Source organism: Mesorhizobium sp. CA6 (assembly GCF_020165035.1).
In the GTDB taxonomy this organism is placed as follows: domain Bacteria; phylum Pseudomonadota; class Alphaproteobacteria; order Rhizobiales; family Rhizobiaceae; genus Mesorhizobium.
In genome coordinates, this window is the sequence record NZ_JAIUHI010000012.1 from 1 (window position 1) to 53,579 (window position 53,579).

The window sequence follows — 53,579 nt, forward strand, 5'->3', positions numbered from 1 at the left end:
CCGATGGTAGCCATTTTCAGTCTCCGTTCTCGTTTCCGAGCCCGCACCATGCGGCCTCGATGGCGATCGTGAGGCCGAAGGCGACCGCTGCCGCATCGCTTGCGACCGCAGCAAAGCGCAGGATGGCGCAGGCGCGCGTTTCTTGGTTGCGCGAGGAATGGGCTTCGCCCAGGGGAAGAAACGCGCAACGCGCCATTGCGGCATAGGCGGCCGAGACTTCAGCCGTCCTTCGGCCAGATCAGCCCGTTCCAGAGGTCGTTTGGTGCCCGCCGTGAAATGGAAGACGGCGACGATGGGATCATTTGCGATCAAAGATGGTGTGGACCGTCTCGCCGGTGCTGATGTTGCCGCGGCCTGGCATGTGCATCAGAGCCTGGATCCAGCTGGCGATCGCGGATGGGATCTAGCGTGCATGACTGGGTCGTGCCGTTGCTGGCTGCTGTCGAAGCAGGTCCAGACATGCGCTCCAAATGCCGGCGCTTGCTATGAGCGGCTTGGATTGCAGACGTCTCGTTGCGGCCGATAACGGAACGTCCTCTTCGGACAATTAGGCTAGGTCTCTGGCATCGACCCGTTGCTCCGACGGCTGGTCGAAGCATCGCAGTAGCTCGTTGCGCGGGATGGTCCAAGGCACAGAGACAGCGGGAAATTGAAGCAGGCACACTGTCAAATTTTCTCGCCCATGGAACTTCCCGACCCACTGCTGGTTCGCTTGCGTAGGGACGACTGAGGTCCATTCCGACCTGTGCATTCTGCAGGCAGAGCGCCTCACCAACAGGAGACGGCCATGAAACATCAGACACTTGAAGAACTGCATGAGGTCGCGGAAGTCGAAATATCCTTTCCGCCTATGACGGGGCGTCAGCGTTTGGAACATTGGGCCATGCTGCTCGAGCGAAATCCCGAGCGGTGCCTCGCCGCCTTCCCCGGGACGGAATACATGACCCTGGACGTACGTGACAAGGCGCGGTCCCTGGACTCCGCGCTCAGCGTCGCTTTCGCTGATCCAATATTGCGCGCGCAAGGATTGAAGAATGATACCTATGGCGAAGCGAAACGCTTCTTCGAGCTTACGGATTGGCAGTTGCACGCTATTGTCTGCCATTGCCATGTCGGCGGGACCATGAAAGCCGGATGGGCTGCCATTCAAGTTCGGTCTGCCATCGGCATCGAAGGAAAGCTTTTCAGCAGATTGCGTGAAGCGATTGCCCATTGGCCGGTATTTCGAATTTTGACCCATGCCAGGGAGTAACGTCGCCTCGGGAAGCTGAAAGGCAGCGAGCGAAAAGTCCAAGCAGATGCATCCTGGGCCGAAAATCGCTAATTATGAGAATACGGGCGAGCGTCGCCCGTATTCTTTTTGCCTCGTCCGGGTGGCCGCCATCACTCTCCTCAAAGGTAATCTTTCCAGATCCGCAGCATAGCGGTGATACTATGTACCTCGTCCAAATGCTGTTGCCCCGTTCCGACAACCAAGGGCAACCCTTTCCCGGAAGGGATTTCGACCGTCTGAAAGAAGAACTCGCGGCTCGCTTCGAGGGAGTGACCGCCTATCTCCAGGCGCCTGCGGATAGTCTTTGGAAGGACGGCGGAGAAACAGACCGGGATGACATCGTCGTCTTCGAGATAATGACGCCAAAGGTGGACATTTCAGATTTGCAGCTCCGACGAAGCGATTTGGAGCGCCGCTTCCGTCAGGATAAAATTGTTGTCCGCTACTCGCAGATAACGCTTCTTTGAAGCTGCTGGATACTTTCCCGTCCAGGTGATTGAGCCATGAGTGTCCACAGTGAGGTCGTTTTACGCACTGGCACTTTCATATCGCGCCAAATTTTGATTCAGCTTCAGAATGAGCCGATATGGCCTGACCGATTTCTATGGCGCGCGATCGAGCCGATGTTGCCCAAGAGCGCGAGGGGTGCCGCGCGGTTACGACCGCCGGATGCTCAAAGGCGACTTCTGGGTGCTGCGATCCCGGTGCGCCATGGCGCGATCTTCCAGAGGGATGAGGCCCAAGCACCACCTGCTGCAACCGCTTTGTGCGATGTCTGGCGTCACGCAATAGGCGATCACCGCTATTTCCCGGTTCACATCATCGGCACTGGGGCTGCCGCCATGCCGCCAAGGGGCATTCAAGCGGTATGTCGCGACCTAGTCGAAGATGATCCGAGAGGTTCCCCTTTTGGCGATCAACGCTCTCCGAGCTTCCTGAACCCGTTCAGCCTGTTGTTTGGTATAGGGGCCCATCGGCCGAGTCTTTTCATTGCCGCGACGGACCTGGCAATACCAGCGACCGGCGTCCGAAAAGATTTCAACCGAGGTCGGCATCTCATGGGACTCTTGCCCTGCAACCTCCTTGGCGAAATTGACGATCTTTGAACAACGCCGAATGGTGCGCAAATCTCTGGTGACGTGAAATTCCTGTTGCAACTCGGACACAGATCAACTCCTTCCGTCACGAAGACATACCTGCTTCAGGGGCGCCCGTTGCGCTCTCGCCGGTGCTCGAGAGCGCGCCAACTCCGCCCGGCCTTCAGACCTGGACTTGCGCAGCTCTTGTTGGCAGTTTCCCGCCATCAATGGGATCATGCAAACGAATTTCATCGAAGTTGCGTGCAATTTTTATGTGATCAGCAGTTCCACTGCGGGCGGTCACAGGATTCCTTACCCGTCTCATGGTAATCGCGACAAACACCTAAAGGAGCGGGTGGTCGGCATTTGCTAAGCGCGGCCGGCGGTCCCGAAGGACAGGATGGACGCGAATAAGGATGCCCTCTCCCGGCAAGAATGAATTTTAAGGCAGTTCGAGAGCAAACGCCGGCGGCCGTTGCCGAAGCCACAGGCGTTTGCCCGCGAACTGTTCGAAATGGCTCGAGCATTATCGGCGGAGAGCCGGCCTCTGCCAGCGACTTGTCAGCTGTCTTCCGCGCCGGTTGGACTCAACAAGAGAGCCAGCCCTTGGTGAAACCAGCCCGGCGTAGTCCGCGCACTACATGTGGGCAGTTGCGCATCAGCTGCCAGAGAAAGTCGGATCGGTAGTTCTCGATCATCAGCACGATAGGCCCCTGGTTCAGTCCGAGATGATCGGACGCAACCCAACCGGCGATATGACCGCTGTCTGATTTGAGCGTTGGGTTGAAGCTCGCTTTGAAACCGTAGGAATTGTCCAGATTGAGATCGATCTCATCGAAGTGGCGCAAGGCCGGCAGGACGACCTCCGGAGCGAACGGCAGCGACGCCGCCGTCGCCCAAGGCGACAGCGTGCCGTCGTCGGGTCCGAACGGCACGCCGCGAGCCCTGTAGCCATAGAACCGCCGCTCGACGCCGTCGATCCGGCACGTCTGCCAGCCCGGGCCGTCGCTGGCGCTCACGCCCCAACTCGTCTCGTCATATCCGACGAACTCGAGTGGATTGCGGATGGCATATTCTCGCTGGACATACGTGGCACGGCGGCTGTTCTCGAAGTAGTCGCAATCGTGTTCACGCATGAAGGAGTCCCGGATGCCACGGAAATCAAGCCAGACATGTGCAAGCTGGTGAATGAAGAGCGGCCCGGCGTAGACGAATTCCTGGCCGTAGATCTTCTTCCACCGATAAGATTGGAGCCATGCCGCGTAGCTTTCGGGCGGCAGAGCGTGGGTGGGCGAACCGAGTCCGAGCACATACAGGATCAGGGCTTCGTCATAGCCTTCCCAGCGGTAGCCAATGAATCCGTTTTCCGGCGTCCAGCCATGGCTGACGGTGGCGCCGCCGTTGCGCGCCCAATCCCAGTCCATGCGCTCGTAAAGCGCCTCGGCAAGCGTGCGGATCTCGTTCTCCTCCTCGCTGTCCTCCTGGAAAAAGGCGCCGGCCGTCAGAACGCCTGCGATCAGGAGCGCACTGTCTATCGTGGACAGTTCGCATTGCCAGACGCGCCGGCCCGTCTCCATGTCCAGGAAATGGTAGTAAAATCCCTTGTAGCCGGTTGCGTCCGGTTGGGCGCTTTGGGCGCTGTTGCGCAAGAAACGCAAAGTGGCGAGAGTTCGTGCGCAAGCGCGCTCGCGCCTCATGAAGCCTCGGGCCACGCCGACCGGATAGGACGAGAGAGCCAGTCCGACAGCCGCGATGCTGGCGGGCGAACCCTTTCCGGTCCGATCGGCTATGAGACCGTTGGCCTCGTTGGCCTCGTAAAGAAAGTAGTTGAACGTCCTGGTCTGAAGAGCGGCCAGAAACTCGTCGCCGGGCGCGGACTGTTTGGGCTTGTTCTGCATTTAAGGCCACTCCACGAAAACCTCAGCGTCGCGCGTTCGGCACGCCGACCCGACAATGGGACGGAGAACGATGTCAGGGCGAGCGGACTTCACCGATCGCGCCTGCCTCATTGGCGATGTCCGTCCCAGACCCCTGCTCCGCTCCGCATCCTCTGCGGCGGCCCAGCGCGGCGACGCTTGCGAAACGAGCAGAAAGGCGTGACCGTCCGGATCGCGCACGAGGCGCTCGCCATCATTGCGGGGCTGAACCGGGGCACGCTCGAAGACCAGTCGGGTGCAGGCGATGTCGTTGTTTCGCGGCGCGGGAATGACGTACTCGTCGCGGCCACGCGTGTTTCGGTAACACAGCAGTTCGAGATGCGGCGTAGCGTAGGACGGGGCCAGCGCGGTGACGTCAACCTCGGCGCCGTCGACATCGTCCAGCATCTCCTGGGCGACGCCGTGGTTGAAGGAATGCGCCGACGGGGCGAGGCCAAGGCCTTGGTAGAACGCAACGCTCCGGTCTTTATCGGAGACGCTGATCGCCGAATGGTCGATGCCAAGACAGGGCTCGCCGGACGGCGGCTTAGACCAGCGGGGATCGCCACCTTTGGGGAACGCGAGCAGTTCGAGGGGATGCCCCTCCGGGTCGCGGAACTTGAACGCGGTGACGCCACCGGACGAGGCCGGCAGATGCTGCGGCCCGCCCATAGAGATGGGCTTCCAGCCCGCCACGCTGGAAAGCCGCTCGAAAGCTCCTTCCATGTCCAAGGTTACGATCGCGAAATGCTGGAAGAAAAGATCGGTTGAGGATGCCTGTCGCGGATAGGGGCTGCCCGATACGTCAAACTGCAGGAGCTCCAGAGTTTCCCGTCCCAACCGGAGGGTGATGCGATCGGCGCCACCGGAGACGCCCATCAGGCGCTCGAACGCTTCGCCAGCCAGCCGGTCCACCGCGGTCCGGCGGCAACCGAAAGCGGCCTCGTAGAATCGGGCTGCGCTTTCGGCGTCGGCCGTGGTGAGGCTGAAGCGGATGAGCCTTTCGACGCGCAAAGTTGCGGCATTCATGGCCATGCCGCCCCCCGGCGATTGAGGAAGACTGCATAGAGCGTGTGCGAGCCGCCGATGAACAGTCGGTTGCGAGCGAAGCCGCCGAACGTCAGGTTGGACACGCGATGCGGCACGAGGATCTTGCCGAGCAGTTCGCCGTCAGGCGCAACGCAGTGCACGCCGTCCGCCGCGCTCGACCAGATGTTGCCGTCCTCGTCCACGCACAGCCCATCGGCATAGCCGGGCTCGATCTTATGAAAGACTTCGCCTCCAAATAGCCTGTCGCCCGCTGCAACGTCGAAGACTCTGATATATTGCCGGGGGGTGTCGGTGGTCTGGTCGCCGGTTTCCGATACGTAGAGACGGGTTTCGTCCGGCGAAAACGCCAGGCCGTTCGGCCCGTCGAAGTCGTCTGCGGCGATCGCAATGTGCCCGCTTTGCGGGTCGAACCGATAAAGTGCGGGTGGCTGCTCGGAAAGCTGTCGGCCGCCTTCATAGTCGTTCTGAATGCCATACAGAGGGTCGGTGAACCAGATCGAGCCGTTGGATTTTACGACGACGTCGTTGGGCGCGTTGAGAGGCTTGCCCTCGTGCCGGTCGACGAGCCGTGTCAGCGATCCGTCCCATTCTGTCCGGAATAGGCAGCGCTCGCGATGCGAGCAGGAAATCAACCGCCCCTGCCTGTCACGCGCTTGCCCGTTGGCGTATCCCGACGGCGAGCGATAGACGGATATGCCGGCATCCTCGATCCAGCGCATGGTTCGGTCGCGCGGAAGATCCTGGAACAACAGGCAATTCGCGTCGCCCATCCAGACCGGTCCCTCGATCCAGCGAAAGCCGCCGGCAAGTTCTTCGAGCGGAGCGTTCTCCAGGATATAGTGGGCAAACCGTCGATCGACGATCTCGAAGTCGTTCATCTGTCTACCTGAATTCGCAAGCCAGTGACTGCGTGGGGCCATCCTCCAGTTGGATCACGATCAACGCGGCCGGCTCATCGCCCACCGCGCCGGAGCGGTGGCCCCGCTTGCCGTCCGTCTGTCGGCAATTCTGATCGCCGCCGAAGGACAGCTCGCCCGGCCCCATCTCGACGCGCGCTCCGTCCATGGATTCCACGAACCAGCGTCCCGAGAGCGGGACGATCCATTGTGGCTTCGGGTTTTCGTGCCATGTACCTATCCAGCCGACGGGCAGAACCGTGAGGAGCACTGTCATGCGCCCGCTCGCGCGCCAGCCTTGCCATTGGGGCTCGGCGGGCGGCTTGATCGATTCCAGGTCGAATTCCGTCATCGCGCAATGACTCTGGTGGCTGATCCCGTCCGCATCCGTCCACAGATGCCAGTAGGGGACTGCCGGCGCGGTGCTCACTGCGGGTCCCCCTGAACTGTCCGGTAGGGGTGGGAGGACGCCAGCGGGTGGCGCAAGAAACGCTCGACCCCGGCCGCCCCGGATCCGAAGGTGAGAAGAAGAAAGCCGCCGGCAAGGGCGAGGTTCTTGAGAAAATCCCAAAAGACTTCCCTGCCCCTGCTCTTGCCTTTGAGCCTGAAGTCGGGCCGATGCCAGAACCGCTTCCACAACAGCGCCGTGACGAGGCAATAGCCAGCAAGGATCAAGGCAGCGAGCCGATCGGCAACGCCGCTCAGAACCGCGAGTGACATGAAGAGCTCGATGCAGAAGCCGCCGATGATCATCACCGTGGCGAGCCAGCGCCTAGAGATCACCTGAGATGCCTGGTCGGTCGCCAGCTTGAAGTTCAACACCTTGTCGAGCGCACTGAAAGGCAAGAACAACCCGACCAGCAAGCAGCGCGTTGCGAACGCGATCAGGACAGCGGGCATCGCAATATCCTTCGACACGGGATCCGCGCCCGCTGATCGGGCGCGATATTCTCCAACTCTCATACGTTGGAGCGCGAATTTGGTTCGGGAGCCGAGATCACATTCGCGTTCCCGCACCGCCTGGTGGCGGAAGAAGCCGGAGCTTTTGCCCCTGAACTCCGTTGTACCCGGTGCCGGTTTCGGCTGGCAGACACGTTGTTCCAGTGAGCTTCCAATGTCCGACCACAAGCCGTTGGCGCGGCAGAAAGCCATCGTCACCGGGGCTAATTCAGGTATCGGCGAGAGCGTCGCGATCGCGCTCGGCCTGGCCGGCGCCGACGTGGTGGTGAACTATGTCGAGAACGAGGACGCGGCGAACGGCGTCGTCAACCGAATCCATCAGGCCGGCTGCAAGGCGGTGGCACACCAGGCCGATGTCTCGGCGCAGGATCAGGTCGAGGACATGTTCGAGCGCGCCGTGCGCGAATTCGGGACCATCGACATCCTCGTCGCCAATGCCGGCCTGCAACGCGATTGCGCGTTCGCCGAGATGTCATTGGAAAAATGGAACAAAGTTCTTGAGGTCAATCTGACTGGTCAATTCCTCTGCGCCCAGGCCGCCACGCGGGAGTTCCTGCGACGCGGCGTCGTGCCTTCCGTTTCATGCGCGGCCGGCAAGATCATCTGCATGAGTTCGGTGCACCAGGAAATACCGTGGGCGGGGCATGCGAACTACGCTACCTCGAAAGGCGGCATCAAGCTGCTGATGGAAAGCATTGCCCAAGAGCTTGCTCCCAAGCGCATCCGGGTCAATGGCATCGCGCCCGGCGCGATACGCACGCCTATCAACACCGCCGCCTGGAGCACGCCGGAAGCGCTGAAAAGTCTGCTGACGCTAATCCCTTATGGTCGCATCGGCCTGCCAGAAGACATCGCGCGGGCGGCGGTGTGGCTGGCGTCCGACGAATCCGACTATGTTGTCGGCACGACACTATTCGTCGACGGCGGCATGACGCTCTTTCCCGGCTTCTCGACCAATGGTTGAGGGCGATGGACGGGCAATATGATGTGATCGTCATCGGCAGCGGTCCTGGCGGCGCATCGCTCGCGCATCGTCTCGCACCCACCGGAAAGCGCATTCTGCTGATCGAGCGCGGCGGATACTTGCCGCGGTCGCGGGCCAATTGGGACGCGCAGACGGTGTTTGTGGACGGCGCTTACCAGGCGAAGGAAACATGGTACGGCAGCAACGGCAACAGCTTCCATCCGGGGCTGCACTACTACGTCGGCGGCAATTCCAAGGTCTATGGCGGGGCGCTCTTTCGCATGCGCGAACGCGATTTCGGCGAACTCCGGCACAAGGCCGGTGTATCTCCTGCATGGCCGCTCGGATACAAGGTCTTCGAGCCTTACTATGCCGAAGCGGAGCTGCTGTTCCACGTCCATGGCCAGCGCAGGGAGGACCCGACCGAGCCTCCGGCGAGCGGTCCTTTTCCATACCCGCCCGTGTCGCACGAGCCGCGCATCCAGGAACTCCATGACAGCTTGGCGAAACACGGGCTACACCCGTTCCACCTGCCGCTTGGCATCCTGCTGGAGGAGAAGGGCGGCAGAGCCGCGCCGACCAGCACTTGCATCCGCTGCGATGCGTTCGATGGGTTTCCCTGCTTGCTGAACGGCAAGGCAGACGCGCAGGTTATATGCGTCGACCCGGCGCTCGCGGCTTATCCCAATCTGTCGCTGCTGACCAACGCCTATGTTTCCAGGCTCGATACGGACGCCACGGGCAGGACGGTGACTGATGTAATTGTGCGGCGCCACGGCAAGGAAGAACGCTTCCGCGGCGCCATAGTGGTGGTGGCCTGCGGCGCGCTTTCGACAGCGCTGCTTCTGCTGCGCTCGGCCAGCGACCGGCACCCGGACGGCCTCGCCAATGCTTCGGGCCTTGTCGGTCGAAACTACATGCGTCACGATCAATCCGTGCTGATGGCGTTGATGCTCGAACCGAACGATACGGTCTTCCAGAAGACGCTCGCCGTCTCCGACTTCTACTTCGGATCGGACGATTGGGACTTTCCGCTCGGTTTGATCCAGATGTGCGCCACCTCGCATGGCGCGCAGATCAGGGGCGAGGCATTGCCCCGCTGGCTGGAATGGCTGCCGAAGGCGCCCTTCGAGGCGATGGCCCGCCGCTCAATGGATTTCTGGCTCTCGAGCGAGGACCTCCCGCGGCCGGAAAACCGAATCCGTTACGACGGAGATCGTGTCGTCCTGGAGATGGTCGAGAGCGATCTTGAAGCCCATCGCCGGCTGCGGAAAAAGCTGAAGCAGATATTGAGCAGGGCCGGCTTCCGACCCGTGCTGCTGGAGCGTAGGTTCTACTTCGGCCTGGACATTCCGATTGGCGGCACCGCGCATCAGGCCGGGACGGCCCGCTTCGGGATCGATCCCGCGACATCGGTGCTCGACCTCGATTGCCGGGCCCACGAACTGGATAATCTCTATGTCGCCGATGCGAGCTTCTTTCCCTCCATTGCGGCGGTCAATCCCACGCTGACCATCATCGCCAACGCCTTGCGCGTGGCGGACAGGCTCAAGGAGCGGCTTACATGACCGCGACGTTTTCGTGCGACCTCAACGGACCGGCGGCGGAACTGTCGCATTTCTGGGAACATACGATCGGCAGCGGCCACGCAACGCTTGGCCTGCGCGCCGACTGGCAGGCTCAGCTGAAGCAGGTGCACGACGAGCTCGGCATGCGTCATGTCCGCTTCCACGGCATATTGTGCGACGACGTGGGCACTCTAATCGGCGAGGGCGACACGTTGTTCTACTCTTTCTTCAACGCCGACCTGATCGTCGACTTCCTGCGCTCGAATGGCATGAGGCCCTTCGTCGAGCTGAGCTTCATGCCAGGCGTCCTGGCGTCGGGCGACAAAACCGTCTTCCACTACCGCGCCAACGTCACACCGCCGAAGGATTATGCGCAATGGGCGGTGCTGATCCGCAAGCTGGTGGGCCACTGGGTGGACCGCTACGGGCTGGACGAGGTGCGCCAATGGTTCTTTGAAGTCTGGAACGAGCCGAACCTGACGGCCTTCGGCACCGGTAAGCAGAGTGACTATTTCGAGCTCTACCGCTACACTGCCGAGGCCATCAAAGGCATCGACCCCGCGTTGAAGGTCGGCGGCCCGGCGACCGCCGATAACGCATGGATTGAGGATTTCCTGAATTTCTGCCGAGCCGCCCACCTGCCCGCCGATTTCGTCAGCACGCACCATTACCCGACCGACGATTTCGGCCAGCCGGGGGACGACACAGAAGCGCAGCTCGCCGCGAGCAGGCGCAGCGCCTTGCGCGAAGAAGCTCGCCTCGTGCGCAAGCAGGCGGGCAATGTTCCGGTGTACTACACTGAATGGTCCACCTCCTCCAATCCGCGCGATTCCATGCATGACGACCCATACGCGGCCGCGTTTATCGTCAAGACCGTGCTGGAAGCCAACGGATTGGTGCGAGGGTACAGCTACTGGACCTTCTCTGACATTTTCGAGGAGAACTATTTTCCGTCGGTCCCTTTCCAGGGCGGGTTCGGGCTTCTGAACATCCATGGCATCGCCAAGCCCGCCTACCGCGCCTTCCAATTGCTCCATGGACTCGGCACCGAGATGGTCCAGGTCGATGGAGCGCACGAGACCGTGGACGCATGGTTCGTGCGAGGCGATAACGGCGGCTCCACTCTAATGCTTACGAACTTCGCCCTGCCGCGTCATCCGATCGTCACCGAGCAGGTATGCTTCACCCTGACGAGCGCACCACCTGCCACGTCCGCCTCTGTTCAGCGGATCGACACCGAGCACGCCAACGCCAAGCGCCGCTGGGAAGAGATGGGCAAGCCAGAGTATCTGAGCGCCGCGGCGGTTGATGAACTCAAAGAGGTGTCGGAGCTACGAAGCGAGCCGTTTGTGACCAGCCAGGAGGGCGACACCTTGCGCGTGAACATTTCGCTGCCGCCACAATCGGTCAGCGCAATTCATTTCTTGCATGGCTAAGAATACCGGCTCATCTCAATTCAAAAATTTGGCACGTTCCGTTAGAAGCTCGCGGATCGGAACCATGCATCGAGGGCTCAGCGCGATGGCCAAAATGCATGCCACCGACCGCGATCGACGGACTTCACCGGGTCGAGACATCACGGATGGTCTGCGCGAGCAAACGGACGCTGGAAGCAATCGCGCTGTCGGGAATTCGGCCGTAGCCGATGAACAAGCGCCGTGGCCCGGCCGCGGTTTGGGAATATCGCCCAAACGCTTCGGTCGCCACGCCCCGTCGTCGCAGAAGCGCGACGATGTCGGCCTCACCGGCTCGATCAATGGTTGCGGGCAGTCGCACCGTTACGTGGAGACCCGCTGCCGCGCCCTCGACCTCGACATCCGGGAGTTCGTCCCTCAAGCAGCTCAGCAGATTGTTACGACGATCACGGTAGATGCGGCGCATCTTTCTCAAATGCCGATCATAGGTGCCCGACTGCAGAAGGTGCGCAAGCGCATCCTGATCTATGCGCGGAGGTCCTTCACTCCATCGCCGAAGTTCTCCATTCATCGGCGCGATCAATTGCGGCGGAACCACAAGCCAGCCAAGGCGCAGCGCTGGCGCCAGCGTCTTGCTTACGGTTCCCGCGTAGATGACGCGGTCGGCAGCAAGGCCCTGTAGCGCCCCGACCGGCGCCTGATCGTAGCGGAACTCCGCATCATAATCGTCTTCAAGAATGTAGCGGTCCGTTTCATGAAGCCATTTGACCAAGCGCTGTCGCCGAACCGCGCTGAGCACGCCGCCAACCGGAAACTGGTGCGACGGGGTAACGAGCGCTCCATCGGCGCCGGTCGCGATCAGCTGGTCGACGTCGATCCCATCCTCGTCCACCGGCACGGGGACTCGGAGGAGCCCGGCTTTGTCGACCGCGACCCAATCGCTGTAGCCCGGATCCTCGACCGCAATCCTGCGCGCTCCGATGGCATGCAGAACAGCACAGGCCAGGGCGCGCGCTTCGGCAAAGCCGCTGGTGATGAAGATCCGTGAGGGGTCGGCGATGAGGCCGCGCACGCGGCCGAGATAATCGGCGAGCCCAGCCCGCAGCACGGAACTCCCGCGAATTTCGCCATAGCCGAGATCGCTCGCCGGAAGGGTCTGGAGCACCTGCCTGACGGCGCTCACCCAGGCCTTGCGCGGGAAATGCCCTACGTCCGGCATGGCCGGCCGCAGATCGTAGCGGATCACTTCATCCGCGGACCGCTGCTCTGCCGGGGCGGCGACGTTCGCCAAGCCGGCGGCGACCATCGGCCGTGCGCCCTGACGCATGGTCAGGAATCCCTCGGCGGCGAGTTGTGCATAGGCGTCGACCACAAGCGGGCGCGAGACACATAGTTGAGCGGCGAGCGCGCGAGTCGAGGGAAGAAGGACGCCGGGGCGCAAGGCCCCGGTTCGAATTCGGGTCAGCAGGCCGCGGCGGAGCTGACTGCCGAGGCTCTCATCGATGGAGCGGTCAACGCTGAGAGCGATATCCGCGTTCAAACTGGTCAACTAAATTCCTCAACAACTGGCAATGTTGTTAAGACCAGTAGCACGGTAAGCAGGCCTCGTCATCTGTGAGGACAAGACCATGGCGACAACCGCAATTACCGCACCACGGGCGCGAACCGCTCCTGAACCGATTTTGACGGCTCCCATGCTGAGCATTGCTGGCGTGATGCTTTCGGCAATGAGCAGCTTCTATCTGCTTCTGTCGGCCATTCCTGCGCATGCGTCGGCTATCGGAGGGACCAGCGGCGCAGGCGCCGCAACCGGCGCCTTGATGGCAGCCACCATCGTCGGCGAAATTGCCGCGCCACAGGTGATCAACCGCGTCGGTCGCCAGGGCGCGCTTGCGCTCGCCCTCGGCTTGCTCGGTCTAGCGTGCCTTGCGGCCTTTCCTGCTTCGCTTGCGCTGCTGCTCCTCAATTGCGCAGTTCGCGGGCTTGCACTTGGCGTGCTGCTCGTCTCGGCCAGCGGTCTCTCGGCCCAGATAGCACCGCGGTCGCGGCGTGCCGAAGCCATGAGCATATATGGGTTCGCGTCGGCGGTTCCAGCGATTGTGGCTGTTCCCCTTGGCCCTTGGGTGCTGACGGTTCTCGGTGCACCGGGGACAGCCGTCGGCGCGGCGGCCCTTGCCTTTGCCGCCCTTGCCGCGGCCGCGGCCCTTCCTTCCGAACGGAAGATCGAAACGCATGAGGCTCATTGCTTTCCGCCTTTGGGCGTGGCGATCGGGCCGGCAATCTCGCTCGGCTGCGGCGCGGTCCTTGTTGGTGCAACGGTGACCTTCCTTCCTCTCGCCCATCCGGAGGCGACCAGCGGGACGATCACACTGGGCCTGCTGCTTCAGGGTTTGGGCGCAGCCGTTACCCGCTGGCTTTCGGCACGGCATGTCGACAGGCACGGCACGCGCCTGCCTATGCTCGCTGGCCTCGCCGCGTGTGTCGTCGCCGCAATCGGCTTGGCGGCCACGGGCGCGGCAGAGGTGCTCTCCGGCATGCTCTTGAGCGGGATAGCCTTCGGCGTGCTGCAAACCGCGACCCTCGCCGAGCTGCTCGCCCGCGCGGCTCCCTCGCAGGTGGATGGCGCAAGCGCACTGTGGAACGGCGCTTATGACGCGGGCCTCGGTATCGGCGGAATTGTGTTCGGCGGCCTTGCGACAGCGGTCGGGTTCAGCACAGCGTTCGTCGCGACAGCTGGCGTTTTCACGTTCGTTGCGCTCCTCCATCTCGCCACAACGAAAGGGGGCCGCGAATGCTGAGGCGCAATGTCTTTCCGTCAGCGGACTTCATGACCGGCGGGATGCGATCCCCGAACTGAATCGGGCCGCAACGCGCCAAGGGCGCCGGCTGATCGATGTTCGCTACAGCGACGTTCATGCGCCGGTCGCTACCGGCGCCCTGAGTCGCCGCGTGAGTAGCCAATCCGTTTCGCAAAAAAGGCGGCGGGACCGGCGATGGTTGACGCAATCGAGTATTCCTCGCCTACGGCAGGTAGACAGGTTTAGCCGGCGCGCTCCTGATGGGCCCGTCTGTGTTTTGGCATGCAACACAAGGAGCGACTGACATGAGAAAACTAATGGTTTCGAGCTTCGTCTCACTCGACGGCATCGTCGAATCGCCGATGACCTGGGCGTCACGGTTTTTCGACGACGAGGTCAGAGCGTTTGCCCATCGGAAGCTAGACGACGTCGAGTTCTTCCTTCTCGGCCGCAAAGCCTATGAGTACTTCGTCCCGGTTTGGCCTAACGCAACCGGAAGCGCTTACATGGATCGAATCAACGGGCTGAAGAAGCTGGTTGCGTCAACGACGCTCAACGCGGTCGAGTGGAATGCATCGTTAATCAAAGGCGATGTGGCCGAAGGACTTGCGATGCTCAAGAGGCAGGCCGGCGGGCATATCCTGAAATACGGTATCACGGTGCTGGACAGAACGCTGTTGGACAACAACCTCGTCGATGAATACGACCTTTTAGTCTTGCCTACCAAGGTCGGTCAGGGCAAACGCGCTTTTGCGGACATCGAAGCGGACAAAATAAACATGGAACTCGTCCGCACACACCGCTTCGCGAATGGTGTCGTGGCGCTCACATATCGTCCGCACTGACTGCTATACGAACAGCGATAGCTGCAATCTGTGGACCGCGCTTAGCCTCGCAAAGAGTTTTGCGGAACAGCGGCTATCTCGGCGGGAGGTGACGAGAATTTCTGGCCGCCGAATTATCCTCGGTTGTTCCCGGAACAGTCGCTCTGGCTGCCAACAAAAGCGCATCGGAGGTGCTGAACAGATCTTGTAGGCACCCGCAGCTATCCCGTCTTGCCAAGGCAGGGGTCGAACACGGGAATCAATGCCAGCAATATTGCGGCTTCCTGAATGAGTGCCGCCAATGCTTGATCGGGGAGTATGCATCCAGGACATAGTTGTCTTACCGTTGTGATCACGTGGTTGGTGGAAACGATGGAGCGGCGGCGATAATCCCGCAACGTAAGGAGAATGGCCGTCTGAAGCTCCATTTCCACATCATGCTCCGGCTTGGACTGGTCTGACGGGCTGTTCTTATCCTGGTATACTGCAGTCGGACGACGCGGTGACATGCGGCATTCCCTCCAAAATGTTGCCGTATGGCATGATTGTTGTGCAAAAACATTCGCTCGAGTTTGAGCTAGGACAAACGGGCATGGTTTATTTCCGATTTATTTGCACCTCCACTCACGACCGTCGGAATACTTTCAGGAATGACGCCGCCGCGCGCACAGCAATTGGCGATAGCAGCGCTCGACCATCTTCAAGCCATCGCGCACCAAGCGATGCGTCCGGTAGCGAAAAGCCGAGTCGTGCCAGTCGGCGGCGCTGACCAGTCGCCGACCGAACAAGGCGGTCGCGACTTCAAAATGGGATGCCCGCTCTTCCCGGGCATCGAGGCATCGCAGCATGTGGCCAAGACGCCGGCGCTGGGCTACGGGCAATCGAGCGTCGGGAAGGTCCTGCCTGTGGATCGAGCGGATGAACCGCTCGATGGCTTGGAGCCGGTCATGGGCCATGTCATCGAGCGGGATGATGGCCGCGAGCGGTCCGCCTGGCTTGGTGTCGCCAAGAAGCACCAGTTGCGTGCCGCCAGGCGACGAACGCATGTGAACCCCGACCTCATCATGCCGGCACACGGCCAGCGGTATGTCGAAGGCGCTGCTGCCCTCCCGCGTTTCCAGATCCGGCGGTACCTCGACAAGATTCACGACCCCAGGGTCGATCTGAGGCGCCCAACAGACAGGCTGCTCGACAGCGGACTGGTCCGGCCCGGCGGCGAAACTGCAAACCCCAGCGCTTGCGTAATGCGCGTATCGCCTTAGCGAGCGGGAGGTAGAAAGTCCTGCTGATATCGCGGATTGCGTCGCAGGAACTCCCAAGCGATCTCGTCGGCGGCTGCGCCTTTGACGAATGCATATGCCTGTGGGTCACGCCACTGCAATGTATCGGGCTTCATCCGCATCGTTCCCTTCTCAAGGATTTGATAGGGGGACGCGGCGTTACGCGAAATCTTTGGATTCCGTCATTGACGAACGGACGAGGAGAGAGCTCGGCGACAAGCGATCATGCTAAGACTTCGGGAGACCTACTGGCTCGCGCCTTGCAGTATTTTGAATGCGTTCGTCCAGGCGCGATAGGCGTCATCATCGCCACGGCTCCAGGCATCGAAGGCGCGCCAGGCCGCGAAAGACGAGGTGGGCAGCTCGAACGGCGAGCCGATCGATTGCTCGCCAGCGGGCCAGCCGGGCGGCTGGCCGCCTGTCGCGGCCTGCGTGAGACGCTGCAGATCGGCCAAGGCCGAGCGAACGTGCGGCAGCGGAAATTCGAAGAGATCGGTGTTGTCATTCGCTTCCCGAACCACGACCGCAAGCTTGGCGATCACGCCCGCCAACGATTGTGCCGGGGTCGCCGCGATCTCAGCCAACAGGACGTCGGCTTTCTCAGCATCGTCCTGCCCCGCCGCTAGCGCATCGACATAGCCGCGGTCCATATAGCCGCGGTCCATGGTATCCCGCTCCCCGCGCCCGATGACTTCGCCGGAAGAAAAGGGCGCGCCGCGCTCCAAGAGCACGTCCTCTGCCTGCTGCTGCCGGATACAGGAAGCAAGCATCGCAACGTGCGCTTCAATCCAGGCAAGCGATAGGACAAACGCGGGATCGGCTAACGCCTGGTCTTCGATAAGCGGAGTGGTGGAATCCCGAAGATCGTCCTTGGCCAACGGAGATTGCAGCTCCCGTCCGCGCGTGACGGAAGGCAAAGTCGTGGTATTGTCGGAATCAGCCATGATCCGAGCTCCACACAGCTTGGCTTTGGTCAGGTCGGGCAAGGTGTTCCTGCACCCTGCTCGACCGTTTCACCGCCGCCCAAGCGACCTGGAGATCATCTCTCCTGGGTCGCAGGCGGTGGCAACTAGCGGTGATTTAAGTGAACGCAGGCAAAAAATCAAGCCCTATGGCATCAAATGATACTTATGGTATAGATGAACTTACAAGCGGACAAATTCGAGCCGCACGTGCTTTGCTTCAATGGGATCAGAAAACGCTTGCGGAACGGTCCAGGGTCTCGCTCGCTACAATCAAACGACTAGAGCCTCTAACCGGTCCAATAAGTGCAAACAGAGTGACCATTGACGCGTTGCGACGCGCATTCGAATCCGCAGGAATTCAGTTCATCCCAGAGAATGGTGGTGGCGCGGGCGTCCGGCTCGCCAGCCGTTCTGATCAATCATAGCTAGGTTCCGCAGTCAGCATGAAAGGACGCCTCGCCCGATGCCGGGCGAGGCGTCTTCCAGTTCACTCGCCGCTGCGGCGGTTGGGGCGGGACCAGATGAGGCTGTGGCCCTCGCCTTCCTCGTCGGCGAAGAGGTTGGCGTAGATCGGAGCGGTGAAGCTCGGGTCATCCAGCTTGAGCCCGAGATAATCGCGGCCCTCGTTGGAGCGCTTGGACCAGGCGGCGCCGATCTCGGCCTTGCCGACCACGACGCGGTGGCTTGGAGCGTTCTCGCCGCTGGCCCGGGTGTCGGGGACGATGCGCACGCCCTTGGCCTGGGCGCTGAGGGTGACGATCTCGCCGGTGAACTCGTTCGCATTAGTCTTCTTGAAGCTGCCGATGGTAGCCATTTTCAGTCTCCGTTCTCGTTTCCGAGCCCGCACCATGCGGCCTCGATGGCGATCGTGAGGCCGGAGGCGACCGCCGCCGCATCGCTTGCGACCGCAGCAAAGCGCAGGATGGCGAGGCGCGCGTTTCTTGGTTGCGCGAGGATGGGCTTCGCCCAGGGGAAGAAACGCGCAACGCGCCATTGCGGCATAGGCGGCCGAGACTTCAGCCGTCCTTCGGCCAGATCAGCCCGTTCGAGAGGTCGTTTGGTGCCCGCCGTGAAATGGAAGACGGGACGATGCGATCATCTGCGGGTAAATGACCTGATGTGGATCATTTCGCCAGTGCTGAGGCTACCACGGCCTGGCATGTGCATCAGAGCCTGGATCCAGCTGGCGATCGCGGATGGGATCTAGCGTGCAGGACTGGGTCGTGCCGTTGCTGGCTGCTGTCGAAGCAGGTCCAGACACGCGCTCCAAATGCCGGCGCTTGCTATGAGCGGCCGCATATAGCGGGCGTCTCATTTGAGGCCGCAACCGGACCGGCAGCCTGCAGAGGGATAGTGAGGATCAGCCATGGATCCGCGGGCGTGCTATGTCGTCGACTTGCAGAAGGCCCTTACGACCAGCTTGGGCGAACCTTGCTGCACTCGAGCGATTGTCGCTCGTAAAACCCACTGGCCGCGATGAGGCGCACCAATTCCGCCTGCCGCCGTGTTTCCGTTTTTTCGAACACGTGCTGGAGGTGGGTGCGCGCGGTGGTCAGGCTGATGCCGAGCTCGTCTGCGGCCGCCTGCAGCCCTTCGCCGCGGGTGATCGCAATGGCCACGGCCGCCTCGGCCGGGGTCAGCCGATAGAGATTGCGCACCTGGGCCTGCATGGTCCGCGGCGCGCTGTCCGGATCGGCCACGAACACGATTGCGGCGGGGCGGCGGGTCACGAACCAGGTCGACTCGATCTTCAGCGGCGCCACCAGCACGCTCAGCGGTCGCCGCGGCGCCGGCCGCGCGAGCGCCATCACGCCGCCCGCGGTGTCCGACCGCTCCGCAGCCGCGACGATCAACCGTTGAAATTGCGCGGCATCCGCGCGCCTGGCTGCGCGCAGCGCCGATTTCTCTGTCCTGATTCCGTCGGCTTCATTGAGCAGCGCTTCGGCCGTTCGGTTGGCGAACAGGATCTCGCCGCTTGCCGCCACGATCAGCACGCCTTGGGCGATGCGGTCGAGCGCCTCCACATTGGCGCTCCTGGCGATCTCCGAACGCGAGAGGCGCAATCCCACGCTCGCCGCTCGGACCAGATGCGGCCCGATACGACGCAACCGATCGAGGTGCTCGGGCTCGAACTCTCCTGTCGTCTCGGCGCGTCCGCAGGTGAACACGACGCGCGTGTCCGGCTCGTTGGCCAGCACGAGTCCGATCGAGTGGCACATGTCGCCAGGCCGGCAGAAGTCGTTGTAGAACTCGGAGCGCCGGTAGACCTCGCGCGGCAGGAGCTCCCAGATTGGGATCAGCGTACCGGCGTGCAGCCGCGCGATGCGCGGCAGGAACACATTGGTCTTGTAGTAGTACCGGGCATAGGTTATGTCCGCCTCGGGCGGCATGCGCACCGAATTCGCTTCGCTGCGCAACGTTCTGGTGTTCTGGAACGTGAGCTTGGTGGCGGCGCCTTCGAGGAAATCGGACAGCGTCTCGAGAACCTGCGGCCAGCGGCCGGGTTCGACCGCCGCATCGTAGATCTGCCCCACCATGCCGTCGAAATCGTGCATGTGTGCCGGATTTCACCGCTCCCTCGCCTGAAGGAACTTGCAGTTTGCCGGAAGCCGGCTTCACTGACAACCGTTCCCCGGCGCATCTCGTATGTTCATACGAGGCGACCGCCTGAGGCCAGCGTGTAGCTATCGTGACACCATCAAGCTTCATATCAACCACATGTGGCGAAAGATGCAAACGCGGGCAGCACCTGGTACTCAAACCGACTGGAATGGTACGCATTACGAAACGCTGCTGACTGGGCGCGAGACCGGCGGCAAGCTCGGGGCATTTGCATCCAATGCTGGCCCGGGCGACGGACCGCCGCGCCATCGCCATCCTAAATCCGACGAAGTCTTCGTCATTCTCCAAGGGCGGCTGCGCTTCTGGCGCGCCGGGGAAATTTCCGAGCTTACCACCGGGGCAGTGTTCTACATTCCCGCTGGCGTCGAGCACACCTTCGTCGTCGTTGAGCGTGCGCGATGGATCGCCATCCTGTCCCCGGGTGGTCTCGAGAGCTTTTTCCCGGCGGTTGCCGCGCAGGGACTGGAAATTCCGCGCGACCTTGCGGCAATCAAGGCTGTCGCGGCCCAGTTCGATATGGAGATTACCGGGCCACCCCTCACGATCGCTGGGCCATAACCGCACTGGGCGTGTCACCGCATTTGGCTTCATCGGGTCGGATGGTATGATCGTCGGGCCGACCGAATTCGAGAATGTCGATGGTTGGTTGAGATTATCCGCGAGCTGTCACCAAAGGGCGATGATCATGGAAGCGGCGCCGGGTTCACAGGTTGCTGACCACTACGCGCGAGGCACCCTGCTCGCAGACATCCGTGACGGTCTTGCCGCCATGGGGAAGACCGAAAGCACAGTCACGGCCGAGGACCTCTCGCCGGTGGACGAGTTTCACATTGGCGGCCGCGCCGTCACGGAAGAGTTGGCAGGGCAACTTGCGCTTACTGCCAAGGATCGAGTGCTCGACATCGGCTGCGGCCTGGGCGGACCGGCGCGACAGATCGCTGCGCGCTACGACTGCCAGGTGAACGGCGTGGATCTCACTCGCGACTACGTCGAAGCCGGCAATGTGCTCTCCAGTTGGCTGCATCTCGATGAGCGCGTCTCATTGCAGCAGGGCGATGCTTTAGCGCTGCCCTTCGCAGGTGGACCGTTCACCGCCGCTTACATGTTGCACGTCGGGATGAACATTGCCGACAAGGGCGCTCTGTTTTCGGAGGTTGCGCGCGTCCTGCGGGCGGGGGCGCGTTTCGGTGTCTTCGACGTCAAGCGTACCGGAACCGGCGAGCTGTCTTATCCGCTGCCATGGGCGAGTACGGCAGACACCAACGCGCTCGCTGCGCCGGAACAGTACCGCGACGCGCTTTCCGCGGCAGGGTTCGAGATATTGTCGGAACGCGAGCGGCGCGATGTTGCGCTTGACCATTTCGCGAGGCAGCGCGCCCAGGCGGCCACAGAGCAGGCAGTACTGGGGATCCAGACACTCATGGGAGCGCGGCGGCCACAGATGGTCCGAAATATGGTCGAAAGTATTTCAGCGGGCCAGATTGCACCGGTCGAGATTATTGCCCGAAGACGGTGATGCCTGAGTTCGATCGTTGGCTCACGCTGCTTCGGGCCAGACTTTCAACGAACGAGCCCTGCCCTGGCGCCGTCCGCTTAGCTGAGCAGCAGAGCTGACCTCAACGGCCGCAAGGCGGCGCAAAAACGCCGTTCAATTCAGGATGGTAACCCTGGGCTTGCACACAACGCATTAAGCGAACCAGGCGGCGTCGAAACCTTTCAGGAATGACGCCGTCGCATGCGAAGCAGTTGGCGATAGCCGCGCTAGGCCATCTTCAAGCCATCGCGCACTAAGCGATGCGTCTGATATCGAAAAGCCGAGTCGTGCCAGTCGGCGGCGCTGACCAGTCGCCGACCGAACAAGGCGGTCGCGACTTCAAAATGGGATGCCTGCTCTTCCCGGCCATCCAAGCATCGCAGCATGTGGCCAAGGCGCCGGCGCTGGCCCGTGGTCAAGCGGGCGTCGGGAAGGTGCTGCCTGTGGATCGAGCGGATGAACCGCTCGATGGCTTGCAGCCGGTCCTGCGCCATTTCGTCCAGCGGTATGATGGCGGCGAGCGGTTCGTCTGGCTTCGTGTCGCCAAGAAGCGCCAGTTGCATACCGCCCGGCGACGAACGCACGTGAAGGCCGACCTCGTCATGCCAGCCCGCGGCCAGTTGGACGTCGGAGGCGCTGCCCTGACCCGTGCGCAGGCCCCGCGGAAGCGCGACAAGGTTAACGACCCCAGGGTTGATCTGAGGCGCCCAATAGACGGGTTGCTCCACCGCGGACTGGTCAGGCCGGGCGGCGAAACTGCAAACCCCAGCGCTTGCGTAATGCGCGCATCGCCTTAGCCGAGCGTGAGGTCGCGAAGTCCTGCTGATATTGCGGATTGCGTCGCAGGAATTCCCAGGCAATCTCATCGGCGGTTGCGCCTTTGACGAATGCATATGCCTGTGGGTCACGCCACTGCGATGTATCCGGCTTCATCCGCATCCTTCCCTTCTCGAGGATTTGATAGGGGGACGCGGCGTTAAGCGAAATCCTTGGATTCCGTCATTGACGAATGGACGAGGAGAGACCTCGGCGACGAGCGATCAGGCAGGGGCCTAGCGAGGCTTATTGGCTTGCGCACTGCAGTATTTTGAATGTGTTCGTCCAGCTGCGATAGGCCTCGTCATCACCTTGGCTCCACGCACTCAAGGCGCGCCAGGCCGCGAAGGATGATGCGGACTGCTCGAACAGCGAGCCGATCAATTGGTCGCCGGCGGGCCAGCCGGCAGGCTGGTCGCTGACCGCCTCAAGGCGGGCAAGGGCGCGGCATGCAAGGCCGTGATGGTGGCGGGTTGCGCCGCGGTGTAGCTTCCCTGCCCGCTCTGGCGCGCAAGCGGCACGGTGCGCCGCCGTCGCTCTCGGCGACACTCTGCTTCGGCGACGTCTGCACGCACCGGCCTGTGCTCCTCTCTTTCCCTCATCAATCCGTCGCCCAAAACTCCGCCCTTCTCGGCCTCTCCATCGGGAGAGCCCACTGCTCGCCCGACCAATGTGAAAAGGGCGTACAAAGTGGAGGCACCGAAATGTCCGTAAGCGCAAACAGGTCAGTTCGGTGCCGGAGCAGGTTCGTGGCCCTGAGACCGGTTCAACAGGGCGGCCGAAGGAGCATCAGCATAGCGCCGCCGTAAGGCGGGATGCGGGACCGACAGCCCCCGGCGAAGGGCGCCATATGAGACGACCAGTCCGGTTCTGCAACACTGGGCTCGATGTGATTGATACCAAATGAAATCACGCGAGAAGTGCCGCGGACTCGTGCGTCAATAAGCCAATTTCTGGATGCTGAGGGCGCCGGCAGGGCGCCAGGTGTCCATGGCATGCTAGCGGGGGCTGACACTTCCGACTTCGCTGCAAGGGGTGAGTGGTTGAGGCTGGCGTATTTGGCTTGGATCCTGCCAGAACGACTGCTTTTTGTCGTTTATCGTCTCGCCAGCAGGACGCACCGCTTCCAGTGGCCGCACCCAAATCCGGGAGATCCACCCGATCGGGATCAGGAGTGAAGGCATGGTTATCGATGTGGAAAACAGAACCTGGTCATGGGCTCTCGCCCATTGGACAGACCCCAACGTCGCCGAGCCCCATTGTTGGTTCTAGAAAACCGTTCTGCCTTTGCAACTAGCGACAGCAGAGGCCAATCACGGTTCCATACTTTCCAATCGCCGAGCCCGAGGCTCCTTCGGGCTCGGCATCCAGTCCTATGGGGACACGGCACCGTCCTGCTTCCTTGATGCTTTGCCTTCCCTTAAAATCCCTATCGGACAAGAGAGGAGTTCCGCCGTGAGCGAAGATGCCTTCAACATGTCGATCCGCAAGTTCCTGAAGGAAGTCGGCGTCACCTCCCAGCGCAAGATCGAGGAGACGGTGCGCGAAGGGCAAATCGGCGGCAAGAAGTTGAAGGTCCGCATGACTCTGACGGCGGAAGGCACTGATCTCACCCACGTGGTGGACGGCGAGATCGAACTTCCATGAGAGCGGCGAAGTCGTCCGGCCGAACAGACAGCGTTTGCAGCGGCGCGGCCTCCATCAGTCAACCCCGGTTCTATGGGATAGGAAGAGGGGCGGCCGAGGTCCCATATACGCGCCCCTGACGCGGCGTTTCGCTCCGGCACGTATTCATCGCAAGCCGCGCTTGACGAGGAGTCCTTTCGCACGCCTCACAAGAGGTTGGCGTTGCTGATCTTTGGCCCAGTCATCCATGACGGCGCTGTGGGCACGTCCTCGATCACGCCAACCTTGCGGGCCCAAGTCGTAAAGGCCTTGTGTGCGGCCTCGACTGGTTTGCGACCGTCATAAGCCGAGTAGCACGCTTCGCAGGCCGCCGCGTGAAGCAGACCACGTCTCTCCACAGGCCATTCTTCCAAAAACTCAATGGCATCCATTAGGCAGTCGATCTTTTGGATATAGCCATTCTCCCCTACGAAAACCGGCTGCTTGAAAACACCACCGTCCATAGTGACCTCCCGTCAAGAACTGACCCCATTGGTCGTTTCCGCAGATGCAACGGTAATATTCAAACACCTGCACCCTCGGCTGGAGACCAAGAGAAAAGATTGGAAGGAGTTCTTTTCGGTTCAAGAGGAGCCGCGAGCCTCACCAGCAGCACCTGAATGCCACAGCGAGCATCGATGGCAGGCCCTACTGTGGCGGTTGCTAAGAGCGAACGACCAGGGGAACCAGGCCCTCGTGCCGTTCGCCTAGATAGCAGACGACGCGGTCGCCGACGCGCTGGAAATTCAGGTCGACCTTCGCCTCGCCCACGGCTAAGTGCCGGATGACGATGTTGTCGATGCCTATTGGCAACCGCGGGCGATCGACATTGATCTCGCGCTTCCAACCGTCGATGCGGATCCCCAGGCAGGCCTGCAGCATCATAAACGCGGAACCGGCCGACCATGCCTGCGGCAGACAAGCGACGGGATAGGCAATCGGCGCATCACCGATCGCCCGCGTAAAGCCGCAGAACAGCTCCGGAAGCCGCATATTGAACCGGACCGCCGCCTCGAACATGCTGCTCATAAGCTTCACGACGCTGGTGCGCTCCTGGTAACGGGCTAGCCCGGCGGCACAGATCGCCGTGTCATGCGGCCAGATCGAGCCGTTATGATAAGACATCGGATTGAACGGAATCTCGTCGTCGGCCAAGGTGCGAACGCCCCAACCGCTGTGCAGATGCCCCGACAGCAACTGCTCGGCGATTGATTTCGCGCGTTCTGCCGAGGGCAGCCCAACATAGAGCAGGTGACCCGCGTTGGAGGCGCGCACCGCGCATTGCCTGTCTTCTCCATCGATCGCCAAAGCGTAGAAATCGCGATCCGGCATCCAGAACCGAGCCTCCACTGCGCTGCGTATCTTTTCCGCCATAGCGCTCCAGTGCGCCGCCTTGGCGGCGTCTCCGCGCTTGGCTGCCAAGGCGGCCATGCCTTGATAGGCTGCGAAGACGTAGCCTTGCACCTCGACCAGCGCGATCGGACCTCGAGGTATTTTACCGTCGGCATGGAAAATGGCGTCGGCGCTGTCCTTCCAGCCCTGGTTGAAGAGACCCGTGTCCGCTGCCCTGTTATAGGTCACGAAACCGTCGCTGTTGCGGGCGCCGACTTCCTCCATCCACCCGATTGCTGCGCACAGTGAATCCCACATGCGGTCGACGAACTCGTCATCGCCCGTGCGATCGGCATAGGACCAAGCCAGGTAGACATAGAGTGGAGTGGTGTCGACGCCGCCATAGTAGCGGCCGAACGGCAGCTCGCGCAGCACAGCCATTTCCCCTTTGCGCGTTTCATGCATGATCTTGCCGGGCTCGGCATCGTCGAACAAAGAGGTCTCCGTCGATTGATAGCGGGCAAGGAACGCCAGCACGCCGCGGGCAAGCTCGGGGTTGAGCCAAAGCATTTGTAAGGCGGAAATGACGCCGTCGCGGCCGAAGGCAGTCGAGAACCAGGGAATACCGGCGTACGGATATGGCCCGGTTTCCAGATCGGTGGTCAGCAGGGCAATGTCGGCACGTGTGCGCGTGAGCCAGTCATTGAACACGCGGCCGGAGCTGAAAACAGTGGCGCCCTGTCGACGCTTTGAGCGCATTGCAAATCGCGCTCGCGCCGCGGCGGCGCGGAACCGATCACTGGACGGGATTTCTTCGTTCTGACCGACTTCCAGATACAGCGCCTTTCTGTCGTGCCTCCCCACCAGAATGAGAAACTCTGCATGATGGGGATGGATCTGGTCGGGCCTCATCGAAAACGCGATGACGGATTGGCGCGCCACATTGTCGAGGCCCTCGTAGCGAAATGTCACGCCTGACTCGCCGACCAAGGCGTCATGTGCACGACCGCGCCGGCTGCGCGTGGTGCCGCGCACCTCGAACATGTCACGGAAATCGGCATCGAAGTCGAACCGGACCGGCAGCAACACCTCACGCGCGGAGTAATTCGTGAAAGTGACACGCTCGTACATGCGGTCATGCCAGATGAATCTGGTCCGCTCGATGTGCACGACCCCAGGCAGCGTTTCACTACCGTCGGGCCCGATGGTGGCCAAATTCGTGAGATTGGCGGTGAATAGGATGTTGTCCTGCGACAGCGAGGCTCCGAGCAGCGACGGCATGCGGCCACCTATGAACAGCCGGAAACGCGACAGCACTCGCGTATCGTCGCGGAAAAGCCCGTCGCCGCTGCCGCGTATGTCGCCATAGCTGTCCGCGACGACGAAGCAGTCTTCATGCTTCAGCGCAAATTGCCTATGCGGCTCGCGCGGGGCCGATTCATCGAGCGCGGGGAGAGCGACCGCTGGATTAAGCTTGCGTTCTTCGACTTCGATGCTCATCTCAACCCTCCCGGTTCAGACGGCCGATGCTGGCGCCATCCCATATGCCTGCGCCCGACCATCTCCTATCAACAGTATCTCGCATCAATGCTGCGATGCCCATGATCTCGAAGAGCGTCATTGAAATCTTGGCGGATATTCGACGAAGCTTCCGCTGCTCGACCTGATCAATGCGGCGGGAACCCGGCGATTCTAATTGCCAACTCGTCTCAAGCGATGCTGTTAAAAAGTGCTGGCTATCCCAGCCGCGTTTTCGGCAGACCCGTTTCGCGAGCCGAGCGGAAATTGCTCGTCGCGCGCCAGCAGGCGGTAGATCCCCAAATAGTCGGTGCACATGCGCCCGACCGTGAATCGCCTTTCAAAAGTTTTCCGCACACGTGCGCGATCGAGACTGCCTATCCGCCGCACAGCTTCGACGGCTTCGTCAATGCTTTCCACTATCAGTCCGGACACGCCATGATCGATGACCTCCGGAACGGCTCCGCGGTTGAACGCAACCACCGGGGTACCGCAGGCCATCGCCTCGATCGTCACGAGGCCGAATGGCTCCGGCCAATCGATCGGGAACAGCAGCGCTGTCGCGTTGCCCAAAAATTCCGCCTTCTCACACTCATCAATCTCGCCAATGAACTCGACATTCGAATGCCGAAGCACCTGAGGTTCGACCCTGTCGCTCCAAAACGACTGGTCCACTGCGTCGATTTTGGCTGCGATCTTCAGCGGCATTCCGGCGCGCGCGGCGATTTCTATCGCGGCCTCCGGTCCCTTTTCGGGTGAGATGCGGCCGAGGAACGCGAGGTATCCAGCGGCTTTCGGCCGGAATGGCAGGAGATTGTTCGGCAGGCCGTGATAGATCGTTCCAAGCCAGTTGACCGGCGGCATGGGCCGGCGCTGGTCGTCCGAAATCGAGACCAGTGGAATGTCGTTGAACATCGCGTAAAGCTGCGCCAGGTCCGGAAGGTCGAGTCGGCCATGAAGCGTGGTAACGGTTCGCTGCGCGAACTCTCGAATTATCGGGAAATGGAGAACGTCGACGTGGAAATGCAGCACGTCGAATTCATTCGCCCGTCTGCGAACCTCTTCAAGCATCATGACATGGTAAGGAATGGGATTCTGTGCTTTCGGATTCAGGCGCAGTGCAACGTCGCAACATGCCACCAGTTCGGCCGAAGTACGTGAATCGCCGCTGGCGAACAACGTCACGTCATGGCCCCTTCGAACCAGCTCTTCCGTCAAATAGGAAACGATGCGCTCGGTCCCGCCATAGAGCTTGGGTGGCACGGACTCAGTCAGGGGGGCGATCTGGGCAATCTTCATGCGCTGGGATCCTGGAACGAAAGCAGGCCTTCGACGAAACCGGCTCGGGAGGCGTCAGTCCTTCTCCCGCGTAGTCGCGAACTTTCGAACTGCTAATTTGTTCCCGGTATCAATCACTTCGCCGTGGCATTATACAAACTGGGTAAGGGCGCGCCATCTGGCTATGAACTGCCAGACGGGCAAGCCTGTTGGCGACCATGGCGGCAATCGAGGCGATGGTGATGCAGTGCGGCTTTAGTTCGAATTTCTAACCGCCCTGCTTTCAGGCGCGTGATTGTTCCCGGGCCAAATCCGAGGAGCCGCGCAATTTCCCGCGAACTCGATAATGGCCCCACGGGTGATCTTTCGTCATCTGGCGACAAGGTCTTGGGGAAACGCTTAACCCCCGCTTCTTAAGCTTCTATTTCCTTTCGATCGAAAGGTTCGGCATGAAACCTTTTGCGGGTCATCCGGTCCATGTCGGTGCATGCCTTCCCAATTAGTCGAGAGCTTCCCGCCGTTCGAATCGTTGCGAACGCAATTGCTCGCCTTCCGAGTGACGAGGCGGCTACGCTCTGGCGGGAAACTGCTACGCATCTGCTCTCAGTCGCGACCGAACGCGGCCAGAACGCCAACGATGCGCGCGCTGGGGTCCGTCGCTTCTTCGACGCCGTTCAGGCGGCCTTGCTCTGCAGCGTGCCCGCCTAGCCCCTGCCTCGCCGGCCCGGCCCCCGACCGGAGAATCAGGCTGCCTTCCGCGATCGCACCAGGAGCTGAACTACAGTCGCGTGCCATTCATCATTCATTCATAATATCAGCAGATTCTCACAAGCGGGCATGCTGATGCTCCTCAACTGCAACACCAGACTATAGGAGGCTGCGCATTCGGGCGGTGGCGAAACAGACAGGCGGGGGGAGGAGGACTGATCAAAATGTCGAATAAAGAAACCGGAACATCCCCTTCGCTCGGGATGCGTGTCGCCGATCTGAGAACAAGGATGCGGGACGCCAGGATCACCGAGCATGAGATTAAAATTTTCCAGAAGGTCGCGGCCATTATGGGGCGCGGCGAAGGCTCCTTACGCATTGACGCGGACGATTTGATCGCCACGTCCTTTCTTACCGAGACGATGGGCGAGCCGACACTGAACTGACAGCTCAGGTACTCCAGGTTAGAAGCGGAGAGCCTTCGCAATGGTGCGCCTTCGTTATGGGCGTTGCCGTCGGCGTGGGCTTCGCCATCGTCCACGCCTTCGCGGCTAGATCAGAGTGGGCGCATGCCGCGGATCCGGTGACGCAGGAGAAAAAGCGCGATTTTGCTCCACTCCTTACCGCCTATCAAGCTACATGTCGCTCTGCTAATATAAAAATGCCGCAGCATCGCGCGGTGGCTGGGAGGATCCAAGTGCCAAGCCGCTGGACCATTCTTGCCGTTTTGTTTGTCGCCCGTGCCGCCTTCGCCTTTCAATTTGGCAGTGTGGGGGCTGTAGCGCCGCAGCTTCGCCAGAGCCTCGGTGCGAGCCTGGCTGACATCGGCATCCTTGTCGGAATCTACTTTGCGCCGGGCGTCCTGCTTGCCTTCCCCGCTGGTACGATCGGACATCGCTATGGCGACAAGGCGACGGTCCTCGCCGCACTCCTAGCGATGCTGACTGGCGAATTGCTGATGACCTCGTCGGCATCATGGAGCGTGCAAATCGCAGGCCGACTCATTGCGGGCACTGGCGGCATTCTCTTGAGCGTTCTGATGACCAAGATGGTCGCCGACTGGTTTGCCGGCCGGGAAATCGCAACCGCGATGGCCATTTTCGTCAACTCGTGGCCGGTAGGCATCGCAATTTCGCTCATGCTCTTGCCATGGATCGGAGCGAGGTTCGGCCTTCCTGCCGTCAACCTTGCCGTCGCAGGGTGGATCATGATCGGCTTCGGCCTGATGGCGTTTTTCTACCGCGCGCCCGAGGCGGTTGTCTCCGTTGGTGGTGAACCAGGCAGTGTGACCTCGGAAATGGTCTATGCGGTGATTGCCGCTAGCTCGATCTGGTGTCTCTACAATCTCGGTTTGGTGATGATCTTCAGTTTCGGCCCAACGATGCTCCGTCGAGCGAGGCTGGTCCATGGCTGCAGCTGGATCAACGATCAGCATCGTCCTCTGGCTCACGGCGCTTTCGGTTCCCTTAGGAGGCTTGCTCGCTGATCTGACCAAACGCGGCGAAGCTATCATCGTCGTAGGCTGCATCGGCTTTGCGTTGCTGACGGTTCTCCTGTCGCGAAGCGGCCAGGTGCTTCCTGCCGTCATTGCCGTTGGGACCATTTGCGGCCTGCCGGCCGGCGCCATTATGAGCCTACCCGCGCGCGTGCTCGAGCCGAAGACGCGGGCGATCGGAATGGGAATTTTCTATACGGCTTTCTATGCCGGGAGCCCGGTTGGGTCCGCGATCGGGGGAACGCTCTCCACGTCGCTCGGCTCCGCGAGCGCCGCGCTCGACTTCGGCGCCGTCATGCTCCTGGTTTGCCCAGCCATTCTGTGGGTATTCCACCGTGTCGTTGCTGGCCAAAATCCGCCGGCCATACCCTTGATGTAAACAACGGATGGCGTATGAGGCGCTTCACCAATGACCGGGATCACAATTCGCTTGGCTCAGCCCGGCGATGAAGTGGCGCTGCAAAGTCTCCTTGTCCGGCATACGGATAGCTCCCTTTACCTGCGCTAAATTAGAGCCGTCACCCCCGCCGCTTCTGGCCCGAGGGGCAGCTCCGCTCGAGCGAAGTCGATCGACGGCTCGTACGCCCTCCAGATGGCAGAGACATAAGCTTCCGTTGCCCGGTGGAGAAATTGGCCCAGGCGGATTTCGGAAACTTCGGGAGGCTGCTTGTAGAAAGCCGACCTGCATTGCCCTTATCCTGCGGCTCGGTGGGCGATCTCATAATCCCGTCCGGTGGGTCCAGTCTCGGGACATTCGGTCGCCTGAGCCGTGACTCGACGCGACGCAACTCGTTTGCCGTAAATTGGCGGCGTGATCGGCTCGTGACTGGGCGCGTGACAGCACCGTCAAAACGGCCAGTTTCGCACAGCCGAAGCGTGCAGGCCAAGAAAACTGGCAACCGACGGCGGCCGTTTGAGGCCCCATTCGAGCGCCTGCCGGCTGAACCTAGCCATCCTGCTCCTGCGGTAGGCCGTCGGTCAGATCGTAAAAATCGGACTTCGAGCCGACGAAAATATGCTTGGCAAGGCGCAGGCCGGTCGGTCGGTCAAGGGTTCCGGCTGCGACGAAGGTTTCAATGCCCGGAGCCGCCTTCCAGAATAGATTACCACCGCAGCGCGAACAGAAGCCCCGCTCGACGTCATCTGACGAGCGGTACCAACTGAGAGTCGATGACGCTAGCAGTCGGAGATCTTCCGAACGACAGGCCGCCATAGCCGCGAAGTTGCCGCTGGTGCGGGCGCATTGGGTGCAGTGACAGGCTATAGGCTGTGCAAGCTCGCCCGCTATTTCGTAACGCACAGACCCGCATAGACAACGACCCGATGACATGGAGACCTTACCCGCAGAGGAAGATATTGTTCCATGAAGTTGCAAGCCACTAGAGCGTTGAGCTGAAGTAGCGGCCAGAGTCTAGGCGTCTTCTGAATCCGCTCGCGGCCACGGCGAAGGGCTTCAGATATGCAAATCGCACACCGCCGCTCGACCAGCGTGGGGTTGCTGGTCAGCCAAATCGCTCCGCTCCAAAATGCGCACAAAGTAGCTGATCAGGCGGCGGAGATCGGATCTTCGTCGATTATCTGCGCAACCAGCGCGGCGCAACGGCAATCATGCCTTATAGCGCCTGCATTAGGTGAGCTTTGTGCGGCATTCCTGGGTGCGGACCATCCCGGAAAAGGGGAGCACAAGCAGATTGTGGGAAGATGCCCGTCGGCTTCGGCCGGCGGGTTCTTCTTTGGACGGAACCTAAAACCCGGACACGCATTCCCCTTCCATGTTCAAGGACAAAGAAACCCTTGTTGTCGAAACGTGTTTGCTTGTAGCCATTCCAGTGTCGATAGGCATGGCCGTGCTCTCGGCTGCCCTGTTCCACTGACGAGTACCCGGACAACGGGCTGGCGGCAAATGCCATCCACCTCGATAAAGAAAACAGAATACGATCCGGCAAGCAGGGTCCTCTCGGTGTGGTTCGTGGCCAGCGGCAAGCGCTACGATTTTGAGGAGGTGCCGCCCGAGACATATGCGGCGTTCCGGTCGGCATTCGTCAAAGGTCGCTATTTCAACGACCACATTCGCAATCACTTCCGGTATCGACCTATTTCGGACTAAGCGTCCATCTCAAGCGGCTTTTGCCCGGGCTGTTCGTGCCATATGACTTGGCGCAGGTCTCTCCGGTCCACCATCTGCCCGCAGGTCTCGCGGCGGTAGGTATCGGGCGTGGGAGGTGCACCCGGCTGGTCGTGCATGGTGAACGAGAAGGAGGGCCGAGTTCGGAGAGCTTGGTCATTTGGAAAGCTTCTCGACGGTCTTGACGATTGCCGCTGATATCGCCTCAGCCTCGTTAAGTAGCGACGGGCCGTAATGACCGTTCACTTGGTCTTCGCTCGGCAGAACGCCAGGCGGGCAATGCTCCTCGATCGTCGCCCTGATCAGCTGGAGCACGACGCGGCAGTCCATGTCGTTCATCCGGCTGGTCATTTGGAGAAATCCCGCGCCACGGGCTCGGCCAGACTGATCTCGAAGACACTGTTCTCTTCCTCGTCGACGACCCGGAACCAATGCTCCTGCAAGGCTCTCGGTGAGATTGGCGCGCCGGCCACGTGCTCGGCCGCCTTTATTGGCTCGTCGACATCCACAGTTTGCGCTGAGACGACCTCTTCGCCGCACAGCTCTTCGACCTGATATCGAGGCATCTTGTCACCGCCGCCCGAAGGCTTTCGCCACGCGTTCGAGCGTTTCGCGGTCATTGCCGTGCTTCTTGATCAACTCGCATATCTGCTGCGGCGTCAGCGCGACCTTCTGGGCGAAATGCTCCACCTCATCGTCTTCCTCGGCGGAAACCCGATCGCGTTCGCGGAAGTCGCGCTTGCTCTTGTCGTCCACCATGTCGGTTTCTCCTGACTGGCAGAAACACCCACGTTGCCCTCTTGTTCCACCTCTTTAGCCGGTGCTTGTCGCTGGGTCGGGAACATAGTGGAGTGTGCGTGCTTCATGACTCGATGAGCACACGCGGTATCAACTTCGTCGACCGATGGATGGCAGAGCACCTGCCGAACGCGATCACTGATGATCCGGTCGCCGTGAGCGACCTGGCGGACGAACTGATGAAAGCTGCCGAACAAGCAGGCATCCCGGCCGCCGAGATCACCGAGGAAATCGACAGTGTCTTTGAAGTGATTTTCGAAGCGATCGAGCACCAAAGGCCGCTTGGCGCCATCGGCTTACGGGTCAGTCGATAGAGGTGATGGATTTCCGCCAAGGTAGATATCGAGTTTAGCGCCCGCACATTGGTATCACTCCATGTCGGGCACATCGCCGCTCACAAACAAAGTGTTTGGCGGGCCGTAGTCCCCAAGCGCCGGATCGGCATCCCGGCTCCAGGCGATGACGCCAACGTGTTTGCCAGCCAGTGCTTTGGCGGTACGGATCGCCCGTTCTTCGCTTTGCTCATCGGCCGGGCCGTACATCGGAAATAGCTCGCCGTCGTCGCCGCGGTCGAATGCGACCACAACAATCAGCTTCGGCTTTTTCTGCCCAGGAAGGACGTCGTTGGACATTCAACGGCCTTTCTCAGTTGAGCGGCGCTGATTCCGCTTCAAGAGCGTCGATGGCGTCAAGCACCGCCTGGCGCTTTGGCTCGACGGGCTCATATGGGTGGAACCCTGCGAGTGACAGCGATGTATAGGCAACGGTTACGGCGCTAACGAGTCGCTGCACTTTCGAACTGTTCGGAACCTCAGCAGTGGCGGCTAGAGCAAGCAAGAAGACCCTATCGTCATGGTACTCGTGCTCGCCGTCTTCGGCCTGGATGATGGCGCGCATCCGACTGAGTGCAGTGGTACGGTCGGCGAGCTGCATATCCGGATTATGCAGCAACTGGATGCCGCTGACCTGCATGCGCTTCTCATCGGGCCACCCCTCACAACACGCCTTAATTGCGGCATTGCTAGCTGCCCACCAAACGTCAACGACAGCATATTCCCGTTCCGATGGCTCTTGGTCCGGTGGGAAACCCATCTCATCCCAGCCTTCGACCGCGAATGAGCCTTCAGCCGCTTCCTCAGGTGTCAACCCGGAACGCTCGATCACTTCCCGAGCAGCGTCCAGACCCCGCTGTTTTTCTTCTGGGCTCGCGCCCCTTGCATCGATCAAGATGTTCATCACCGGCCTCCCTGTGGCTGCCATGCCCGCAGTGAACAAAATAGGAACAAGATTGTCAAGCGCTCCCTTGACCGGTTAGGGCCAAGTTGCTCATTCCAGCTGATACCGGACCAACCTGATGGCGGCGAGGAGCGGCGTGGACGCCGATGCATGTCCACGACGCCGGCAAACCGCAAAAGGTTTTGCGGAATATTTTCCCACCAGCGCTGTCCTTTCAGCACAAGGGGAGGACAAGCCAATGCCGGACGACGACAAAACCAAAACGGACTTCCGTGACCGCGACCGGGTGTCGGGTGATCAGGAATGTGAGGTTGGCTACTTGGCCCGCAATTCGGCCTAACGATCCCGCAGGTTCGTGAGTTGATCGCCAAGCATGGCCACGAGCGCGACATGCTTGAGGCAGAGGCGAAGCGACTCGGAGTGCGGTGACGGCTCGATGTCGCGTGGATGACTCTACGGTGAAGAAGTTGTTTCTACAAAAGAGACTGAAGCTGACAACCCCTTAGGAGCGTTGGAGGTTGTAACCGGAAGAGTCATTTCTCCACGGGCGCTACCGGAGCACTAATTTCCCGTCGCAGCCGACGGACGGCAACCGCCACTCACGCAACCATCATTTTACTCCACTTTTTGATGGATCTAGCTGCACATCGCCGAATGTCGTGGGACATTCGGAACACCTTCTTTCACCTAGAAATCTCCTTCGCAATCAGGTGATGCCCCCCAACAAACAGTGCATTACAAAGTTGAGCCAACACGCCGCATGACTCGTAAGTTGCTGGGTCCCTCAATTCCGCCTTGCAGCCAGCCGACCGGCCTCCGCTCCAGCCAATTGCTGCCCAATCTGTTCGGAATCAGGAACGCTCGGTATCCCGGTTCGCCGGCGGCGACTTCACCACCTTCTTGCTCGGCAGCGGTGGGGCCTTGTCCCTGGGTCTCGTTTCCTTGATCGCCTTCTTCATCGTGTGGTGGAAGTTCTCCTGGGAGACGTTCCCAGCGGCGCCGCGGTTTCTTGCTCGGCTGGTTGCAGGCGATCCATCTTTAGGCATCGGCGTTAGCTCCAACGGGCTCTCGTGTCAGGATGGGTCGATGGTCGACAGGCGGTTGAGCAAGATGGACACCGCCGTGACTATCTGTGGCATGAAGTACGGGTTGGCTATCATGATGCTGTTCGGGACACCTTCGTGAGCCCCACCGTGCCGCACTGTCGCCGCTTATGTAGACGACCGGCAAAACATTATTGGCATGGCGAAAATGTCGCGCCAGCTCCCATCCCGTCTCACCAGAGCCCAGACGAAAATCCGCTACCAGCGCTTTGAATTTTTCTGGCTCGGCATCATAGGCGGCCACGGCGCTCGCCGCGATATTTGCCCCGACGACCTCGAAGCCCGCTTCTTCAAGCGCAGACTCCAGGCCGAGCAAAATCATTGTCGCGTCCTCAACGATTAGGACCGCACCGCCGAGACCCCCGAGCGAACCCGAACGCCCGATCGGAACTTATGTTCCGTGAGCGTTGGGGGTGTTATCTTTCCTCGCTCAAGTTCATCCGGAACGCACAATGTAGACCAGCCTGATCGTAGGTGATCTTCACCCCACCAGCGTTCTTTCCCTCGAATACCCGCTGGAGCAGTTGCGTACCAAATCCAGTTTTACCCGGGTGACAGGTGGACCGCCCTTCTCACGCCAATCGAGCTCAAGAACCCGGTCGCCTCCAGCCTCCTGCAGCTTCCAATTGATCGCGATCGATCCCGTTGCGTTGGAGAGCGATCCATATTTGATCGCGTTTGTCGTCAGTTCATGAAGCGCTAGGGAGAAAGCGAGCGCGATTTTGGGTGGAAGCCAGACTTGTTCTCCGCCGAGGTCGAAACGGTCGAGAGATGCATGCGGCTCAACGGCGGCCGCAATCAGAGCGCTGAGGTCGGCGCCGCTCCAGTTCTCACGGGTCAAGATGTCGTGCGCCTTTGCCAGGGACACAAGTCGGCTGGAAAGCGCCTGACCCGCCTGTGCCAGGCTGCTGGCGTTGCGCATAGTTTGGGCGGCTATGGCCTGAACCACCGCAAGGGTGTTCTTGACCCTATGGTTCAGTTCATTGACGAGCAACTGGCGCTGTTCCTCCCCCCGTTTGCGGTCAGATATGTCCAGGCTGATCTGCACTGCGCCCACCACCGACCCTTCCGAGCTGCGAATGGGCCGCGCGCTGGAAAGCAAATATCGCTGCGCCCCTGATGGCAGAGTGTATGCAAATTCCTCGTTGGTGGTCTCTTCGCCTCGCATTGCCTTGCTAAGCGGGCGGTCCTCCCGGCTGATGGTTTGGCCGTGTTTGTAGGCAAGAGTGTCGATCACCAGATCCGGCTTCCCAAATGGCCTTTGCGGCGGGGGCGACAGACCCATAAGTTCCGCCGCAAACCGGTTGCGGATAACTTGGCGAGCTTGCGGGTCATAGGTAAACCAGACCGCAGCGGGAACCGTCTCTAAGACCGTTTCCAACTCGCGCGTGCGCTCCGCAATTGCATGCTCTGCCGTGATCATGGCCTGCCCAATCGTGTCGAATTCCGCGACCGAGGTAAGGATCGGCTCCACGGCGCGGCCGTTGCCGAGCGCATCGGCTCGCTCGACGAGATCTGCGGTGGCCTTGGTAAACCTCCGGCCGACGAAGTAGGCCAGAGCGAGCGAGAAAAGCAGCGCCGAAAGACCGATCCCTCCGGTCTGCGCGAGCGACCACCAGAGCGGTGCCTGGACCTGGGATAGTGGAATGTTGGCGGTGTAGAACCAGCCAGAATAGGGTGATCGGTAATATCCAGCCAGCAATCTGTTCCCTTCGAAATTCTGAGACTGGAAGGTTCCGGAGCGGCCTACGACCTTAGCCACGTATTCAGGCAAACCGGGCCTGCCGGTCACCTGATCATGCAATGTGGATCTGGCGACATATTTTCCCTCGCGGTCCCCGGCACCGACCGTCCACCCCTCCGGAACCGCTGGCAGCATGACAAGGCGGATGCGTTCGGTAGGAACTGATATCGAAAGGAACAACGGTTGGCGGTTGAACCCCGATACCTGCGTGGTGACGGCGACGCGATACTCGTTAGCCCTGTGCCCGGCGAACACGTTGCTGACGAGAATTCTAGCCAGTTTCAGTTGCTCGCGGTCATCAACCGTGAGCGGTGTTGTCAAGGAGGTATCGGAGGCCAGCTCAGGTCCGGTGCTTGCCAACTGGCGACCGTCCAGATTCCGCAGTGTGATCACCTCGTTCGTCCCTTGGACAAGGCGACGCGCCTCGGAGCCAAACGCCAGCAAGTCTCCCCTGGCCAGAGCGGGGGACCTGGAGAGGCCGTCCAGAACCGTCTTAAGATTGGAGAGTTCGCCTTCGACCACCAGCGACACCTGTCGAGCGGTCCACAGGGCTTCCTGCTCGATCCGTGACCTTTCGTGCAGTGCGTATGTCACCAGCAGATAGGCAGCAAAAAGCCAGACGGGCAACACGGCTGCCGCGATTAGTCCAAGCAGATGGGCTCGTGCCGATCGACGAGACAATCTTCTCCCCCGTCACCCCCAAGAACACCTTAATCCCATGTGCGCGAACGACAAGCGCGAGGAGCAACGCGAGGCACCGCATTTGCGGCATGCGTTGGCTATCGTCGATCTTGAGGACAACCAATCGCGGGCCATCCCAGAAGGGCGGCGGGTGCGTTTGGGGGAATGTTGCTGAACCAAATAGCGGCCCCGGGCTTTATGAAGTCGGAGAGACGGGATCCCATAGGACTGTGTCGTCATGATCGGACCAACGTCAAAACTTCCATTCCCTGTGCGCAAGTTGGGGAGGCGAGCCCCCTCGCCTGGAATGCGTTTCCTTATAGACAGCTGCGAAGACAGGGCAGTCCCAGGCACGCCAATCCGCAAGGCTGCAGCCTGTCACGACCCATTCTCTGGGGTTCAGGTGAGCTCGTTGGGATTAAGTCATGACTGATCAGGGGCATCATCGCCCGAGGAAATTGACTGCTTGATAGTTGGAGGTGGCCCCGCTGGGCTCGCCGCCGCGACTTATCTCGGCCGGTTCCGGCGTCGAGTTGTTGTTTTCGATGCAGGTGAAAGCCGCGCGAAGCTCATTGCGATTACCCGCAACTGTCCCGGCTTTCCCGACGGTATATCCGGCCCTGAGCTGCTAAGTCGTTTGCGGCAACAGGCCTTGCTGAGCGGCGCAGAGCTTAGGGAGGAAGCCTTGCAAGATATTAAGCGCGACGGGGCCGAGTTTATTGCTGCCGGTCCAACCTCCGTTCGAGCCGGTGCGGTGCTCTTGGCAACGGGTGTTGTCGACACCCTTCCTGACATCCCACTGGCTACCGATATGATTAGAGGGGGGACAATGCGCCTATGCCCGATCTGCGATGGCTACGAGATCATCGATAAGCGTGTCGCAGTAATCGGCCCTTTGAAAGAGGCGATGAGGAAGGCTTCGTTCCTGCGAAACCTACACCCGCGACCTCACCGTGCTCGCGACCAACGGGGCGTATCGGATAGATGAATGTTCAGATCCACTGATCCGGGAAGCTGGAATCCGGGTTGAGGCCTGCATTCCCCACTCGCTCCGCCCGCTGGGCGAACATGCCATCGTCCTGCTCTCCGACGGAGCGACCTGCACATTCGATTCGGTCTATCCGGCGATGGGATGCAGGACAGGGGCTAAATTGGGAATAGACCTCGGGGCGACCTGCGACGACCTCGGGTATCTTATTGTGGATGCGCATCAACGAACCGTTTTGCCCGGTCTCTATGCCGCTGGTGATGTGGTGAACGAAATCAACCAGATCGCGGTAGCCTCCGGCCACGCTGCGATCGCAGCCACGGACATTCACAATCATCTTGCAGACACCAACCACAGCTTTCGTCACTGATCGCCATGCACCTTGTTCAAATACTGCTTCCCTGCATGGACAATGGCGGCCAGCCCTTCGCCCAAGAGGACTTCGAGAAGGTAAAGGAAGAACTGGCGAGCCGCTTCGACGGTGTTACCGCCTATCTTCAGGCTCCTGCGGATGGTTTGTGGAGAAAGGGTGCCGAGTCAAACGCCGACAAGATCGTCATCTTTGAAGTCATGACCGAGGAGATCGACCTACGTGAGTGGCGTGCTCGCCGTACCACGCTGGAGCGGCGTTTCCGGCAGGACAAGGTGATTATTCGCTATATGCCGATCACGCTGATCTAGGTCGCGAGGTCCGATAGAGAGGCTTGAAGCGCTGGTCCACGCAGAAGATGCCTCCGCGGCGGCAAGAGAAGCGCGATCGCTGTTGACAGAAATTGGTCCCCGCGGCTCTGAAATGGTTTCGGCCGCCGTCGACGATTTTCTCACTGAGATGTTAATAACGGCGTTCGTCGCCAAAGCGTTCGCGGGCGGGGCTTTGGAAGCCGCTCGTCGGCTGGGCCAGAGGAGACCGTCCAAGATCAAGTTGCCGTCGGTGATTCTGCCCGCATGATCCCGGTAAGCCGGTCGGGCAAGGTCACGTTGCCACGATCAAACGATGCCCCCGACAGCGCGTCAGAGGCGTCCACCGTCGCGGCGCAGTCACCATCGGCCCTCGCGGCTGGCCTCCAGCGGAAACCCCGCTGATCACGCACGATGCGACGAGCCGGTCAGCGCAGCAGCCCTTCGCCCTCAAAATCTTCCCAGCCGCGCAGCTTGGAAGGGGGATCCTCGTTCCTGCTGCTGTTGGTTGAGCCTGCCGGTCCGCGCCCCCTCTTTTGCGCGCGCTTCAGGGCTGCCTTTGCGGCGGCGCGTCTCCGGTTCTCGGCCGCCGTCGCCGCGTCTTCTTCGCGCCAGACGGTCACAAGATCGCGATCGAGCAAATCCTCGATGTGACGTGGGTCGAACACGTGGAAGGTGATCTTTCTCGCGCGTCCGCGAAGTTTGACGGTTCTGGTCCCCGCGCTCTGCAAGCGACCGTCCTTCAGCCAACGGTGCCGCTCGCCGGACGAGATTGTAAGGATGTCCTCCACTTCTCGAGGGATTACCGGGAGATCTTCGATATTCCGCATGACCTCGGACACAATTGCCGCTGCGGCTTCAACGTCGGGGTCAGAGCCCTCCGGCAGCCGCAAGCTGAGCACCCGGGATTCTAGGTGGAGCAGCGTTCTCAAGGGCAAGGGAAGACGCGCGCGCATCTCGAGGAAGATTCCCCTTGACCGGACCGACGATCCAAGCGTTGCCGCCGGAGAAAGAGGCCACTCTCCAACCAGCTTCGCGGTCTGGTCGATTTTTCGGCGTACAGGCATGGCCGTTAAATAGGTTCTACGGGCACGCAACTCAACGCCGAGGAATGACGAGCGGTGGTCCGCAGGATCGCCAATGCGGCGGCCGCATTGCGGACAGGAACATGGATGCGCACGTTCGAAGCCGAGCAAAATGGAGCGAATCGTCAAACCGGGAGTTAGGCTGCCTGGATGGGAGAGACAAGAATGAGTCCTACAACCGCCCCCGACAGCAAGGGCTACGTCACGCCAACCACCTCGGCGGCGGAAGGCCTCACCCCTGCTCTGGCGCGGAACATAGAGGCGTTGGTCGCGAGACGGAAACGCGACGCGAGGTCTGCATCCGTGGAGCAACGCACGGCCGCAGCTATCAGCAGCTTCGCCGGCAGCATGATGTTCGTTTATATTCACCTTCTCTTCTTTGGGGCGTGGATCGCACTCAATCTCGGCGTCGTAACCTTCATAAAGCCGTTTGATCCATCGCTGGTCATCCTGGCCATGCTCGCCTCGGTCGAGGCGATCTTTCTGTCGACGTTCGTTCTGATCAACCAGAACCGCATGGCGGCCGAGGACAATGCCCGGGCAGACCTCGATCTGCAGGTCAGTCTGCTGAGTGAACATGAGACGACCAAGCTCATCAAGATGGTCGAAGAGATTGCCAAACGGCTGGACGTGGACACCAAAGATGACGACGAGTTGAAGGAGCTCAAGCGCGACGTGGCGCCCGAAGCTGTTCTGGACAAGATCGAAGAGGCGGGCGAGCTGGCGGCGCCAAGTTGATCCCGCTGCCTGTGCTGGCGCTTCGGCACTCGCCAACCAGCGCGAGGTTCGCTTTAGCTGCTACTCTCCCTGAAGCGCTTTACGGCTGTGCCAACCGCAGCTCTCGTCCGAACACCACCACGCCCGCTCCTAACAACGGCGCGAAAGAAGGTAATTTCCCGAGGGTTTGGCTTGCTAACGCATGGATCCTTGGCGAGCCGCCATTCGCAAAATCGGCGAGGCGTTTGCCCAGCGACATGGTCAGCACCGTGTCGAAGACCGGCATTCCGGCATGTGACAGGAAGGCAGCGAACTCGCCGTTGTGCATGTGAGTGTCGACTCTGAGGAAAGACCCCGAATGGTCGGCTATGTGCGGCCGGACAACTGCCACGGCATCAGCATCGCTTTCGGCCATGACCGGTCCTACGACATGGCCTCGCCCGAATGGCCGGCAGAGCGCGAAAGCGTTCAGCTTGTCATTCATAGCCGGTTTGAGTGCGCGAAGAGTTTTTCAATAAGCGCTGTCCGCCTCCATGCATGATCGGCGAGACCCCGACGAACGGGCGCTAGCACCCTTCCGCCCTTAACGACCGCACCATGCCAACTGCGATCGGATCGTAGGGCTCCTTTTCATCACGGTTGTAGTTGATCGTAAACAGCGCGGCACGGTCGGTGCATACTTTGATGGCTCGGACGTATCTGATCTGGCCGCCCCTTCGCAGGTGGAGCATACCAGTCCCGTTTGCCACAGTCTGCGGCTTCGTGCGACGACGCGAACTGGTACCTGCAAGACTGCTCGTGGGGTGGAAAGCTCGCCGAGACAAGGATGCCATTCCCTGCGAATGTTTATGCTGAAGATATATAAAGGGTCGTTGGCGTCGGGAAGCCCCATGCGTAAGATGCAGACAGGTTTCGTGGAAACGCTGATCTGTGTCTTGGTAGTGTCCTCCTGGCCTTTCGCTCCTCTAGCTGCGTTAGATGCAAATCAGCCCACGGAAGTCCCTGCCTGCCATCCCATGACGGCAGCCAATCTGGCACTCGCGCGTCTTCCGAGTTTCCAAGGCGCTTGGGCCAAACCTATGTGCTCGCTGGGCACCTCATGGCGAGTCGGTCATCGAGGGCTAACTCGAATACTTCCGAACTGCACCCTATGCCATGTGGAGGGTCAAACCTTCGCAGGGCAACGCACAGTATTTGGATTGGCATCAGCTCAGGGAAGACTGGTCGATGATGTGAAAACCGCCGTGATCTCTTACGTCAAGTTTCATCCGGAGGCTGTCATGAGTTATGGTCACCGGCGGCAAGGACATCCGTCTCGCCGCCCCGCTACCGCCGAGCCGTAAGCGTGACGAGCAGAAGGACTAACCGAATGAAATGGCAGGCCATACCCGCCGTTGCATTGCTGATGGCGATGCGCTCTACATCCTGCAAACGGCGGCTGACCGCGGCTAGGGTCGAACGCGACAGAAGAGCCGGCCCGCGCTTGGCTCGTCGCGATTGGGGCGGCGCGAATCTCGACGCACCTCGCCCTTACAGACGACCTAGCGCCGCCTCCTGAGCAAGAGGCATTCCTTTAGTGGCCTAAATCGTCGTTGGACCGGAACAAAGGGGTCTGGCGCTTGTTGAGTGACACCCATTCAGCAAGGAACTTATCGATGAAACACCGCCTTCTAATGACAGCGCTGTCCACCTGCGCGGTCCTGACATTTGCCGTGCCGTCCTATGCCGCCGATAAAGCTCAGGACTTCGTCGACAAGGCCGCCGCCGGAGGCATGTTCGAGGTCGAGTCGAGCAAGATCGCACAAGGCAAGGCTCAAGATGAGGCAGTCAAAGATTTCGCGCAGAAGATGATCGACGATCACGGCGCGGCAAACGCCAAGCTGGAGACGATCGCCGGCGAGCAGAAACTGAAGGTGCCTGCCCAGACGGACGCCGCGCACAAGAGCGAACTCGACACCCTGAACACCAGCAAGGACGCATTCGACAAGTCTTACGTGCAGATGCAGCGCGACGCACATTCGGACGCTGTGAAGCTGTTCGAAGGCTACGCCAAGGACGGCGACAATGCTCAGCTCAAGACATTCGCGCAGCAGACGTTGCCGACGCTCAAGATGCATCAGGAAATGATCGAAAAGATCGCATCCGGCACCAGCGACAAGTCTTCCACGACGAGCTCGACGACGCCCGCGGTGTCCACGAGCGACACCAATAATCCGGCCGCGCCCGTGCCTGGCGCCAACAGCTTCACCGAAGCGCAGGCGAAATCGCGGATTCAGGATGCCGGCTTCTCCAATGTCAGCGCGCTGACGAAGGACGACCAAGGCATCTGGCGCGGCACCGCCCAGAAAGACGGAAAGCAGGTGACCGTAGCGCTCGATTTCCAAGGCAACGTGGTTGCCGGCGCTCAGTAACCGAACTCAGAAATGGAGTGAAACAATGACGACTGTCACCGGACTTTTCGATGATTATCAGGACGCATCCGACGCCGTAAGCGAATTAGAAGCGATCGGCGTGCCGCGAGACGACATCAGCATCGTGGCGAACAATTCCGACAATTGGTATCGGCAGGATGAGACTTCAGAAACCCGCGAAGATGCCGCCGCTGGTGCCGGCCTGGGCGCGCTCGTCGGCGGCGCGGGCGGCCTGCTCACGGGGCTCGGGATCATGGCGATCCCCGGTGTCGGGCCGGTCGTGGCGGCAGGCTGGCTCGCTGCTACGGCCGTCGGCGCGGTTGGCGGCGCTGTGGTTGGTGGAGCCGCAGGCGGCATAGTAGGGGCGCTGACGGAATCCGGTGTTTCGGAACGTGATGCCCATGTCTATGCCGAAGGCGTGCGCCGCGGAGGCAGTCTGGTGACTGCCAGAGTGGACGATCGGCTGACCGGCGAGGCCGAGCGCATCCTGCGAGGAGAGCGTTCCGTCAATCTTGACGAACGGCGCAGCGCTTACGAGTCCGCCGGATGGACAGGATTCGACCCTACCGCAGCGCCCTTTGATGACATCCAAGCGGAACGCGATCGCGTTCGCCGAATGACACCGCTGTAATCGATGAGGCCCCGTGGAACTCTCCACGGGGCTTTTTCTTCTCGGGCAGGATCGGGTCGTCACCGCTCGCGCAAGTCTCGAAGAGAACGTTCGGCTTCTTCCTTGAACTCGCTCCCAGAGAGAAGTTTTTCGACCTGCCAATTCGGCGGAACCGACGAACGAGATTGCCGTTCTCTCATCCCAATCAGGAGCGCTCAATGTTCAATCTATGGGTCGATCTCTCACTTTCGATACTGGAGGCGCAGCAAGTGATCTGGCTTAGAGGTATGCGAATTGCTAGTGGCGGCAAAGCGGCTGAACGCGAAGCTAAGTTGATGATCAGTGAAAAAATCGAGGCTGCCGGCCGCTCAATTATGATGCTCGCTGTGGGCGCACCAGCAAACAAGTTTGTAAGTTACTATGGCGGGAAGATTAGGGCCAATAGAAAGCGACTGTTGCGGTCGCCTGCTTGACCTAGCAGCTTGCGATCCGCCACAATGCAGTCAGCCAGGTTACTATCGGACGAGCGGATTGTTCAGCCAACGCGGCGTAGGTTCTTGCGCGACTGGGCCCCAAGGTCAAGGTCAAACTCGTTCACCATCGCTCTCTGGAACAGATAGACCAACGTTAACGGCGACGTTCTGCGCATCGTCCGAGTCGAGTTGATGCCCGTCCTGCTTGCAGCGTGGTGCAGAACGCGAGTGAGCATGTCGAGGTGGGAGGGTTCTAGGACTTGGCTGTGCATCTCAGCGCCTCGTGTTTGGGCGAGGGAGATGTCCGCGGCCAGCGTCCGTGCGCCATGACAAAACCGGACGGCGTACGAACCTTAAATTAGGCCTTTCGGGTGCGGTCGGCACATTTGAGGTTGCGCACAAGCGACGGCCTTTTAGAGCGCGTGCCGGAACATCTACCCGCTGAAAAGTTGGCCTGCGATTTGTTGCTCGATGTCACGTGAGTTCCGTAAACGCAAGCCATATGTAGGCCAGCGTAAGCTGAAGCAGCGCCCGAACCTAAGAAACCTTAACCTATCCACCCCATCTTCGGCGAGCCGCGTCACTCGGTGAGGGTAGGCCCGGCCCCACCTCGCCTCCCGGCGGCAGACCCGGGCCGACTCATTCCGTTCGCGTATACAAGGTCAGCGAGGCGAGAAAGGAAATTAAGTAGTCCCGTCTCAGGATCTGGATCGTCGCCCGTCACCGCCGTAATGCCCCAACGCGCCAGCACAGCTTCCTCGACAGGATCACGATTTGCCATGAAGATAAACGAGGGGGGCCGATCCGCCTCATAGCCCGACCGGCTCCAAGTCTGCCAGAGCCGATGCAGAAGCAGCCGGATGTTCAGGTCGGAAAGGCTGTAGCCAATAAACAGAACCGTACTGCCCAATGCGTCCGAACGGAACCTCACGTCGAGCGGCGAGTCGAACGACAGTCGATCAAGATAATCGGTTTCCGTGAGGACTAAGGAGGAATCGTCATCGAAGTCGCCATGGAACTTCACGATGTAGGGGACGTCCCTGCGAGCCTTCGAGACATCCCTCGCATTGGCCACCTTCACGTATTCGACGCCATGTATTTCAAAGGCGACTTCAAGGTTTCGATCATAGTTCGTCGTATAGATCACCGGGAAGTTCAGCGCGACGATGAGACGGTGCAATTCGGACTGTTCGATCTTATCGCGGCTGACGGTCCAGTGCCGGTCCATCCAACTGCGCAGCGGTCCGATGCTGCCATGCTCGATGCGGTAATACTCGGCCAGAGTCTGGAAGCGGCCGCGTTGCCTGCCAAGGTCCACTTCCAAGCCGAGTTCATCCGCCATTCGCTCGATCAGCTTCTCCCAGGACGGCAGGCCGACGCTCATCGAGACGCCTGCCCCAACAAACAGCACCGCGTCGCGTTCTCGAATGGATTTCGCGAGCGGAACAAGAGGATCGCTGGTCATTGCCGATCCAAGAGAGGATGATTGCCCGCCACTGGATCGGCAGTCGTCTCAACGGCAGCATCGACACCCTGTACGCCAACGCGCCAATCACGTCCTGCCCAGCTGTTGCTCGTCCCGGATCGACGCAATTTTACCTACCAAGCGGGTTATGCGAGAGCTCCCTCAACTCCCGCTCGTCTGACATGCCGGTCATGAAATTGGCGACCAGTCGCAATGAGCGCGCCTCTCTTTGGGCTTCGCTTTCATTGGCCGTTGCGCCAGCTTCCAGCACGTGCCTCAAAAACCTCACCTTATCCGGCGTGAATGTGCCCTTCGAACTCTTGTGATTGGCATCGTCTTCTCCATAGGCGAGCTGATCTGCATCGCTTGCCGAAAAGCGATTGGGATCCCGGACGTCGCTTTCAGCGCTGTCACGAAACTGAAAAGAGTCATACGGCCGCGCACGACGTGCTCGCATCAGCTTGTGGGTCCACCTGCTTGCCGACAGGGTTGCGCAAGGAATGAAAATTGGCCTGGTCCGCCGTCGGGGCTTAGGCCGCGAACTTCCGGTCGTTTGCTGTAGACACATGAACTTCCGGTCGTTTGCTGTAGACACATGATTGGCCGCTCTCCGCCTGGACGCGACCGAACTACGCCCGAAAGACATTGTTCCCAACGGCGATGTTCCCAGCGGTGGTCTGTTAGATCTCCAAGGTTCCCCGCGATCGGCAAGGTCGAGGCGGCCAACGCCTTCCTTGACCTTGTGGTGGACGGATAAACGCGCAGGTGCAGGCTTCTGCGGGCCGAACCGACAATCAGTAGTGCATAGACGCTGTTGAAGAAGAGGTCAGCGGAGCTAGCTACGCCGTCTGATGCGATACCGTCTCAACTCCGACGTTGGGCTCGCTCTCGATGGCTCGGGCCTATCCGTCCACGTCACCCAGCACGATATCGATAGATCCCAGTACGGCCGTGACGTCCGCGAGCAGGTGAGTGGCTTGCCCGCGCTCAAGGCGGCGGAAGCGCATGGCGCGCGATATGCCGCGGGCCTGCGCTGCCTCTATCTGGACCATGCCATCTTTCTCGACCTGGGCTCCGCGGTGGCAAGACCCGGGGAGCAGCCGCCGACGTTGTTGGCTGGCTGAGATACGAGCCCTGTCGCGATCCTCTTTCGAGGCGCCGGCGTGCGAGCCCCTTCCCTCAAACTGTGTGCCCCTTTCCCTGGATGGTCCGCCTGATCCAGGAAGCTTGCACAAGGAATGTCATAGAGCCCGATGACCATGGTCGCTGTAGGTTTTGTAGCAACAGCGAGGGGGATTCAAAGATCCCTGTTTCGATCTAACCTCGAAGAAATCGCAGGTGGCAACCATGGAAGCGATCTTTGACGACATTGCAGCAGCCCTGAAAGCCCCGCCCATCGCGCTTGCGGGCTCGCTACGCGCTTTGGCGCTGCGTCTGGCCGAAAGCCACGAGCGCGGCATGAAGGCTCGCCGGCAGATCAACAAGAATAGCTCCGAGCAGGTGATGCTTGGCAAGGTCATCTTGAAGGAAAAGCCGGCGGAAGCGCGCGCCGGTTCGACTGGAAAGCCTCGCCGGCACTGGTGGGCCTCCGAGAGGTCGAGAAGCTGATCAAGGCCCGGCCTGGTGGAAACGGTGCCAGAAACCGACGACGCCGACGTCTCTATCCGCGCCGCGGCGTTCTCATGCACTCTCGGATGCTTCGCTGAAGCCGCCGAGCGTATGCCCGAATCTCAGTTCCGATCGAACATGCTGCCGCGCCGCGCCGCGCACACCAGCCGCCGACCTCGTGGCGAGCGTGCTTGAACGGGAATGGTGGCGCAGGTGGCCGGTAGGGCGAGGCGAGTGACTCCCTCCGAAATCGATAGGTTATGCGCCGCCTGTTGCGTGGGCTAAAGCCCGAGCGTTTCGCCCGTCCCCAGCCGGGTGAAGTGTGCCACCGGCCGGTGCGTGGCTGCTGCAAACTCCTCAAGCGCGTCCTCGACGTCGTCGACCGCGGCCGCAGTCCGCTCCATCTGGTGCAGGATCCGGACCACGAGCATCGCCGTCTTGGCACCGCGGAACAGTTGGCTCCCGTGCATCGATGCGGTGTTAAAATCTGAGATCTGCATGAGTGTTGTTGCTCGTCAGTGCGCGGTTGCTGGTGGGGCGATCTTCAGCAGGCGACGCTTGGCCGCCTTCGCGCGCGCTTGCCCGTTTCGGATGCGGCAGCACAGCGCAATGCTCACAGCGATACCATGGTTATCGTGGAGCATGGCCGTCGCTTGCTTCAGCGACTGGTCAGCTCGCTTTGCGTGCTGCCGGGCAGCCGCCATTTCGAGAACTGCAAGTTCGACCGTCATCCCGTTTCCTCCGCGGGTTTGGTCCCTTCAAAAAACCAATCGGCGCCAGGGCTTTTTGTTCCTGCGACGGTCGGGCGCAGCCGTGGTCACAGCAGCCCCACCGGGGAAGGTGTTTCGCTGCAGCCCTTGGGTGCCGACACGGTAGTGTGCTGAGAGTTCTGCAAATTCGCTGAGAGAGGGCGGTCGTGGCTGGCTGGTGATTGTTCACGTTGCCGGCGCGCTAGGCTGCTTCCTTTCAGAGCGCGTCGCGTCGGGTGGGTGCCTTCCGCAATCCAACGCTTCACACTCGATAAACAGCCCGTCGAGTGCGCATGGCAGGCGGGCTCTTTCACATGCCTAATAGACCATAGCAGGTAGCGTAATGGGACCTCAGTCCTCATTGCAGCACGAGGGATTATCGAACAACTTTTACTTACCGCCGAGTTTGAAACCACGTCCCCCCGGAATAGGTGCCGGCGGCTAGGCCCGGCTCGCATAATCCTGTGTCACCCTTGATCTGCGAGCCGGGCTTTGCGCCGAAGCAGTTCATCATTTGGCAAAATCCTTTGGCGGCTCCTCTGCAATTCTGAATTCGTGGACGGTGCCTTCGCGTTCGTCGACAACCCGAAACCAGTGCTCTTGCAAGCCCTTGGTGGAGATCGCCTTTCCGTCAGGGTCTCTGCGGCGCTGAGCGCATCAGGTGCCTCTGCAGATGTCGTGGCAACGATGCGTTCGCCATAGATCTCTTCGATTTGAAAGCGCGCCATCGGAAGACTCCTGAAACCAATGGCAACGCTCCCCGAAAGAGAAGGTTCACGGTCCAATTAAGATCAGTGGAACCTAATATGCGGCTTCCGCTTATGGAAAAATGAGCACACGCGGCGCCAATTTCCTCGAACGTTGGATGGCAGAGCATTTGCCCGAAGTGGTGACGGACGACCCTGCCGCGATAAGCGATCTGACCGACCAAGCGATGGAAGCTGCGGACCGAGAGGGCATCGAGGTCAGCGAGATTTACGAGGAAGCCGGAAGCGTGTTCGAGGTTATCGCCCAGGCGATGCAGCACCGCGATGGCAGTTTGCCCGAGACCGATCTCACCGAATTCGACCTCCTGGCCGGCCGACTGTCGCGAGAAGCGAAGCTCACGGAAGCACAGGCTCGTGATCTGATTGAGCGCTTCGGTACGGATTGGGAAAAGCTCCTCAATGAAGCTCATTTCCTGAAAGAGGTTGATGGTCGGCTGAGGCAGGAATAAGCGCCAGACCACCGAAACCACGCTGGCCGGCTGGTTCGACGGCTCCGGGAAAATTCGCCTCGATGAGGAAGTCGTCGGTCTTGGCTCGTGCGGTTACACATTGACAGTGTTCTCTAGCGACGCACTGACTGAAGACCCCGACGACGAAGCAGATGAAGAGGCGAATCTGATCGCGAGTTACACCCCGGAAGTTCGCCTACGGTCGCTAGTATCCGCAGGTCCAGGCGCAGCCGAACTGCGCGATGCCGACGAGCATCGCTGTGCCGTCGTTCCGGTCCGCCCCGCAAAACGTCCGCTTGGGCGCTTATCTGCCGTTCGTGGCAGCTATCGGAACGACCACGAGCCACCCAGATGACGGTGCGACATGATCCCGGTGCGATCGAAGCGAGAGTCGAATTTTCTTCTCATTCGGGGCCGGATGCGGAAGGGCAGCTTCAGGTCTTCGGATGCGCGATAGCGGACGTTTACCGTGGGTGCCATGAAGTCTCGACCTGATCCAAAGCCGACGTAGGCGCATTAAATCAGGCGGTTGCTTTCAGCAAGGCGACGCGCCCGCCGCATCGTGCCGTCGGTGTCGGCGATCTTTCGTCTTGCGGCTTCGTCGCTTCTGATCGTCAGCCGCTTCGATAGGACTTTTGCGGCCTCGACAATTGCGACCGGAGCATCCGGGGTTTTCAAGTATCTCATGATCATTATCCTTTCAGGCAAAAAATGAAAGCGAGCGCGGAGCAGCTGCCCGCTCCGGCAAGTTATGCATGGCGACAAGGTTACTTTCGTACGATCCCGGCCAGCAGTGCCGAATCGAAATCGGAGTTGCCGGTATAGTCGCGGATCAGAAGCGCGGCGTCTCCGTGCCATTGATCCTCAGGGATCCGATTTTCGATGACCGATGTTCTGAAGGCGTCGCGCGGGATTGCAGTCAAAAGTCGAAATCACATCGGCGGAATGATCGTTGTCCACAATCCGACTGCCATCGAGGGGCGGGAGTATGATGGACGCTCTCAAGCGCCGGTGCCCATGTTCTGGCCGGCCGACAATGGGGCTGTACGCCCCCGACAGGTGGTTAGCGAATCATTCCGGCGGATTTATTCTTTGGTACATCGCTACAAGTCAGCGGCCGGCCTCTTCCCGCCGCTTGGCGTCTTGATCGTTCAGCCGGCTGACCATCTCGTACGCTTGGCCGGCATTGATGCCGACCATGATCTTGTGATCGGACTCGGCGGGCTGGCCGGTGAAGACGTCGAAAACGGTCCAGCTGTCCGGAGGGTCCATACAAGCGCGTAGCGGTTTGCCACATTCCGCGTCCTTTCGTTTTCGCCCGCCGCCGATCGGTTCAGGTTTGCAGAATGAAAAATACCGCCGCCAGGACAAGTACTGTCCACAGCACCACGCCGAGGTTCAAAGCCAGGTCCCTGCGCGACGAGAGACCTTCTCGCATACGGGCCGCCAGGTTCGTCATATTGCTGGATGTGGCCGAAGCCGCCACGATGGCGACCGGCGACTTGACCCCAAGCCTGCCGAACACCGGGGGTAGCGTCGGTTCACGCACGGCCGTATCCTGGCGCCAAGATCTCAGTATCCCATTCCGCCCATGCCGCCGCCGCTAGGTGAAGGTGCGGCATCCTTGGTCGGAATGTCGGTGATCATGGCTTCGGCGGTGATCAAAAGCGCTGCGATCGAGCCGGCATCCTGCAGTGCCGTGCGCACCACCTTTGCCGGATCGACGATGCCTGCCTTGATCATGTCGACATATACCTCGTTCTGGGCGTCAAAGCCCTGATTGTGGTCCTTGCTGTCGGCAAGCTTGCCGACGATGATCGACCCTTCGACGCCGGAATTCTCAGCGATCTGGCGCATCGGCGCTTCGAGCGCCCGGAGCACGATCGAGATGCCCGCGGTGACATCGGCATTACCGCTGGTCAGGCCCTTGAGCGCCGACCTGGCGCGCAGCAGCGCCACACCACCGCCGGGCACGATGCCTTCCTCGACAGCTGCGCGCGTGGCGTTCAGCGCATCGTCGATACGGTCCTTCTTTTCCTTGACTTCCGACTCCGTAGCACCGCCGACGCGGATCACCGCAACGCCGCCGGAGAGCTTGGCCAGCCGCTCCTGCAGCTTTTCCTTGTCGTAGTCGGACGTGGTTTCCTCGATCTGACCCCTGATCTGGGCGACGCGCGCCTGGATGGTGGCCTTGGCGCCGGCGCCGTCGATGATCGTGGTGGTGTCCTTGTCGATCAGCACGCGCTTGGCGCGACCGAGCATGTCGATGGTGACGTTTTCCAGCTTGATGCCGAGATCCTCCGAGATCATCTGGCCGGCGGTGAGCACGGCGATGTCTTCCAGCATCGCCTTGCGGCGATCGCCGAAGCCCGGCGCCTTGACGGCCGCGACCTTGAGGCCGCCGCGCAGCTTGTTGACGACCAGCGTGGCCAGCGCCTCGCCTTCGACGTCCTCGGAGATGATCAGCAGCGGCCTACCGCCCTGCACCACCGCTTCGAGGATCGGCAGCATCGGTTGCAGGTTGCCGAGCTTCTTTTCGTGGATAAGCACATAGGGCTCGTCCAGTTCGACGCGCATCTTGTCGGCATTGGTGACGAAATACGGGCTGAGATAGCCGCGGTCGAACTGCATGCCCTCCACGACGTCGAGCTCGGTCTCGGCGGTCTTGGCTTCCTCGACAGTGATGACGCCGTCATTGCCGACCTTGTCCATGGCCTTGGCGATCATCTCACCGACGCTGGCATCGCCATTGGCGGCAATGGTGCCGACCTGCGCGATCTCGGCCGACGACTTGACCTTCTTGGCCCGCGCCTTGATTTCCTCAACCACGGCGGTGACCGCCTGGTCGATGCCGCGCTTGAGGTCCATCGGGTTCATGCCGGCAGCGACCAGCTTGGCGCCTTCGCGCAGGATCGAGGCGGCCAGCACCGTGGCGGTGGTGGTGCCGTCACCGGCAAGGTCGTTGGTCTTCGAGGCCACTTCGCGCACCATCTGGGCGCCCATGTTTTCGAACTTGTCGGTAAGCTCGATTTCCTTGGCCACCGTCACACCGTCCTTGGTGATGCGCGGCGCGCCATAAGCCTTGTCGATGATGACGTTGCGGCCCTTGGGGCCGAGCGTCACCTTGACGGCGTTGTTCAGGAGCTCGACGCCGCGCAGCATGCGGTCGCGCGCGTCGGTGGAGAATTTGATTTCCTTGGCAGACATGATCGTTGATCCCGTTCGAAAATTGGAGTGCGCCGTTTGCCGTGAAGACTGCCCGGTCAGGCGGCGTCCTTGACGGCCATTGTCTTGTCGACAATGCCGGTCTCGCTCTTGTCGATGATGCCCATGATGTCGGCTTCCTTCATGATCAGAAGGTCCTCGCCATCGATCTTGACCTCGGTGCCGGACCATTTGCCGAACAGGATGAAGTCGGCGGCTTTCACATCGGGCACGATCAAGGCGCCGGCTTCGTCGCGTGCTCCCGGGCCGACGGCGATCACTTCGCCTTCCTGCGGTTTCTCCCTGGCATTGTCGGGAATGATGATGCCGCCCTTGGATTTGGTATCGCCTTCGGCGCGGCGAACGACGACGCGGTCGTGGAGTGGCCGGAATTTCATGGGGAACTTCTTTCTGTGGCCCGCATTGGGCGGGCCGCTGCCTCTGTATAGGCGGGTTGGCACTCGATAGATAGGAGTGCCAGAATTATTTCTCGCAGATGGCCAAGAATTCGAATGAAATAATTCGAGCCGCGCAGAAATTCATCCGCGCTCGTGGGAAATTTTCTGCCGGCTTGAATTTTGCGGGCGTGCGTCTGTTATTTCAAGGGACAAATAAAAAGCGTCTCGACCTTGTTTAGAACTCAAATGAGGCGCATAGGTAAAACTCGTTGATTTGGTCGAGTTGGCTTTGTGTCAAGCCCCGCCATTCACCGCCGGATTCTCGAAAACGAGT

67 protein-coding genes and 1 pseudogene are annotated in these 53,579 nt (G+C 60.6%); 30 read left to right on the plus strand and 38 right to left on the minus strand.

Features of this window, described 5'->3' with window-relative positions:
* The 4 genes and pseudogenes from LB526_RS18660 to LB526_RS18675 all read left to right on the plus strand — a co-directional run.
* The coding region (locus LB526_RS18660; RefSeq protein ID WP_224629079.1) for a hypothetical protein at positions 1-206 on the plus strand (206 nt) is incomplete at its 5' end.
* Between the two features lie 581 nt (positions 207-787).
* On the plus strand, positions 788-1,252 hold the full coding sequence (locus LB526_RS18665) for a hypothetical protein (protein ID WP_224629080.1): 465 nt from the start codon (positions 788-790) through the stop codon (positions 1,250-1,252).
* A 182-nt stretch (positions 1,253-1,434) separates the two neighbouring features.
* The gene (locus LB526_RS18670) at positions 1,435-1,740 is read left to right on the plus strand and encodes a hypothetical protein (RefSeq protein WP_224629081.1); all 306 of its coding nucleotides are present in this window, start codon (positions 1,435-1,437) and stop codon (positions 1,738-1,740) included.
* 109 nt (positions 1,741-1,849) lie between these two features.
* Positions 1,850-2,006, plus strand: a pseudogene (locus LB526_RS18675) (transposase); the annotation flags it as partial.
* A gap of 145 nt (positions 2,007-2,151) precedes the next feature.
* On the opposite strand, the gene LB526_RS18680 reads toward LB526_RS18675, so the two are convergent.
* From LB526_RS18680 to LB526_RS18705, 6 genes are all read right to left on the minus strand, one after another.
* A complete protein-coding gene (locus tag LB526_RS18680) occupies positions 2,152-2,439 on the minus strand; it encodes a hypothetical protein (RefSeq protein ID WP_224629084.1) in 288 nt (95 codons plus the stop codon).
* 500 nt (positions 2,440-2,939) lie between these two features.
* Positions 2,940-4,250: a glucoamylase family protein gene (locus LB526_RS18685; protein WP_224629086.1), complete on the minus strand. Its 1,311-nt coding sequence runs from the start codon at positions 4,248-4,250 to the stop codon at positions 2,940-2,942.
* Positions 4,251-5,303 (minus strand): VOC family protein, encoded by a 1,053-nt coding sequence (locus LB526_RS18690; RefSeq protein ID WP_224629088.1) that lies wholly within the window; start codon positions 5,301-5,303, stop codon positions 4,251-4,253.
* On the minus strand, positions 5,294-6,196 hold the full coding sequence (locus LB526_RS18695) for an SMP-30/gluconolactonase/LRE family protein (RefSeq protein ID WP_224629090.1): 903 nt from the start codon (positions 6,194-6,196) through the stop codon (positions 5,294-5,296). Before LB526_RS18695 ends, LB526_RS18690 begins: the two co-directional genes overlap by 10 nt.
* A gap of 4 nt (positions 6,197-6,200) precedes the next feature.
* Positions 6,201-6,644 (minus strand): cupin domain-containing protein, encoded by a 444-nt coding sequence (locus LB526_RS18700; RefSeq protein ID WP_224629091.1) that lies wholly within the window; start codon positions 6,642-6,644, stop codon positions 6,201-6,203.
* A complete protein-coding gene (locus LB526_RS18705; protein WP_224629093.1) occupies positions 6,641-7,114 on the minus strand; it encodes a DoxX family protein in 474 nt (157 codons plus the stop codon). The genes LB526_RS18700 and LB526_RS18705 overlap by 4 nt, the downstream gene beginning before the upstream one ends.
* A 145-nt stretch (positions 7,115-7,259) precedes the next feature.
* On the opposite strand from LB526_RS18705, the gene LB526_RS18710 reads away from it, so the two are divergent.
* The 3 genes from LB526_RS18710 to LB526_RS18720 are packed head-to-tail and all read left to right on the plus strand — an operon-like array spanning position 7,260 to position 11,142.
* Positions 7,260-8,138 carry an SDR family oxidoreductase gene (locus LB526_RS18710; RefSeq protein ID WP_224629096.1) on the plus strand — a complete coding sequence of 293 codons (879 nt, stop codon included), beginning with the start codon at positions 7,260-7,262 and terminating at the stop codon, positions 8,136-8,138.
* 5 nt (positions 8,139-8,143) lie between these two features.
* Entirely contained in the window at positions 8,144-9,706 is a 1,563-nt protein-coding gene (locus tag LB526_RS18715) for a GMC oxidoreductase (RefSeq protein ID WP_224629097.1), read from the plus strand.
* Positions 9,703-11,142 carry a GH39 family glycosyl hydrolase gene (locus tag LB526_RS18720; RefSeq protein WP_224629099.1) on the plus strand — a complete coding sequence of 480 codons (1,440 nt, stop codon included), beginning with the start codon at positions 9,703-9,705 and terminating at the stop codon, positions 11,140-11,142. The genes LB526_RS18715 and LB526_RS18720 overlap by 4 nt, the downstream gene beginning before the upstream one ends.
* 124 nt (positions 11,143-11,266) lie before the next feature.
* Here the strand turns inward: LB526_RS18720 and LB526_RS18725 are convergent, their stop codons facing one another.
* Positions 11,267-12,670 (minus strand): PLP-dependent aminotransferase family protein, encoded by a 1,404-nt coding sequence (locus tag LB526_RS18725; protein ID WP_224629101.1) that lies wholly within the window; start codon positions 12,668-12,670, stop codon positions 11,267-11,269.
* 79 nt (positions 12,671-12,749) lie between these two features.
* Between LB526_RS18725 and LB526_RS18730 the strand changes: the two genes are divergently transcribed.
* Together LB526_RS18730 and LB526_RS18735 are read left to right on the plus strand one after the other, a co-directional pair.
* Entirely contained in the window at positions 12,750-13,919 is a 1,170-nt protein-coding gene (locus LB526_RS18730) for an MFS transporter (RefSeq protein WP_224629102.1), read from the plus strand.
* Between the two features lie 305 nt (positions 13,920-14,224).
* On the plus strand, positions 14,225-14,764 hold the full coding sequence (locus LB526_RS18735) for a dihydrofolate reductase family protein (protein WP_224629103.1): 540 nt from the start codon (positions 14,225-14,227) through the stop codon (positions 14,762-14,764).
* Positions 14,765-14,964: 200 nt separating this feature from the next.
* On the opposite strand, the gene LB526_RS18740 is transcribed toward LB526_RS18735, so the two are convergent.
* The 7 genes from LB526_RS18740 to LB526_RS18775 all read right to left on the minus strand — a co-directional run bounded on the left by LB526_RS18740 (position 14,965) and on the right by LB526_RS18775 (position 19,543).
* A complete protein-coding gene (locus LB526_RS18740; protein ID WP_224629104.1) occupies positions 14,965-15,252 on the minus strand; it encodes a hypothetical protein in 288 nt (95 codons plus the stop codon).
* A gap of 135 nt (positions 15,253-15,387) precedes the next feature.
* Positions 15,388-15,891 (minus strand): DUF2285 domain-containing protein, encoded by a 504-nt coding sequence (locus tag LB526_RS18745; protein WP_224629105.1) that lies wholly within the window; start codon positions 15,889-15,891, stop codon positions 15,388-15,390.
* 110 nt (positions 15,892-16,001) lie between these two features.
* A complete protein-coding gene (locus tag LB526_RS18750; protein ID WP_318013279.1) occupies positions 16,002-16,145 on the minus strand; it encodes a transcriptional regulator domain-containing protein in 144 nt (47 codons plus the stop codon).
* Between the two features lie 123 nt (positions 16,146-16,268).
* Positions 16,269-16,967: a hypothetical protein gene (locus tag LB526_RS18755; protein WP_224629107.1), complete on the minus strand. Its 699-nt coding sequence runs from the start codon at positions 16,965-16,967 to the stop codon at positions 16,269-16,271.
* A gap of 508 nt (positions 16,968-17,475) precedes the next feature.
* A complete protein-coding gene (locus LB526_RS18765) occupies positions 17,476-17,802 on the minus strand; it encodes a DUF736 domain-containing protein (RefSeq protein WP_224629108.1) in 327 nt (108 codons plus the stop codon).
* Positions 17,803-17,804: 2 nt separating this feature from the next.
* Positions 17,805-17,990, minus strand: a complete 186-nt coding sequence (locus tag LB526_RS18770; RefSeq protein WP_224629109.1) for a hypothetical protein — start codon at positions 17,988-17,990, stop codon at positions 17,805-17,807.
* Between the two features lie 407 nt (positions 17,991-18,397).
* Complete coding sequence (locus LB526_RS18775) at positions 18,398-19,543, minus strand: helix-turn-helix transcriptional regulator (RefSeq protein WP_224629110.1); 1,146 nt, start codon at positions 19,541-19,543, stop codon at positions 18,398-18,400.
* A gap of 91 nt (positions 19,544-19,634) precedes the next feature.
* On the opposite strand from LB526_RS18775, the gene LB526_RS18780 reads away from it, so the two are divergent.
* On the plus strand, positions 19,635-20,168 hold the full coding sequence (locus LB526_RS18780) for a cupin domain-containing protein (protein ID WP_224629112.1): 534 nt from the start codon (positions 19,635-19,637) through the stop codon (positions 20,166-20,168).
* Positions 20,169-20,214: 46 nt separating this feature from the next.
* Complete coding sequence (locus LB526_RS18785; RefSeq protein WP_224629113.1) at positions 20,215-21,126, plus strand: class I SAM-dependent methyltransferase; 912 nt, start codon at positions 20,215-20,217, stop codon at positions 21,124-21,126.
* A gap of 245 nt (positions 21,127-21,371) precedes the next feature.
* On the opposite strand, the gene LB526_RS18790 is transcribed toward LB526_RS18785, so the two are convergent.
* Positions 21,372-21,872 (minus strand): DUF2285 domain-containing protein, encoded by a 501-nt coding sequence (locus LB526_RS18790; protein ID WP_224629114.1) that lies wholly within the window; start codon positions 21,870-21,872, stop codon positions 21,372-21,374.
* Between the two features lie 10 nt (positions 21,873-21,882).
* Complete coding sequence (locus LB526_RS18795) at positions 21,883-22,077, minus strand: transcriptional regulator domain-containing protein (protein WP_224532386.1); 195 nt, start codon at positions 22,075-22,077, stop codon at positions 21,883-21,885.
* A 1,338-nt stretch (positions 22,078-23,415) separates the two neighbouring features.
* Between LB526_RS18795 and LB526_RS18800 the strand changes: the two genes are divergently transcribed.
* Positions 23,416-23,607, plus strand: a complete 192-nt coding sequence (locus LB526_RS18800; RefSeq protein ID WP_224629115.1) for a DUF6494 family protein — start codon at positions 23,416-23,418, stop codon at positions 23,605-23,607.
* A gap of 185 nt (positions 23,608-23,792) precedes the next feature.
* Here the strand turns inward: LB526_RS18800 and LB526_RS18805 are convergent, their stop codons facing one another.
* The 3 genes from LB526_RS18805 to LB526_RS18815 form a co-directional block, all read right to left on the minus strand.
* Entirely contained in the window at positions 23,793-24,089 is a 297-nt protein-coding gene (locus tag LB526_RS18805) for a DUF982 domain-containing protein (RefSeq protein ID WP_224629116.1), read from the minus strand.
* Positions 24,090-24,288: 199 nt separating this feature from the next.
* Positions 24,289-26,457 (minus strand): amylo-alpha-1,6-glucosidase, encoded by a 2,169-nt coding sequence (locus LB526_RS18810; RefSeq protein WP_224629117.1) that lies wholly within the window; start codon positions 26,455-26,457, stop codon positions 24,289-24,291.
* A gap of 222 nt (positions 26,458-26,679) precedes the next feature.
* Positions 26,680-27,774, minus strand: a complete 1,095-nt coding sequence (locus tag LB526_RS18815; protein WP_224629118.1) for a glycosyltransferase family 4 protein — start codon at positions 27,772-27,774, stop codon at positions 26,680-26,682.
* A 456-nt stretch (positions 27,775-28,230) separates the two neighbouring features.
* Between LB526_RS18815 and LB526_RS18820 the strand changes: the two genes are divergently transcribed.
* The 4 genes from LB526_RS18820 (at position 28,231) to LB526_RS18835 (ending at position 30,335) form a co-directional block, all read left to right on the plus strand.
* A complete protein-coding gene (locus LB526_RS18820) occupies positions 28,231-28,461 on the plus strand; it encodes a DUF6074 family protein (RefSeq protein ID WP_224629119.1) in 231 nt (76 codons plus the stop codon).
* 224 nt (positions 28,462-28,685) lie between these two features.
* Positions 28,686-28,907 (plus strand): hypothetical protein, encoded by a 222-nt coding sequence (locus LB526_RS18825; protein ID WP_224629120.1) that lies wholly within the window; start codon positions 28,686-28,688, stop codon positions 28,905-28,907.
* Between the two features lie 56 nt (positions 28,908-28,963).
* Positions 28,964-29,947, plus strand: a complete 984-nt coding sequence (locus LB526_RS18830; RefSeq protein WP_224629121.1) for an MFS transporter — start codon at positions 28,964-28,966, stop codon at positions 29,945-29,947.
* Positions 29,868-30,335, plus strand: coding sequence for an MFS transporter (locus tag LB526_RS18835; protein WP_224629122.1), 468 nt, complete (start codon positions 29,868-29,870; stop codon positions 30,333-30,335). Before LB526_RS18830 ends, LB526_RS18835 begins: the two co-directional genes overlap by 80 nt.
* A gap of 567 nt (positions 30,336-30,902) precedes the next feature.
* On the opposite strand, the gene LB526_RS18840 is transcribed toward LB526_RS18835, so the two are convergent.
* Positions 30,903-31,286, minus strand: coding sequence for a GFA family protein (locus LB526_RS18840; RefSeq protein WP_224629123.1), 384 nt, complete (start codon positions 31,284-31,286; stop codon positions 30,903-30,905).
* Between the two features lie 233 nt (positions 31,287-31,519).
* Between LB526_RS18840 and LB526_RS29815 the strand changes: the two genes are divergently transcribed.
* A complete protein-coding gene (locus tag LB526_RS29815; protein WP_411967822.1) occupies positions 31,520-31,591 on the plus strand; it encodes a hypothetical protein in 72 nt (23 codons plus the stop codon).
* 268 nt (positions 31,592-31,859) lie between these two features.
* Positions 31,860-32,063 (plus strand): KTSC domain-containing protein, encoded by a 204-nt coding sequence (locus LB526_RS18845; protein ID WP_224606009.1) that lies wholly within the window; start codon positions 31,860-31,862, stop codon positions 32,061-32,063.
* Positions 32,064-32,237: 174 nt separating this feature from the next.
* Here LB526_RS18845 and LB526_RS18850 read toward each other — a convergent pair whose 3' ends face one another.
* From LB526_RS18850 to LB526_RS18860, 3 genes are read right to left on the minus strand one after another with little or no spacing between them, the layout of a single operon-like run.
* Positions 32,238-32,432, minus strand: coding sequence for a hypothetical protein (locus LB526_RS18850; protein WP_224606006.1), 195 nt, complete (start codon positions 32,430-32,432; stop codon positions 32,238-32,240).
* Positions 32,429-32,701: a hypothetical protein gene (locus tag LB526_RS18855; protein WP_224629124.1), complete on the minus strand. Its 273-nt coding sequence runs from the start codon at positions 32,699-32,701 to the stop codon at positions 32,429-32,431. Before LB526_RS18855 ends, LB526_RS18850 begins: the two co-directional genes overlap by 4 nt.
* Positions 32,652-32,840, minus strand: coding sequence for a DUF3606 domain-containing protein (locus tag LB526_RS18860; protein WP_224629125.1), 189 nt, complete (start codon positions 32,838-32,840; stop codon positions 32,652-32,654). Before LB526_RS18860 ends, LB526_RS18855 begins: the two co-directional genes overlap by 50 nt.
* A gap of 98 nt (positions 32,841-32,938) precedes the next feature.
* On the opposite strand from LB526_RS18860, the gene LB526_RS18865 reads away from it, so the two are divergent.
* Positions 32,939-33,193: a hypothetical protein gene (locus tag LB526_RS18865; protein WP_224605999.1), complete on the plus strand. Its 255-nt coding sequence runs from the start codon at positions 32,939-32,941 to the stop codon at positions 33,191-33,193.
* Positions 33,194-33,247: 54 nt separating this feature from the next.
* Here LB526_RS18865 and LB526_RS18870 read toward each other — a convergent pair whose 3' ends face one another.
* Both LB526_RS18870 and LB526_RS18875 read right to left on the minus strand, forming a co-directional pair.
* Positions 33,248-33,511 carry a hypothetical protein gene (locus tag LB526_RS18870; RefSeq protein WP_224629126.1) on the minus strand — a complete coding sequence of 88 codons (264 nt, stop codon included), beginning with the start codon at positions 33,509-33,511 and terminating at the stop codon, positions 33,248-33,250.
* 13 nt (positions 33,512-33,524) lie between these two features.
* Positions 33,525-34,115, minus strand: a complete 591-nt coding sequence (locus LB526_RS18875; RefSeq protein WP_224629127.1) for a hypothetical protein — start codon at positions 34,113-34,115, stop codon at positions 33,525-33,527.
* A gap of 136 nt (positions 34,116-34,251) precedes the next feature.
* On the opposite strand from LB526_RS18875, the gene LB526_RS29730 reads away from it, so the two are divergent.
* A complete protein-coding gene (locus tag LB526_RS29730) occupies positions 34,252-34,455 on the plus strand; it encodes a hypothetical protein (protein ID WP_318013281.1) in 204 nt (67 codons plus the stop codon).
* A 698-nt stretch (positions 34,456-35,153) separates the two neighbouring features.
* On the opposite strand, the gene LB526_RS18885 is transcribed toward LB526_RS29730, so the two are convergent.
* Entirely contained in the window at positions 35,154-35,540 is a 387-nt protein-coding gene (locus LB526_RS18885) for a response regulator (RefSeq protein ID WP_263483327.1), read from the minus strand.
* Between the two features lie 159 nt (positions 35,541-35,699).
* Entirely contained in the window at positions 35,700-37,589 is a 1,890-nt protein-coding gene (locus LB526_RS18890) for a sensor histidine kinase (RefSeq protein ID WP_224629128.1), read from the minus strand.
* Between the two features lie 520 nt (positions 37,590-38,109).
* Between LB526_RS18890 and LB526_RS29820 the strand changes: the two genes are divergently transcribed.
* Genes LB526_RS29820 through LB526_RS18900 form a run of 3 tightly spaced genes read left to right on the plus strand, consistent with a single transcriptional unit; the run spans position 38,110 to position 39,312 of the window.
* Positions 38,110-38,631: an NAD(P)/FAD-dependent oxidoreductase gene (locus LB526_RS29820; protein ID WP_411967780.1), complete on the plus strand. Its 522-nt coding sequence runs from the start codon at positions 38,110-38,112 to the stop codon at positions 38,629-38,631.
* Positions 38,597-39,001 carry an FAD-dependent oxidoreductase gene (locus tag LB526_RS29640; protein ID WP_318013282.1) on the plus strand — a complete coding sequence of 135 codons (405 nt, stop codon included), beginning with the start codon at positions 38,597-38,599 and terminating at the stop codon, positions 38,999-39,001. The genes LB526_RS29820 and LB526_RS29640 overlap by 35 nt, the downstream gene beginning before the upstream one ends.
* 35 nt (positions 39,002-39,036) lie before the next feature.
* Positions 39,037-39,312, plus strand: a complete 276-nt coding sequence (locus LB526_RS18900; protein ID WP_224629129.1) for a hypothetical protein — start codon at positions 39,037-39,039, stop codon at positions 39,310-39,312.
* Between the two features lie 425 nt (positions 39,313-39,737).
* On the opposite strand, the gene LB526_RS18905 is transcribed toward LB526_RS18900, so the two are convergent.
* The gene (locus LB526_RS18905) at positions 39,738-40,376 is read right to left on the minus strand and encodes a hypothetical protein (RefSeq protein WP_224629325.1); all 639 of its coding nucleotides are present in this window, start codon (positions 40,374-40,376) and stop codon (positions 39,738-39,740) included.
* Positions 40,377-40,559: 183 nt separating this feature from the next.
* Here LB526_RS18905 and LB526_RS18910 point away from each other — a divergent pair, with 183 nt between their 5' ends.
* Entirely contained in the window at positions 40,560-41,132 is a 573-nt protein-coding gene (locus LB526_RS18910; RefSeq protein WP_224629133.1) for a DUF1003 domain-containing protein, read from the plus strand.
* 79 nt (positions 41,133-41,211) lie between these two features.
* On the opposite strand, the gene LB526_RS29825 is transcribed toward LB526_RS18910, so the two are convergent.
* Positions 41,212-41,595, minus strand: a complete 384-nt coding sequence (locus tag LB526_RS29825; RefSeq protein ID WP_411967783.1) for a hypothetical protein — start codon at positions 41,593-41,595, stop codon at positions 41,212-41,214.
* 1,171 nt (positions 41,596-42,766) lie between these two features.
* On the opposite strand from LB526_RS29825, the gene LB526_RS18920 reads away from it, so the two are divergent.
* The 3 genes from LB526_RS18920 (at position 42,767) to LB526_RS18930 (ending at position 44,605) form a co-directional block, all read left to right on the plus strand.
* Entirely contained in the window at positions 42,767-43,522 is a 756-nt protein-coding gene (locus tag LB526_RS18920) for a DUF4142 domain-containing protein (RefSeq protein ID WP_224629326.1), read from the plus strand.
* Between the two features lie 25 nt (positions 43,523-43,547).
* Positions 43,548-44,153 carry a general stress protein gene (locus tag LB526_RS18925; RefSeq protein WP_224629134.1) on the plus strand — a complete coding sequence of 202 codons (606 nt, stop codon included), beginning with the start codon at positions 43,548-43,550 and terminating at the stop codon, positions 44,151-44,153.
* Between the two features lie 197 nt (positions 44,154-44,350).
* The gene (locus LB526_RS18930; RefSeq protein WP_224605979.1) at positions 44,351-44,605 is read left to right on the plus strand and encodes a hypothetical protein; all 255 of its coding nucleotides are present in this window, start codon (positions 44,351-44,353) and stop codon (positions 44,603-44,605) included.
* 580 nt (positions 44,606-45,185) lie between these two features.
* Here LB526_RS18930 and LB526_RS18935 read toward each other — a convergent pair.
* Together LB526_RS18935 and LB526_RS18940 are read right to left on the minus strand one after the other, a co-directional pair.
* On the minus strand, positions 45,186-46,070 hold the full coding sequence (locus LB526_RS18935) for an SIR2 family NAD-dependent protein deacylase (RefSeq protein ID WP_224629136.1): 885 nt from the start codon (positions 46,068-46,070) through the stop codon (positions 45,186-45,188).
* Positions 46,071-46,200: 130 nt separating this feature from the next.
* Positions 46,201-46,527, minus strand: coding sequence for a hypothetical protein (locus LB526_RS18940; RefSeq protein WP_224629138.1), 327 nt, complete (start codon positions 46,525-46,527; stop codon positions 46,201-46,203).
* 520 nt (positions 46,528-47,047) lie between these two features.
* On the opposite strand from LB526_RS18940, the gene LB526_RS18945 reads away from it, so the two are divergent.
* Complete coding sequence (locus tag LB526_RS18945; protein ID WP_224629139.1) at positions 47,048-47,194, plus strand: hypothetical protein; 147 nt, start codon at positions 47,048-47,050, stop codon at positions 47,192-47,194.
* A gap of 223 nt (positions 47,195-47,417) precedes the next feature.
* The gene (locus LB526_RS18950) at positions 47,418-47,678 is read left to right on the plus strand and encodes a hypothetical protein (protein WP_224629141.1); all 261 of its coding nucleotides are present in this window, start codon (positions 47,418-47,420) and stop codon (positions 47,676-47,678) included.
* Between the two features lie 281 nt (positions 47,679-47,959).
* Here the strand turns inward: LB526_RS18950 and LB526_RS18955 are convergent, their stop codons facing one another.
* Positions 47,960-48,178 (minus strand): hypothetical protein, encoded by a 219-nt coding sequence (locus LB526_RS18955; protein ID WP_224629143.1) that lies wholly within the window; start codon positions 48,176-48,178, stop codon positions 47,960-47,962.
* A gap of 15 nt (positions 48,179-48,193) precedes the next feature.
* Positions 48,194-48,409 (minus strand): hypothetical protein, encoded by a 216-nt coding sequence (locus LB526_RS18960; RefSeq protein ID WP_224629144.1) that lies wholly within the window; start codon positions 48,407-48,409, stop codon positions 48,194-48,196.
* A gap of 847 nt (positions 48,410-49,256) precedes the next feature.
* On the opposite strand from LB526_RS18960, the gene LB526_RS18965 reads away from it, so the two are divergent.
* On the plus strand, positions 49,257-49,643 hold the full coding sequence (locus LB526_RS18965; protein WP_224629145.1) for a hypothetical protein: 387 nt from the start codon (positions 49,257-49,259) through the stop codon (positions 49,641-49,643).
* A gap of 516 nt (positions 49,644-50,159) precedes the next feature.
* Here the strand turns inward: LB526_RS18965 and LB526_RS18970 are convergent.
* From LB526_RS18970 to LB526_RS18990, 5 genes are all read right to left on the minus strand, one after another.
* Positions 50,160-50,330, minus strand: coding sequence for a hypothetical protein (locus LB526_RS18970; protein ID WP_224629146.1), 171 nt, complete (start codon positions 50,328-50,330; stop codon positions 50,160-50,162).
* Positions 50,331-50,753: 423 nt separating this feature from the next.
* Positions 50,754-50,915, minus strand: coding sequence for a hypothetical protein (locus LB526_RS18975; RefSeq protein WP_224605956.1), 162 nt, complete (start codon positions 50,913-50,915; stop codon positions 50,754-50,756).
* A gap of 61 nt (positions 50,916-50,976) precedes the next feature.
* Positions 50,977-51,192 carry a hypothetical protein gene (locus LB526_RS18980; RefSeq protein WP_224605954.1) on the minus strand — a complete coding sequence of 72 codons (216 nt, stop codon included), beginning with the start codon at positions 51,190-51,192 and terminating at the stop codon, positions 50,977-50,979.
* Positions 51,193-51,215: 23 nt separating this feature from the next.
* Positions 51,216-52,850 carry a chaperonin GroEL gene (gene groL, locus LB526_RS18985; protein WP_224629150.1) on the minus strand — a complete coding sequence of 545 codons (1,635 nt, stop codon included), beginning with the start codon at positions 52,848-52,850 and terminating at the stop codon, positions 51,216-51,218.
* Positions 52,851-52,906: 56 nt separating this feature from the next.
* Entirely contained in the window at positions 52,907-53,245 is a 339-nt protein-coding gene (locus LB526_RS18990) for a co-chaperone GroES (RefSeq protein ID WP_224629152.1), read from the minus strand.
* Between the last annotated feature and the right edge of the window lie 334 nt (positions 53,246-53,579).

Bases quoted from the DNA above. Each gene is read 5' to 3' on its own strand.
- LB526_RS18665 (WP_224629080.1), top strand. From the start codon at position 788: ATGAAACATCAGACACTTGAAGAACTGCATGAGGTCGCGGAAGTCGAA.
- LB526_RS18670 (WP_224629081.1), top strand. From the start codon at position 1,435: ATGTACCTCGTCCAAATGCTGTTGCCCCGTTCCGACAACCAAGGGCAA.
- LB526_RS18685 (WP_224629086.1), bottom strand. From the start codon at position 4,250: ATGCAGAACAAGCCCAAACAGTCCGCGCCCGGCGACGAGTTTCTGGCC.
- LB526_RS18690 (WP_224629088.1), bottom strand. From the start codon at position 5,303: ATGGCCATGAATGCCGCAACTTTGCGCGTCGAAAGGCTCATCCGCTTC.
- LB526_RS18695 (WP_224629090.1), bottom strand. From the start codon at position 6,196: ATGAACGACTTCGAGATCGTCGATCGACGGTTTGCCCACTATATCCTG.
- LB526_RS18705 (WP_224629093.1), bottom strand. From the start codon at position 7,114: ATGCCCGCTGTCCTGATCGCGTTCGCAACGCGCTGCTTGCTGGTCGGG.
- LB526_RS18715 (WP_224629097.1), top strand. From the start codon at position 8,144: ATGGACGGGCAATATGATGTGATCGTCATCGGCAGCGGTCCTGGCGGC.
- LB526_RS18720 (WP_224629099.1), top strand. From the start codon at position 9,703: ATGACCGCGACGTTTTCGTGCGACCTCAACGGACCGGCGGCGGAACTG.
- LB526_RS18730 (WP_224629102.1), top strand. From the start codon at position 12,750: ATGGCGACAACCGCAATTACCGCACCACGGGCGCGAACCGCTCCTGAA.
- LB526_RS18735 (WP_224629103.1), top strand. From the start codon at position 14,225: ATGAGAAAACTAATGGTTTCGAGCTTCGTCTCACTCGACGGCATCGTC.
- LB526_RS18740 (WP_224629104.1), bottom strand. From the start codon at position 15,252: ATGTCACCGCGTCGTCCGACTGCAGTATACCAGGATAAGAACAGCCCG.
- LB526_RS18750 (WP_318013279.1), bottom strand. From the start codon at position 16,145: ATGCGGATGAAGCCCGATACATTGCAGTGGCGTGACCCACAGGCATAT.
- LB526_RS18755 (WP_224629107.1), bottom strand. From the start codon at position 16,967: ATGGCTGATTCCGACAATACCACGACTTTGCCTTCCGTCACGCGCGGA.
- LB526_RS18765 (WP_224629108.1), bottom strand. From the start codon at position 17,802: ATGGCTACCATCGGCAGCTTCAAGAAGACTAATGCGAACGAGTTCACC.
- LB526_RS18770 (WP_224629109.1), bottom strand. From the start codon at position 17,990: ATGCCGCAATGGCGCGTTGCGCGTTTCTTCCCCTGGGCGAAGCCCATC.
- LB526_RS18775 (WP_224629110.1), bottom strand. From the start codon at position 19,543: ATGCACGATTTCGACGGCATGGTGGGGCAGATCTACGATGCGGCGGTC.
- LB526_RS18780 (WP_224629112.1), top strand. From the start codon at position 19,635: ATGTTCATACGAGGCGACCGCCTGAGGCCAGCGTGTAGCTATCGTGAC.
- LB526_RS18785 (WP_224629113.1), top strand. From the start codon at position 20,215: ATGATCGTCGGGCCGACCGAATTCGAGAATGTCGATGGTTGGTTGAGA.
- LB526_RS18795 (WP_224532386.1), bottom strand. From the start codon at position 22,077: ATGAAGCCGGATACATCGCAGTGGCGTGACCCACAGGCATATGCATTC.
- LB526_RS18805 (WP_224629116.1), bottom strand. From the start codon at position 24,089: ATGGACGGTGGTGTTTTCAAGCAGCCGGTTTTCGTAGGGGAGAATGGC.
- LB526_RS18810 (WP_224629117.1), bottom strand. From the start codon at position 26,457: ATGAGCATCGAAGTCGAAGAACGCAAGCTTAATCCAGCGGTCGCTCTC.
- LB526_RS18815 (WP_224629118.1), bottom strand. From the start codon at position 27,774: ATGAAGATTGCCCAGATCGCCCCCCTGACTGAGTCCGTGCCACCCAAG.
- LB526_RS18820 (WP_224629119.1), top strand. From the start codon at position 28,231: ATGTCGGTGCATGCCTTCCCAATTAGTCGAGAGCTTCCCGCCGTTCGA.
- LB526_RS18825 (WP_224629120.1), top strand. From the start codon at position 28,686: ATGTCGAATAAAGAAACCGGAACATCCCCTTCGCTCGGGATGCGTGTC.
- LB526_RS18830 (WP_224629121.1), top strand. From the start codon at position 28,964: ATGGGCGTTGCCGTCGGCGTGGGCTTCGCCATCGTCCACGCCTTCGCG.
- LB526_RS18835 (WP_224629122.1), top strand. From the start codon at position 29,868: ATGGCTGCAGCTGGATCAACGATCAGCATCGTCCTCTGGCTCACGGCG.
- LB526_RS18840 (WP_224629123.1), bottom strand. From the start codon at position 31,286: ATGTCATCGGGTCGTTGTCTATGCGGGTCTGTGCGTTACGAAATAGCG.
- LB526_RS18845 (WP_224606009.1), top strand. From the start codon at position 31,860: ATGCCATCCACCTCGATAAAGAAAACAGAATACGATCCGGCAAGCAGG.
- LB526_RS18850 (WP_224606006.1), bottom strand. From the start codon at position 32,432: ATGACCAGCCGGATGAACGACATGGACTGCCGCGTCGTGCTCCAGCTG.
- LB526_RS18855 (WP_224629124.1), bottom strand. From the start codon at position 32,701: ATGACCGCGAAACGCTCGAACGCGTGGCGAAAGCCTTCGGGCGGCGGT.
- LB526_RS18860 (WP_224629125.1), bottom strand. From the start codon at position 32,840: ATGGTGGACGACAAGAGCAAGCGCGACTTCCGCGAACGCGATCGGGTT.
- LB526_RS18870 (WP_224629126.1), bottom strand. From the start codon at position 33,511: ATGTCCAACGACGTCCTTCCTGGGCAGAAAAAGCCGAAGCTGATTGTT.
- LB526_RS18875 (WP_224629127.1), bottom strand. From the start codon at position 34,115: ATGAACATCTTGATCGATGCAAGGGGCGCGAGCCCAGAAGAAAAACAG.
- LB526_RS18885 (WP_263483327.1), bottom strand. From the start codon at position 35,540: ATGATTTTGCTCGGCCTGGAGTCTGCGCTTGAAGAAGCGGGCTTCGAG.
- LB526_RS18900 (WP_224629129.1), top strand. From the start codon at position 39,037: ATGGACAATGGCGGCCAGCCCTTCGCCCAAGAGGACTTCGAGAAGGTA.
- LB526_RS18905 (WP_224629325.1), bottom strand. From the start codon at position 40,376: ATGCCTGTACGCCGAAAAATCGACCAGACCGCGAAGCTGGTTGGAGAG.
- LB526_RS18910 (WP_224629133.1), top strand. From the start codon at position 40,560: ATGAGTCCTACAACCGCCCCCGACAGCAAGGGCTACGTCACGCCAACC.
- LB526_RS29825 (WP_411967783.1), bottom strand. From the start codon at position 41,595: ATGAATGACAAGCTGAACGCTTTCGCGCTCTGCCGGCCATTCGGGCGA.
- LB526_RS18920 (WP_224629326.1), top strand. From the start codon at position 42,767: ATGAAACACCGCCTTCTAATGACAGCGCTGTCCACCTGCGCGGTCCTG.
- LB526_RS18925 (WP_224629134.1), top strand. From the start codon at position 43,548: ATGACGACTGTCACCGGACTTTTCGATGATTATCAGGACGCATCCGAC.
- LB526_RS18930 (WP_224605979.1), top strand. From the start codon at position 44,351: ATGTTCAATCTATGGGTCGATCTCTCACTTTCGATACTGGAGGCGCAG.
- LB526_RS18935 (WP_224629136.1), bottom strand. From the start codon at position 46,070: ATGACCAGCGATCCTCTTGTTCCGCTCGCGAAATCCATTCGAGAACGC.
- LB526_RS18940 (WP_224629138.1), bottom strand. From the start codon at position 46,527: ATGCGAGCACGTCGTGCGCGGCCGTATGACTCTTTTCAGTTTCGTGAC.
- LB526_RS18950 (WP_224629141.1), top strand. From the start codon at position 47,418: ATGGAAGCGATCTTTGACGACATTGCAGCAGCCCTGAAAGCCCCGCCC.
- LB526_RS18955 (WP_224629143.1), bottom strand. From the start codon at position 48,178: ATGCAGATCTCAGATTTTAACACCGCATCGATGCACGGGAGCCAACTG.
- LB526_RS18960 (WP_224629144.1), bottom strand. From the start codon at position 48,409: ATGACGGTCGAACTTGCAGTTCTCGAAATGGCGGCTGCCCGGCAGCAC.
- LB526_RS18965 (WP_224629145.1), top strand. From the start codon at position 49,257: ATGAGCACACGCGGCGCCAATTTCCTCGAACGTTGGATGGCAGAGCAT.
- LB526_RS18970 (WP_224629146.1), bottom strand. From the start codon at position 50,330: ATGAGATACTTGAAAACCCCGGATGCTCCGGTCGCAATTGTCGAGGCC.
- LB526_RS18975 (WP_224605956.1), bottom strand. From the start codon at position 50,915: ATGGACCCTCCGGACAGCTGGACCGTTTTCGACGTCTTCACCGGCCAG.
- groL (WP_224629150.1), bottom strand. From the start codon at position 52,850: ATGTCTGCCAAGGAAATCAAATTCTCCACCGACGCGCGCGACCGCATG.
- LB526_RS18990 (WP_224629152.1), bottom strand. From the start codon at position 53,245: ATGAAATTCCGGCCACTCCACGACCGCGTCGTCGTTCGCCGCGCCGAA.